A 57,297-nucleotide genomic window follows, 5' to 3' on the forward strand; every position below is an offset into this window, starting at 1 on the left:
CCGGACAGCAAGGCAAAGTACTTCGCTCGCTGCGCCGGGGTCACCAGACTCGCCACAATAATCGGCCCCAACGTGTAAAACACACCCCAGCCCAGGCCGAGCAGCAAGCCGAAAAACAGCAAGAGATGACCAAACCCCGGCGTCATCGCAAAGCCCAGGCTCGCCGCAACAAGCAGCAGACCAAACAAGGCAATCGAACGCGCCGCCCCCAGCAGATCCGACAAATGCCCGGACACCAGCACCGCGACAAACGTACTGAGCATCGCCGCAGAAATCACGCTGCCCGCATCGTGTTCATTGCCACCGCGAGAACCGATCAACAGCGCCAGCAAAAACGTCGAGCCGTAGGACAGCGACAGCAGATAACTGGCGAGGCAGAACAGGCCGAACAGCTTGCTCGACACTTGAGGTGTTGCTTGCGACATGACGCGGTTCCTTGACCCTAGAAAGTGAACAGCCTCTGTTTACCACGCCAAGGTCAGGGATTAGGTGCGAGGTTGGCGAAGTCAGGATCGCGGCAGGCCGGAGTATTGCTTCAGACGATGCCGATCTCTTCTTTGAACTGTTCCATGAAACCCTTCAGACGCTGATGGCGAATCTGCGCCAGGCGCTGGCCGGCGACGGTCTGGAAACCGTCGGCGAGGTGCAGCAGTTTGGTCTGGAAGTGGTCAAGGCAAAAACGTGTGTCGTTGTAGTCGCGCTCCCTCGCTTCCGGATCTTGCGGGTCATACAGCGCCGACCCCATGCGTCCGGCAACATAGAACGTGCGAGCGACGCCGAGCATGCCCAGCGAGTCGAGACGATCGGCGTCCTGGACGAGTTTCGCTTCGAGGGTGAGCGGGGTGATGTTGGCGGAAAAACTGTGGGCTTGGATGGCGTGGGCGGCAGCGTCGATTTTAGCGTCGGCCCAGTTCAACTCCGCCAGCACCGCCGACGCTTTTCCCGCTGCCAGACGTGAAGCTTGCGAGCGCAATGGCGAGTTCTTTTCGACGGCTACGCAATCGTGAAGCAGCACGGCGGCGAGCAGCACTTCCAGATCGCCACCTTCTTCGGCTTGCAAAGTGCGCACGTTGTGCCAGACACGTTGCAGGTGTGCGAGGTCGTGTGCACCGTCATCCGAAGGCTCCAGAGCATGGGGCAGCAGTTCTGCCGCGAGCGCTGGCAGTGGTGCGAAGGCGTAGTTATTCATAAACATCCTTTTAAGCGAATGCAGAGCCTGTGGGAACGAGCCTGCTCGCGAAAGCATACGGTCAGTCACATTGAAGGCGGCTGAAATAATGCATTCGCGAGCAGGCTCGCCTCCACAGGAACGGCGGTGTTTTGCCACATCGAGCAGGATAATGCGTTGTTGCCATATGAAGAGCGCTTCAACGCGTTTTACTATGGCGTTTTCCTCCCCCGACAAGGCCCGTCCATGACGATCGAGATCCGCCCGGCGACTCCCAGCGATGCACCACAAATCCTCGCCTTCATCACTGAACTCGCGGATTTCGAAAAGGCTCGCCACGAAGTCATCGCCAGCGTTGCCGACATTGAGCGCAGCCTGTTCGGCGAAGGCGCGACCGCCCATGGTCTGATCTGTCTGCGCGACGGCCTGCCAATCGGTTTCGCGGTGTTCTTCTTCAGCTATTCGACCTGGCTCGGCAGCAACTGCCTGTACCTTGAAGACCTCTACATCACCCCCGAACAACGCGGCGGCGGCGCGGGCAAAACCCTGCTGCGGCAACTGGCGAAAATCGCCTGCGCCAATGACTGCGGACGCTTCGAGTGGAGCGTACTCGACTGGAACACCCCAGCCATCGAATTCTACAAATCCCTCGGTGCGCAACCGCAGGAAGAATGGGTGCGCTATCGCATGGACGGCAAAGTGTTGCGCGAGTTCGCCGAAGGCCAGTGAGCGATGATGGCTATTTAGTGTTTATTCGATTGTCGCCAAGGCTCTAGTCCGGCATTCTACGCGCGCATTTTTGCGCGCTCACGGACGACACCTGCAATGCCTCTGGCAAAAACTCTCCACGCCCGTGGAGCCTTCGCTGCGTCAATGAGTGGCGGGCGATGAGCGGACTACGTGCGTCAATACGTTTGTATGGCCTGGTGAAAAACTCGGGCTTTTCCGACAACCCCCAGCGCCAACCGGTAGACATTCTCTGCATGGTCAATCGCCTGGGCGGCAAAGCCATCCGCGCATTTGTCTCGCGCCTGGATGCCGAACTCATGACTCGCTGCGCAGGCCTTCACGACTATCGCGTAATCCCGTTGCGCAACTTCGAACCGAAGACGTTCATCGACGCGCACCAAGGCTGGCTAACGCTGCACATCAGTTGCGGTTTCGTCGCTCAGGCGGGGCATTCGCTGCTCAAGGATGGCGCATTGATGCCGATGGGGTGGTACGTCTACTCCGAGATCGGTCAGTGGACGGCCGAACATCATTTGGACCTCGGCACGCAAATGGCTGAGTTGCTGCAAAGTACCTACGAGCTGAATCGCCTGCGAAACTACAACGCTTGGCTCAACGAACTCGACGACGCCACGCCCGCTGAACTCACCTGGCATGTCGACGAAGCCTGGCAGCACCTGCAAACCGCTATATCCCCCGACAGCCGCGAGCACAGCCACGCACTGTTCGACCCCGTCGACAACCGCTGGCGCTTCGCCGCGACCGAAGTCGACATCTACCAGCCACACCCGGAACCTCTGAAGCAAGGAGCTTTGAATTGAGTGGAAAACCCGCCGCCCGCGTCACCGACCCGACCGCATGCCCATTGCCAGGCCACGGCACTAACCCGATTGTTTCCGGCTCGCCGAACGTCTTCTTCGACGGCCTCGCCGCTGCGCGCATGACTGATAAATCGGCCTGCGGCAGCCCGATCACCGGCGCTGTCTCCGGCACCGTTTTCATCAATGGCCTGAACGCCGCAACGCTCGACAGCACCGGAGGACACGGCAATGTCGTGGTCGGTGGTTCGGGGACGGTGATTATTGGACAGAGTGGCGGAGGGGCGGCGTTTAGTGGGCTGTTGCCGATGCCGGTGCATTTTACGGACAGGTTGCAAGTGGTGAATGACGCGACTGGAGAACCCGTGCCCTACCACCCCTACACGATTCAGCGTGGCAATGGCAGTGAGGAACATGGCATTACGGATGCTTCGGGATATACCCATACCGTTAGTTCGCATTTACCTGAAACTATTAAATTATTTGTTGAGTGACGGACATGGCAGGAGAAAATACGGCGGGCCTGGAACCTTTGTCTAAAAGAGACGTAGGAAACGTTGAATTAACCAAGCCCGAAGATAAGTGCGCCAAAATCATTGCCATCAGCATGAAGAAGGTGTTTATTTTATTTGTCGGTGGGGCTGGAGATCAGGAAAGTTACTACATGAGCGGGCCGAACTGGAACGTGACCCATGTTCAAACTAAAGTAGTGGCTGATGCTGATGCGCTTTGCTATTTGTCGAAATGCGATATGAAAGCATTGGCCTATAATAAGTTCTTGACGGATGACGATCTGGCGAAAAATGTATTGGTTGAAGCTCCTGATAAAACGACACCTGTTTATATCATCGGGCATAGTTTGGGCGGTTGGAACGGTGCACACCTTTCCAGTGTTTTGACGGATAAGGGCTACAAAGTCAGAATGTTGATCACGATAGACCCCGTGGGCCAGGGAAAGATCGTCTATGGTATTTCAACCATTTACAGGCGAAAACCTGAGCCAAAGGCGGAGTTCTGGATAAATATCCGCGCGGCGAAAATCCAGAATCGGGACATATCGGATACTGTTGCAGACTTTGGTGAACAGTGGGAGATAACTTCAGGTCCCAATGTCAGTGGTCGAGTCGATGTCAATCACGCAGATGCGGATATTATGTTTGATCAAAAACTGGAGGGTGGGAAGTCGGCCCGTCAATTGTTGGCGGACTCGATACTCGGTTATCTCAGGGAAAAATAAACTGTGAATAGAATTTTTTTGGCAATCGCCATATTGCTATGCAGTTCATGTTCCTCGAATCATGGCAGGCAAATAGCAGTGCTTGACTTTCAAGGCGTTTCAATTACGCCGAGCGCGAGTTCGTTTTTCGTTTGGTTCTCAAGTGATACGGATCTGTTAGGATTATTCCAGTCTAAAATCGGCGAGGAGCTGGTTTGTACCCTGGATGATGATCTGGATTTTTCTATTGGTCATTACCAGAAACGATATGGTAGCGGTATCGTTGAGGTGAGTGAGAACTCTTCGAAAGGAAAATATATCGCCCGGGTTATTTTTCGAGAGACCGGAGACGTGCAGGGCAAGGAACTTATTCTTGAGGGCGATAGGTTGCGCAGTGCCTTGAGCGCGCACCCATTTGTCGTATGTACGTTTAGAGTCAATACAACGAAATATAAAACCTACTTTTCGGAGTTTATGCGCATCCCTTCAGAGGACTTTACAAGGGCACTCGGCAGGTGAGGACAGAGGGCTAAATGTTGAGTTTGCGAATTTTTAAATGGCTTTTGCTCGGTGGTTTTTTATCGTGTGCGGCTTGCATGCATCTGGATGTCCCTCCCGCCAGGCTTGAGTTTGTCTCGATCGATCACCTGAGTTCTTCCTATTACGATCTGCGTTTTACATCCGACAGAAATCTGATCGACTTGTATAAGGTGCATGGGCGACAAGGTCAGATCGGCACCTCGATCCAGTGCTCGCTGGATGGCGATCTGGACTTTTCCGTCGAACATCAAATCGCGCTTGAAGCTGCCGGAACTGTCAGTGAAATGCGATTGATCGAAGGTGATCGTCGTTATGAAATGTTTGCAAGCATCCGGGTCGAGAACCATGTCATCAATGATGGTCATAACGAGATCAGGCCCGTTGAGTTGGTGCAGCTCCTCAAACCGCAGGAATACATTCCATGCAAAGTGGTGATTACTGCGTTTGCATTCGTGGCGTATTACTCAAAGGTCATGTATTTGCCCACCTCGCGGTTTATCGCCGCCGTGGAAAACCCGCGGGTGGCGCCTTCACGCCTGACGCTCAAACCCTCTGATCAACCGCGAACGTGGGTGCCCTTTGCGCCCCTGTGCATTCTGCGCTGGCGCTATGAACGGTCGCCGATGTATGACCAGATCGACAGTCTCGGTTTATGTAGCGACGTGCCCTATGCCGGCATGCTCGCTTCATTCGCGCCATACAAGACCAAATTACGACTTGTTTCAGAGGTAGATGAAACTCCCGCGCCGCTGGCGGCGTACACCATCATCAGAGGGGATGGGCGCCTGGAGCCCGGTGTAACCGATCAGGAAGGGCGGACGCATGAAGTCGGAGCCAGCGAACATGAAGTACTGCGCGTCATCCTCGACAAAAAACTGCAACCCGTAAAGCGATGGACGCCGTGGATTGAATACGTCCCAAAATATGGGATGTGAAATTACATATTGAGATTTTCCTGCTGAGAGGTCTATAGTCCGTCGCACTCACTGCCAAAAACAAAACAGGTGAAGCGATGCTGGCGCAATTGATCGCGCTCGATTGGGGGACGACCTCATTACGTGCTTACAAACTCGCGGCGGGCGGTGTGGTGCTGGAGCAGCGCTCGCTGTCGTCCGGGATCATGCAACTGCCGAAGACCCCGCGAGTCATCAACGGTCGCGAATGTGCCGACGGTTTTGAACTGGCCTTTGATGAGGCCTGTGGCGACTGGCTCGAAGCGCAACCGGATCTGCCGGTGATCGCTTGCGGCATGGTCGGCAGCGCGCAGGGCTGGCGCGAAGCCGCCTACTGCGACACGCCGGCGAACGTCGCCAATCTCGGAAACTCCCTACAAACAGTTATCAGTCTTCGCGGTACGCGAGTGCATATCGTGCCGGGCGTGATTCAGCGTTCCCGTCTGCCGAACGTGATGCGCGGCGAAGAGACCCAAGTGCTGGGCGTTCTGCAGAATCTACCTGTCGAGGCGGGCGGTGATCTGTTGATCGGCCTGCCGGGCAGTCACTCCAAATGGGTCGAAGTGGTCGATGGCTGCATCACCCATTTCGACACCTTCATGACCGGCGAAGTGTTCGCGGTGCTCAGCGAACACAGCATTCTCGGCCGCACCCAACAGCAAGGCGCCGCTTTCGATGGCCAGGCATTTGACCGCGGCGTGCAGGTTGCGCTGTCGGCGGACGGTGAACTCGGTGTGCTCTCTACATTGTTCAGTGCCCGTACCCTGGGCCTGACCGGCGAACTCAGCCCGACGGCGCAAGCGGATTACTTGTCCGGCCTGATGATTGGCCATGAACTGGCGGCACTTGCCGCCGCTCAGCGCCTTCGCCGCAACAGCGTGCATCTTCCCTCGATCATCCTCATTGGCAATGCGCAACTGTGCGCACGCTATAGCCGTGCCCTTGACGCCTGTGGCTTCGCCAACGTGACGCTGGCCGAGCAGGCCACCGAGCGTGGCTTGTGGCAACTGGCGCTGGCCGCCGGACTGATCGATTCCTCATCCCGTTAACCCCGACTGGAGGCCTGACATGCTCAAGCAAGCATTGGCGCAAAACGGTCTGATCGCGATTCTGCGTGGCCTGCATCCGCAGGAAGCTGCTGCTGTGGGAGAAGTCCTGTATGCGGCCGGATTTCGCGTCATCGAAGTACCGCTCAATTCCCCTTCGCCGTACGAAAGTATCGCCATCCTGCGTAAGGCCTTGCCACCCGATTGCCTGATCGGTGCCGGTACGGTGTTGACCCCGGAACAGGTCGAATTGGTGAAGGAGGCCGGCGGCCAGGTCATCGTCATGCCCCACAGCGATGCCAAGGTCTTGCGTGCGGCAAAAGCGGCGGGCCTGTACCTGTCGCCGGGCGTTGCCACGCCGACCGAAGCCTTCGCGGCGCTGGAGCAGGGCGCGGACATTCTCAAGCTGTTCCCGGCCGAGCAGATGGGCCCGGCGGTCGTCAAAGCCTGGCTGGCGGTATTGCCGGCCGGGACGATTCTGGCGCCGGTCGGTGGCATCACCCCGGACAACATGCAGGTGTTCATCGACGCTGGCGTCAAGGGTTTCGGTCTCGGCTCGGGGCTATTCAAACCGGGGATGAGCGTTGAGCAAGTAGCGGCGAATGCCAAGGCCTATGTGGCTGCCTGGAAAGCCCTTCGCTAAGACTTTTTGGCGCTGCGAGCGCTACATCTATAAGAGAGACAACAAGATGAAAATCACCAAACTCACCACCTTCATCGTTCCGCCGCGCTGGTGCTTCCTCAAGATCGAAACTGACGAGGGCGTGACCGGTTGGGGCGAGCCTGTGGTTGAAGGTCGTGCACACACGGTGGCGGCGGCTGTTGAGGAATTGTCCGACTACCTGATCGGCAAAGACCCACGCAACATCGAGGACATCTGGACGGTGTTGTATCGCGGCGGCTTCTACCGTGGCGGCGCGATCCACATGAGTGCGCTGGCCGGTATCGATCAGGCGCTGTGGGACATCAAGGGCAAGGCCCTTGGTGTGTCGGTCAGCGATTTGCTCGGTGGTCAGGTGCGCGACAAGATTCGCGTGTATTCGTGGATCGGCGGCGACCGTCCGGCTGACACCGCGCGTGCAGCGAAAGAGGCCGTGAGCCGTGGATTCACCGCGGTAAAAATGAACGGCACGGAAGAGCTGCAGTTTCTCGATACCTTCGAAAAAGTCGATCTCGCCCTGGCCAACGTCGCCGCCGTGCGTGATGCGGTCGGGCCGAACGTCGGCATCGGTGTCGACTTCCATGGTCGGGTGCACAAGCCGATGGCCAAGGTGCTGATGAAGGAACTCGACCCCTACAAACTGATGTTCATCGAAGAGCCGGTGCTCAGCGAGAACTACGAAGCGCTGAAAGAACTGGCACCGCTGACCAGCACGCCAATTGCACTGGGCGAGCGTCTGTTCTCGCGTTGGGACTTTAAACGTGTGCTGAGCGAAGGCTACGTCGACATCATCCAGCCGGATGCCTCCCACGCTGGCGGCATTACCGAAACCCGCAAGATCGCCAACATGGCCGAAGCCTATGACGTGGCGCTGGCGTTGCATTGCCCGCTGGGGCCGATTGCGCTGGCGGCGTGTCTGCAACTGGATGCGGTTTGCTACAACGCGTTTATCCAGGAGCAAAGCCTGGGCATTCATTACAACGAGAGCAACGATTTGCTCGACTATGTAAAAGATCCGCAGGTGTTCGATTACGACAAAGGCTTTGTGAAGATTCCGAACGGGCCGGGGTTGGGTATCGAGATCAACGAGGAATATGTGATCGAACGCGCGGCCGTCGGTCACCGCTGGCGCAACCCGATCTGGCGCCATGCCGATGGCAGTTTTGCCGAGTGGTGAGTCCAGCCTGACACACCACTAATCCCTGTGGGAGCTGGCTTGCCAGCGATGACGGCGGCACGTCCAACACTGATGTGACAGACACACCGCAATCGCTGGCAAGCCAGCTCCCACAGGGTTCCGTGCAAGTCTTAAGACTGTCCTCAAATAAACATAAGAAGAGGCATCTCTCATGCAACCGCAAACCCTCACCGGGCAGGCGTCTTTAGTCGCGCCTAGCCGAAAGCGTTTTTTCATCATGGTGTTGCTGTTTATCACCGTGGTCATCAACTACCTCGACCGCAGCAACCTGTCGATTGCCGCCCCGGCCCTGACCAGCGAACTGGGCATCGATCCGATTCACGTTGGCCTGATATTCTCTGCATTCGGCTGGACCTACGCTGCGATGCAAATCCCCGGTGGCTGGCTGGTGGATCGCGTGCCGCCACGCATTCTTTATAGCGTCGCGTTGCTGTTGTGGTCGATCGCCACCGTGATGCTTGGTTTCGCCGCCAGTTTCATCGCGCTGTTCGTCCTGCGCATGGCAGTCGGCGCGCTGGAAGCCCCGGCCTATCCGATCAACAGTCGCGTGGTGACAACGTGGTTTCCCGAGCGTGAACGCGCCACGGCGATTGGTTTTTACACGTCCGGGCAGTTCGTGGGTCTGGCCTTTCTCACGCCGGTTCTCGCGTGGCTGCAACACGAATTCGGCTGGCACATGGTGTTTGTCGCGACAGGTGCGGTGGGCATTATCTGGGCGGCAATCTGGTACGCGGTGTATCGCGAGCCACGGGATTTCAAAGGTGCCAACGATGCAGAAATCGAGCTGATCCGCGAGGGCGGCGGGCTGGTGGATATCCAGGCCGACAGCGCCAAGGTCAAAGCCAAATTCAGCTGGACCGATCTCGGCATTGTTCTCACTAAACGCAAGTTGTGGGGCATCTACCTCGGCCAGTTCTGCCTGAACTCGACACTGTGGTTTTTCCTGACGTGGTTCCCGACTTACCTGGTGAAATATCGCGGCATGGACTTCATCAAGTCTGGCTTGCTGGCCTCGTTGCCGTTTCTCGCCGCGTTCGTAGGCGTGTTGTGCTCGGGGTTCTTTTCCGACTTCTTGATTCGTCGCGGTTACACCATTGGTTTTGCGCGCAAGTTGCCGATCATTGGCGGGCTGCTGATTTCCACTTCGATCATCGGCGCCAACTTCGTCGAGTCGACGCCGCTGGTGATTGCTTTCCTGGCGCTGGCGTTTTTTGGCAATGGACTGGCCTCGATCACCTGGTCGCTGGTGTCGACACTGGCGCCGGCACGCCTGCTCGGCCTGACCGGTGGAGTGTTCAACTTCATCGGCAACCTGTCGGCGATTGCAACGCCGATCGTGATCGGTTTCCTCGCCAGCGGGGATTCGTTCGCCCCGGCGATCACCTACATCGCGGTTCTGGCGTTGATCGGTGCATTGTCCTACGTGCTGCTGGTGGGCAAGGTTGAACGTATCGAGTTGTAGTGCTTAGCGTCGGGCGACCATAATGCCGCCCGTTCCCTCGCTCAACGGTAAAGGCTGGATATGCAGGAAGACGCCCCGGAAAAAATCAAGGACGCCGCCCCCACCGGCACCCAGACGCTGCTTCGCGGGCTGGGTGTGGTGCAGGCCGTGGCCAGTGGCGCGCGTGATCTCAAGGAGATTGCCCGGCTGATCGGCACCACGCGCAGCACCACCCATCGTCTGGCCAGTTGTCTGGTGGATGAGCGCTACCTGCGCGTGGTGCCGCAAGTCGGTTATCTGCTGGGACCGAAGCTGATCGAGCTGGGCTTTCAGGCACGTGAAGAGTTGCCGCTGGTGAGCCTGGCCGGACCTTATCTGGATGAGTTGTCGGCACTGACCGGGGACACCGTTCACCTGGGGATTCGTGAAGGCGATGAAGTGCTGTATCTGCTGAAGAACCCGGGGCGCAACGGACCGGAAATGCGTTCGCGGGTAGGCCATCGTATGCCGCTGGCACGCACCGGGATCGGCAAGGCGTTGATGCTCGATGATTCGCCGCAGGATTGGCAGCGTCTGTACGACATCAGCCTGCCGGCGGGTGGGAAAAGTCAGTTCTGGCCGCAGCATCCCCAGCAGTCGTGGGAACAGCTTGAACAACGCATGACCGATTACGTGGCCGGTGGCTACGCGTTCGATCTGGAAGACAACGAACCGTCGATCCGCTGTGTGGCGGCGCCGATTCGTGATGCGAGCAAAGGCATTGTGGCGGCAATCAGCATCGCCAGCACCGTGCCCTATATGCCGCTGGAGAAAATGGCCGAGCTGATTCCCCTGATCAAAGGGGTCACAGCCCGGCTATCGGCGGAGCTGGGTTTAAAGGTGTGATTAAACCTTGAGCGTTGCCATGTCGATCACGAAACGGTACTTCACGTCGCCGGCGATCATGCGGGCGTAAGCCTCGTTGATCTGGCGGATGTCGAGCATTTCGATGTCGCAGGTGATGTTGTGCTCGGCGCAGAAATCCAGCACTTCCTGGGTTTCGGCAATGCCACCGATCAACGAGCCGGCGAGTACGCGGCGGCTCATCACCAGTTTGCCGGCGTGCACCGGTGGATCAACCGGCTCGATAAGGCCGACCAGAATGTGCACGCCGTCAAAGCGCAGGGTATCGAGGTACGGGTTGAGGTCGTGCTGCACCGGAATGGTGTCCAGCAGGAAGTCGAAGTAACCCGCGGCAACCTTCATCTGCTCGGCGTCGGTGGACACGATCACATGATCGGCGCCCTGACGACGACCTTCTTCAGCCTTGCTCGCCGAACGGGTGAACAGGGTGACTTCGGCGCCCATCGCCTTGGCGAACTTGATGCCCATGTGGCCCAGACCACCCATGCCGAGAATCCCGACCTTGTCGCCAGCCTTGACGCCGTAATGCTTGAGCGGCGAATAAGTGGTGATGCCGGCGCAGAGAATTGGCGCAGCGCTGGCCAAGGCCAGTTTTCCGGGATGCGCACGACGAAGTGCTCGCTGACGACGATGCTGTCGGAGTAGCCGCCCATGGTATTGCTGCCGTCGACCCGGTCCGGGGTGGCGTACGTCATGGTCGGGCCTTCGAGGCAATACTGCTCGAGGTTCGACTGGCAGGCTTCGCAACTGCGGCAGGAGTCGACCATGCAGCCGACGCCGACCAGATCGCCTACTTTGTGTTGGGTGACATTCGCACCGATGGCGGTGACTTTTCCGACGATCTCGTGGCCGGGCATCAACGGGTAAACAGCGATGCCCCATTCGTTGCGTGCCTGGTGGATGTCGGAGTGGCAGACGCCGCAGTAGAGAATTTCGATGGCGACGTCATCGGCGCGAGGGCTGCGGCGTTCGAATTTCATCGGGGCGAGGGGGGTGGTGGCCGATTGGGCGGCATAGCCGATAGCGGTATACATGTGAAACCTCGCAAAAGCAGTGACAAGTGAGGCGGCGCATTTTGGGCGCCGCGCGACTGTCCGGCCATGGCGATTCCTCCGGGTCTCATGCCTAATCCTCCGGCATACGGGTTTGTTCGGTCGCATTGGCAAAAGGATCTGCGATGATGCTTTCATGCCTTTTTCCGTTACTTTTTTCTGAAGAACCTCGATGCAATTAACTCGTCACCTTGATGCCAACGCCACGCTGGTTTCGCTGATTGAACCGCTGGCACTGCGCGACGGTTATTCCCCGACCGGGCTGCCGGGTGTGCAGGTGCTGCGCGCCAGTTGCGATGTTGCCCGTGGCCCGCACATCTACGAACCGAGCCTGATGATCATCGCCCAAGGCAGCAAACTGGCGTTTCTCGGGCCGCGCACCATGGAATATGGCGCCGGGCATTATCTGATTCAGGCGCTGCCGGTGCCTTTCGAGTGTGAAACCTTTGCCTTGCCGGATGCGCCGCTGCTGGGTGTGTCGGTGGCGATCGACCGGGTTTTGCTCGGCGAGCTGGTGCTGGCGATGGGGCTAGCGCCGGGGCGGCATATTCCGGCGCAGACGCCGGAGTCGATGACGTCGGTGGTGCTCGACGATGACATGCGCGGCTGTGTCGAACGGTTGCTCCGTTGTCTGCACGATCCGCTGGAGTGTCAGATTCTGGGGCCGGCGCGCATTCGCGAATTGCTGTTCGTCGCGTTGCGCGGACCGCAGGCCGATGTGTTGCGCGCGCTGGTTGAGCAGCAGGGGCAGTTCGCCCGGGTGGCGGCGTCGATCAGTCATTTGCACGCGCATTACACCGAACCGTTGAATGTCGAAACATTGGCCAGTTGCGCGAACATGAGCGTGTCGACCTTTCATGAGCATTTCAAGCGCAGCACGTTGTTGTCACCGGTCCAGTATTTGAAACGCTTGCGGCTGCTCAAGGCGCAGACATTACTGGTGGCTGAGGGATTGGGTGTGGCGCAGGTAGCGCATCGGGTGGGGTATCAGAGTACTTCGCAGTTCAGTCGTGAATATAAGCGCTACTTTGAGCGCAGCCCAGGCGATGAACGCGCTGCTTGAGGATCTACACAATCCCTGTGGGAGCTGGCTTGCCAGCGATTGCGGTGGTTCAGGCTGCCAGGATGTTGTCTGACACGGCCCCATCGCTGGCAAGCCAGCTCCCACAGGGTTTGATGTGATGCATTGAATGGCGGGCAACAAAAAGGCCCCCGTTTCGGGAGCCTTGTTGTTCAGCGGTTCGGCTTACATGTTCGGGTAAGTCGGGCCGCCAGCGCCTTCCGGCGTCACCCAGGTGATGTTCTGCGAAGGGTCCTTGATGTCACAGGTCTTGCAGTGCACGCAGTTCTGGGCGTTGATCTGGAAGCGTTTCTCGCCGTCTTCCTTGGTGATCACCTCGTACACGCCGGCCGGGCAGTAGCGCTGCGCCGGCTCATCGTACAGCGGCAGGTTTTTGCTGATCGGAATGCTCGGGTCGGTCAGCTTCAAGTGGCAAGGCTGTTCTTCTTCATGGTTGGTACCGGAGATGAACACCGAGCTGAGTTTGTCGAAGCTGAGTTTGCCGTCGGGTTTCGGGTAGTCGATCTTCTTGCAGTCTGCCGCGAGCTTGAGGCAGGCGTAATCCGGCTTGTTGTCATGCAGGGTGAACGGCAGTTTGCCGGCGAAGATGTTCTGATCCAGCCAGTTGAAACCACCGCCGAGGATCGCGCCGAACTTGTGGATCGCCGGGCCGAAGTTACGGCTGGCGAACAGTTCGTCGTAGAGCCAGCTCTTCTTGAAGGCGTCGACGTAAGTGGTCAGCTCTTCAGTGCCGTCCTTTTCAGCGAACAGCGCGTCAGCCACCGATTCAGCGGCGAGCATGCCGGATTTCATCGCGGTGTGGCTGCCTTTGATCTTGGCGAAGTTCAGGGTGCCGAGATCGCAACCGATCAGCGCGCCGCCCTTGAAAACCATCTTCGGCAGCGAGTTCAGGCCACCTTTGCAGATTGCGCGGGCGCCGTAGCTGATGCGCTTGCCGCCTTCCAGATACTGAGCCAGCACCGGGTGATGTTTCAGGCGCTGGAACTCGTCGAACGGCGACAGGTAGGTGTTGCTGTACGACAGATCAACGATCAGGCCGACCACTACCTGATTGTTTTCCAGGTGATAGAGGAACGAGCCGCCGGTGTTCTCGGTGCCCATGATCTCCAGTGGCCAACCGGCGGTGTGAACCACCAGGCCTGGCTGGTGTTTGGCCGGATCGATTTCCCAGATTTCTTTCAGACCGATGCCGTAATGCTGGGCGTCGGCATCGCTGTCGAGGTTGAAACGCTTGATCAGTTGCTTGCCGATGTGGCCACGGCAACCTTCGGCGAACAGCGTGTACTTGCCACGCAGCTCCATGCCCGGGGTATACAGGCCTTCTTTCGGATTGCCTTCGCGATCGACACCGAGGTCGCCGGTGATGATCCCGCGAACCACGCCTTGTTCGTCGATCAGCGCTTCCTGAGCAGCGAAGCCCGGGTAGATTTCTACGCCCAGGTTCTCGGCCTGCTGGGCGAGCCAGCGGCACAGGTTGCCCAAGGAGATAATGTAATTGCCTTCGTTGTGCATGGTCTTGGGCACAAAGAAGTCTGGAATTTTCTGCGCGCTTTCGGCGTTTTTCAGCACGAAGATGTCATCGCGGGTAACCGGCGTGTTCAGCGGGGCGCCGAGTTCTTTCCAGTCCGGGAACAGTTCGTTCAGAGCGCGTGGTTCGAACACGGCACCGGAAAGGATGTGTGCGCCGACTTCGGAGCCTTTTTCGACCACGCAGACGCTGATTTCCTTACCGGCTTCGGCGGCCTTCTGCTTCAAGCGGCAGGCGGCGGACAGGCCAGCGGGGCCGGCACCGACGATGACCACGTCGAATTCCATGTATTCGCGTTCCACAGGCTATCTCCTACTCAAGGCTCAACAGTTTTTTTTCTAATATGGAGGTTTGATGTCGCTTCCGCTACGCCTTTACGTTAACGTCAAGGGGATAAAGGAGAAGCCACCTTTCTCTCTAGGGGGCGCATTATATCTACACCACTCCTAGCGTCCAATACAAACGTTTGTTTGAATCGGCTCCAGCCCAGATAAATCAAAGAAGCGCGGCTTATGAATGGTCATTTTGCTGTATTGACCGGAATAGGCGTTCCGGTCAAGATACGGGCGGTTTTGCGCTCGCCGTAGGCAGACTGGCGGTTTCAAGAGCACCTCTAAAGACAGGGCGTAGGCAGTACAAGGTGATGCGCAGCGCAGGTGCGGCGCGCAGTTTACACACCGTGAAGAGGCATGACTCGTCGGTCACCACTGACGAACGGTCACAGCACTTCGCAGCGTGGAATCACCGCGTATACAGGCCGGCGTTTTTAGAGGTGCCCTTGTAGCCCGATGAGCATCAACCGCCAGGTTCGCCTAGGCGACTTTCTTTTCACCGGAGAGTAACGAGGAATCCATGAAGGTTCTTGTAGCTGTCAAACGCGTTGTGGATTACAACGTCAAGGTTCGCGTCAAGGCGGACAATTCCGGCGTAGACCTCGCCAACGTCAAGATGTCGATGAACCCGTTCTGCGAAATCGCAGTGGAAGAAGCCGTACGCCTGAAAGAGAAAGGTGTTGCGACTGAAATCGTCGTCGTCTCCATCGGCCCGACCACCGCTCAGGAGCAGCTGCGTACCGCACTGGCTCTGGGTGCCGACCGTGCCATCCTCGTCGAATCCGCTGAAGATCTGACCTCGCTCGCCGTGGCCAAACTGCTCAAGGCTGTGGTCGACAAGGAACAGCCTCAGCTGGTGATCCTTGGCAAACAAGCCATCGACAGCGACAACAACCAGACCGGCCAGATGCTTGCTGCACTGAGCGGTTATGGTCAGGGCACGTTCGCCTCGAAAGTCGAAGTCTCCGGTGACAGCGTTGCCGTGACTCGCGAAATCGACGGCGGCGCGCAGACTGTTTCGCTGAAACTGCCGGCGATCGTCACCACCGACCTGCGTTTGAACGAGCCGCGCTACGCGTCCCTGCCAAACATCATGAAAGCCAAGAAGAAGCCTCTCGAAGTGCTGACTCCGGACGCTTTGGGCGTTTCCACCGCCTCCACCAACAAGACCCTGAAAGTCGAAGCGCCGGCTGCACGCAGCGCAGGCATCAAGGTCAAGTCGGTGGCTGAACTGGTCGAGAAACTGAAAAACGAAGCGAAGGTAATCTAATCATGACTATCTTGGTAATCGCCGAACACGACAACAAAGTGCTGGCTCCGGCCACACTGAACACCGTGGCTGCTGCTGCCAAAATCGGCGGCGACATCCACGTTCTGGTTGCTGGTCAAGGCGCTGGCGCCGTGGCTGAAGCCGCTGCGAAAATCGCAGGTGTGAGCAAAGTCCTGAACGCTGACAACGCGGCTTACGCGCATCAGCTGCCGGAAAACGTTGCTCCGCTGGTCGCAGAACTGGGCGCTGGCTACAGCCACATCCTGGCTGCCGCCACCTCCAACGGCAAAAACATCCTGCCACGCGTTGCTGCGCAGCTGGACGTTGACCAGATCTCCGAGATCATCTCGGTAGAAAGCGCTGACACCTTCAAGCGTCCGATCTACGCCGGTAACGCCATCGCTACCGTGCAATCGACGGCTGCGATCAAAGTCATCACCGTGCGCGCCACCGGTTTCGATCCGGTTGCTGCTGAAGGTGGTTCGGCTGCTGTTGAAGCTGTTGGCGCTGCACACGACGCCGGTACTTCGAGCTTCGTCGGCGAAGAGCTGGCGAAGTCTGATCGTCCTGAGTTGACCGCTGCCAAGATCGTCGTTTCCGGCGGCCGCGGCATGCAGAACGGCGACAACTTCAAGCACCTGTACGCCCTGGCCGACAAGCTGGGCGCTGCTGTAGGTGCTTCGCGCGCCGCCGTCGACGCAGGTTTCGTACCGAACGACATGCAGGTCGGTCAGACCGGCAAAATCGTTGCGCCACAGCTGTACATCGCCGTCGGTATCTCCGGCGCGATCCAGCATCTGGCCGGTATGAAAGACTCCAAAGTGATCGTTGCGATCAACAAGGACGAAGAAGCGCCGATCTTCCAGGTAGCTGATTACGGTCTGGTAGCAGATCTGTTTGAAGCAATCCCTGAGCTGGAGAAGCTGGTCTAATCCAGCGGCTTCACTTATAAAGAGCCCGACCTTTTGGTCGGGCTTTTTTTTGTCTCGGGTTTGAGTGGGAGCGTTTGGCTATGGATCTGCGCTGCGGATTGTTGTTGGGATTGGCGCTGTTGCCAGGATTGGCCTCGGCCTCGGCCGCGGGCAAGTGCGAGCGCCTCATCGTCACCGGCAGCCCGGATGCTCCGCCGTATCTGTGGCAGGATCCGCAAAACCCCAAGCAGTTGATCGGTGCCAGCGCAGACCTGTTGCAGCAAGTGGCCAAAGACTTGGGCATCAAAGTCGAGTTGCTCTACGCCGGCAAGCGCTCGCAGGCCCTCGATGAGGTGCGCAGTGGGCGCATGGACATGCTGGCCGATGCGTCGCTGACGCTCAATGAGCTGGAGAACCTCGACTACATCCATCCGCCGCTGCTGGAAAACGACTATCTGGTGTGGACGCGCAAAGGCTCTACGCTGACCTACGGCGAAGCCAGCGACCTGCACGGTCATACCGGTGGCGTGTCGGAAAAGTCTCGAATGACCCAGGCATTCGGCACTTTCGCCGCTCAGCAATTGACCCTGACCCGGACAGCAAACCTCACCCAGGCCTTTCAGAAACTTCTGCTGGGTGAAGTGGAATATGTACTCGCCGGACGCTACTCGGGCATGGCCGCCTCGCAGGCGTTGGGCATGGCCGATGACCTGCTGGCGTTTGAACAACCGATCGACAGACCCGGTCTGTTCCTCGCGGTTTCCCACAACTCGGCGTGCAACGATCCGTGGTTGCGCGGACAGCTGGCCAAAAAGATGACAGAATTGCCCGCGTCCGGACTGACGGAAGCCGCGCTGCAACGCAATATCGAGCGCTGGAAGGCGCAGCAGCAACAGCCGCAACATTCTGTCAGTGCCCCAAAACAGTAGGGATTCTTAGTGAGTATTCGACCTCTTTTCGCGGCTGTGGCCGTTCTGGCCATGGCCGGTTGCGCGACCGATCCGGCACCCATTGAACAAATGCGTTTGACCGAGCAGGCCATTGCCCAGGCCAAGGCCGTCGGTGCCACTGGCGATGACGTGCCGGAAATGAAACTGGCCGAAACCAAGTACAACCGGGCCAAAGCCAACATGGCAGACGAATCCTTTCGGAACGCGCGCATGCGTTCCGAACAGGCTGAACTCGACGCACGTCTGGCAGAAGCCAAAGTGCTGACCCAGAAAAGCGAAGAACAGTTGAATGTGCTTAACACCCGCATCGTCCGTCTGCGCAAGCAACTGGGAGATGCCCAATGAGCCTCAAATCCAAGGTCCTCGGTGCTCTGATTCTCGTCGGTTGCGCGAGCCTGTTCGGCTGCGCCGGTCAGCACAGTGAATCCGCTTTGCAAGAGGCCGGCGCCGACTTCCAGAAGGTCAAGGAAGATTCCAACGTGCTGCGCATTGCGCCGAAAGACGTGATCCGCGCCGGCGAGTCCCTGGCCCGTGCCGATCGCCTGTCCACTTACTGGGGCAGCGGTTCGGACGTGGTGCACTACGCCTACCTGAGCCAGCGTTATAGCGCGATTGCCCGCGAGCACACCAATCAAGTGCTCAACGAAGAACGTGCAGCCAAGCTCGAACTGGATCGTCAGCGCCTGCAACTGGCCCTGCGTGAATCAAAACTGCTGAGCGTGCAGCAGCAGGGCAAGTGGCTCGAAGAGCAGATTGTTGCGCTGGCCACCACGCAGACTGATCGTGGTCTGGTGATGACCTTGGGTGACGTGTTGTTCGACACCGGTGAAGCGGAGCTGAAAAACTCGGCCAACCGCGTTGTTCTGAAGATTGTGCAGTTCCTGCAGTTGAATCCGAAGCGCGTAGTGCGTATCGAGGGCTACACCGACAGCACCGGCGGCAAACAGGAAAACCTCAAACTGTCCCGCGACCGCGCGCAGTCGGTGGCCGATGTGCTGATGGACCTGGGCATCGACGACAAACGTATTCAGGTCGAAGGTTACGGTGACGAATACCCGGTGGACGCCAACGCTTCCGAGCGTGGGCGAGCACAGAACCGTCGTGTGGAAATTGTGTTCTCCGACGAAAAAGGCCAGCTCGGCGCCGCCCGTTGAGGGTTGCGTCTCTGGAAAGCCCGGACTGTCATGCAGTGCCGGGCTTTTTTACGCCTGTCCAATAGCGCGCAAATCAGTACAGTTGTGGCAGACAACGCACTGTATGGTCGTCTATGGTGACAACTGTCCCAGTACACTTCTAAACTGTTCCGGTATTGTTTCACACAAGAATAAAATGCCCGTGAAATCGAGTGCTGCGTCATGACCAATCTCTTGCTCTACCAACGTATTGCTCAGCAACTGGCCGAGGACATCCGTCGTGGTGTCTATCAACCGGGGGAGCGCGTGCCTTCGGTACGCAAGATGAGTTCGCAGCTCAACGTCAGCCATGCTACGGTTTTGCAGGCTTACGCCAATCTCGAAGACCAAGGCCTGATTCGCGCCAGACCGCAGTCTGGTTATTACGTGCACCAGACGCCCGCGCTGACGGCACCGACGCCGGATATCGCCCGGGTCGAGCGGCCAGGACTGGTCACGCGCAGCAGCATCATTCAGCAGGTTCTGGTCGAGTCGCGCCGCGAAGGCGTTTTTCCGTTGGGCGCCGCAGTGCCGAGCGTGGACTATTTGCCGGTGCGGGCGCTGCACCAGCAACTGGCCAAAGTCACTCGCTTCCACAGCCCGCGAGCGTTCAGCTACATGTTCAGCCCCGGCTTCGAACCACTGCGCCGGCAAGTGGCGATCCGCATGCGCGACGCGGGCGTGGTGGTCGACCCGTCTGAAGTGGTGATCACCCACGGTTGTGTCGATGCGTTGCAGATGTCGCTGCGCGTGCTGACCCGGCCGGGCGATCTGATCGCCGCCGAGTCGCCGACCTATTACGGGCTGCTGCAACTGGCCGACCTGCTGGGCCTGAAAGTCATTGAGATCCCCAGCGATCCCGCCACCGGCATGAGCCTCGAAGCGCTGCAGCTGGCCGCCAACCAGTGGTCGATCAAGGCGTTGGTGTTGACCACGCGCCTGAGCAATCCTCTGGGCGGCACCATGCCTGAAGAGCGGCAGAAACAACTGCTGCGCCTGGCGTCGGATTTCGATATCCAGATCGTCGAAGACGACATCTATGGCGAGTTGATGTTTGAACAGGGCCGCACCAAGGCCCTCAAGGCGTATGACCGACTTGACCGAGTGATCTATTGTTCGAGCTTCTCCAAGACCCTGTCGCCCGGTGTGCGAATCGGCTGGATGATTGCCGGTAAGTACCAGCAGGAAATCCAGCGCTTGCAGACCTTCAGCACCCATTCGGCGTGCAGCGTGACGCAAATGGCGATTGCCGCCTATCTTGAAAACGGCGGCTATGACCGGCATTTACGGTACATCCGTCAGGAATACCGGAAAAACCTCAGCGCCTTCCAGTTGGCGGTGCAGCAGCACTTCCCCGAAGGCACGCAAATGACCCGGCCCACGGGCGGTTTTATCCTCTGGGTGAGTCTGCCGGGGCGGGTCAATACTCAGGAATTGCACGTGCGCGCGTTGCAGCAGGGCATCAGTATCGCGCCCGGCCTGATCTTCAGTAATACAGAGCAATTCAATCACTGTATCCGCCTGAACTGCGGCATTCCGTGGAACCGCGAGGCGGAGCGGGCGTTGATGACCCTTGGAATGTTGGCAACCCAACTGTGTCAGGAAACGGCGGTCGGTTTCTGAACGAAGGTACGGACAGACTTGTCTTGTGACGCTCAACAAGCGAGCATATGGCCCTCTGCCGTTAGTGTCGTTGGGTTCATGAAAGCGATTTTTTCTGCCGCCGGGATTGTCCTTTGCTTGCTGATGATCAGTCATTCGCCGGGTGTCATGGCGGCTGCGGTCCAGGAAAAACCGGCCGCGGCGGCGACCCAGAAGAAAGCGCTGGCGAGCCAAACAAATACGCCGGCTAATGTGCAGAAGAAGAAAGCTGCGCCGGTAAAGAAGCGTCCACCAGTGGCTTCCAAGTCGAAATCTGCCAGCGAAGTGGCGAAAACCAAACTGCCGTCAGCCAGACTCGACTTGAGCTTGCCCAAGGACATGGTTGAAGAGTTGAAACCAATCGGCACAGTCAATCTGCCCAAGCGCGAACCGATCCTGCCGCAAATGTTTGGCGAGAAGAACAGCGGGTTCCAGCTCAATGGCCGTTTACTCAGCAACGAAATGCAGTTGCAACTGCGCAATGACGAGCGTCGTGAAGTAGACGGCGCAGCCCTGGATTTTGAATTCAAGCAGTGAATCCAATGCATCTGTGAGCCCTGAACCAGACGCTTTGTCGGAGACTGGTCAGTCACATTCACTTATCCGTAAAAACCCCGGCGCAGGGAATTTTAAACAGCCGTTTTACCGGTTACCCTGTCCGCGTCCCTTTCACACATCGCCCCTCGCGAGGATTTGTTCGTCATGAAATGCCGTGAAGGCTGTGGCGCCTGCTGCATTGCCCCCTCCATCAGCTCGGCGATTCCCGGCATGCCTGATGGCAAACCTGCCGGCGAACGTTGCGTGCAACTCTCGGTCGAAAACCTGTGCAGCATTTTCGGCCGCCCGGAGCGCCCAGCTGTCTGTTCGGGCTTTGCCGCCGATGTCGAAGTCTGTGGCGATAGCCAGGAAGAGGCGATCAAGTTGATCGGCTGGTGGGAGCAAATGACGGCGGCCTGATGTGTCAAACGAACGGAACTTCAACAATAAGGAAAAAGACTATGGGTTCGCTGCATCGTATTGCTGTGTTGTGTGGTTTGACCGCCGTACTGGCCACGTCGCTGGCGCAGGCTGAAGACTGGAAAGTCGCCAAGAACGAGGACGGCATCAAGGTTTCCCTGAGCGAAATCCCGGGTTCGGACTACAAGTCCTATCAGGGCGTAGCCTTGATGAAGACTACTGTCGCCAAGTTGCGCGCGCTTCAGGACGATGTGACGGGCGCTTGTGCATGGATTTACGAATGCAAAACCCAGAAACTGCTCAAGCACGAAGGTGATCAGAGTTGGACTTATACCCAGTTCAATACGCCGTGGCCCGTGACTCCGCGTGATTCGGCAACCCATGTCACCACCGTCGAAGGCGCCGATGGCAGTCTGACTCGCACTCTTGAAGGTGTGCCGACGTACATTCCGGAAGAAAAAGGGTTTGTCCGCGTGGCCCAGGTCAAGGGTTTCTGGAAGTTCGTGCCCAAAGGCGATCAGGTTGAAGTGACCTATCAAGTGCACACCGAGCCAGGCGGCAGTGTCCCGGCGATGGTTGCCAACAAGTTCGTCGTTGATGCTCCTTTCAACACCCTTAAAGCTCTTAAAGAGCGCGCCGAGAAGTAATTCCCGTCTTAATGAAGCGCCCCGATCGATTCGGGGCGTTTTGTTTTGCGGTTTATATTGTGTTTCCAGATATGCGTTGAACGAAATTTTCACAACGCGTTCAAGACAATCCGCCCGCGCTGTTTCCATGCTGTCCCGTGGTCATTACTTCAAATGAATGTGTCTGGTGACAGGGCAGTAATCAATGGCAATGGTGCCGGTGATCATGCAACATTTGCGCACTGCGCACGCCCCGGGGTCTGGAATGACCAATAGAGGGCATGGCGCCGCTGTATTTTTTGCAACTTCAACTTCCAATGGGTCCTAAAACGACATGGCAAACCCGGACGCCCTGAATCAGCAGCGATCTTCCAGTCGCCTGCTGCAACCGACCGTCAAATCGCATCTGGCCTACACGCTGCTCTGTGCGCTGGTCATGATGGTGATGTTTTCCGTGCTGCGCCTCGCGCTGCTGGTCTACAACCGCGAGATGATCCTCGACACCCCGGCTGCGACGTTCCTCGAAGCGTTCGCCAACGGCTTGCGTTTCGACCTGCGCCTGGTGGTTTACCTGAGCATTCCGCTGGTGCTGGCGCTGTTCAGTGCCCGTGCCATGGCTGCGCGGGGCTTCTTCCGCCTGTGGCTGACCATTGCGTCGAGCATCGCGCTGTTCCTCGGTCTGATGGAAATGGACTTCTACCGTGAGTTCCACCAGCGCCTCAACGGTCTGGTGTTCCAGTACGTGAAGGAAGACCCGAAAACCGTGATGAGCATGCTCTGGTACGGTTTCCCGGTGGTGCGCTATCTGTTGGCGTGGGTCATCGGCACGGTGATTCTGACGCTGGCGTTCAAGGGCGCCGACCGTGCCACGCGTCCGCGCGGGCCTTTCAGCGGCGGCACTGTCAGCTCTCGTCAGGTGGCGCCGTGGTACACCCGTCTTGCGGTGTTCGTGGTTTGCTTGCTGATCTGCGTGGTCGCTGCACGCGGCACCCTGCGTCAAGGCCCGCCAATGCGCTGGGGTGACGTGTACACCACCGACTCCAACTTCGCCAACCAGCTCGGCCTTAACGGCACGCTGTCGTTGATCGCTGCCGCCAAGTCACGCATGGGCGAGGACCGCGACAACATCTGGAAAGCCACGCTGCCGCAAGAACAAGCGCAGCAAATCGTCCGCGACATGCTGGTGATGCCACAAGACAAACTGGTCGATGCCGACATCGCTGCCGTGCGCCGTGACTACACGCCGCCTGCCGACAAGACACTACCGATCAAAAACGTTGTCGTGATCCTGATGGAAAGCATGGCCGGTCACTCGGTCGGCGCATTGGGTGCACCGGGTAACATCACGCCGTATCTGGACAAGCTGTCGAAGGAAGGTCTGCTGTTTGATCGCTTCTTCTCCAACGGCACGCACACCCACCAGGGCATGTTCGCGACCATGGCCTGCTTCCCGAACCTGCCGGGTTTCGAATACCTGATGCAGACCCCGGAAGGCAGCCATAAGCTGTCTGGCCTGCCGCAGTTGCTCAGTGCCCGTGACTACGACGATGTCTACGTCTACAACGGCGACTTTGCCTGGGACAACCAGTCGGGCTTCTTCAGCAACCAAGGCATGACCAACTTCGTTGGCCGTAACGACTTCGTCAACCCGGTGTTCTCCGATCCGACGTGGGGCGTGTCCGATCAGGACATGTTCGACCGTGGCCTGCAGGAGCTCAAGGCGCGGGAAAACGGCAAGCCGTTCTACGCGCTGCTGCAAACCCTGTCCAACCACACGCCTTACGCCTTGCCGACGCCATTACCGGTTGAGCGCGTGACCGATCGGGGCTCGCTGAACGAGCACTTGACCGCCATGCGTTACTCCGACTGGGCGCTAGGCCAGTTCATGGAGAAGGCGCGCAAAGAGCCGTACTTCAAGGAAACCCTGTTCGTCATCGTCGGTGACCATGGTTTCGGCAACGAGCGCCAGATCACCGAAATGGATCTGGGTCGCTTCAACGTGCCGATGCTGATGATCGCACCAGGCATCCAGGAGAAGTTTGGTACGCTCGACCACACCGTGGGTACGCAGATCGACATTGTGCCGACCATCATGGGGCGTCTCGGTGGCGAAGTGCGTCATCAATGCTGGGGTCGGGACTTGCTCGATCTGCCGGAAGGCGATACCGGTTTCGGTGTGATCAAGCCTTCGGGCAGCGAGCAGACTACTGCGATCGTTACCGCTGATCAGATCCTCGTGCTGCCGAGAGACAAGGATATGGGGCCGAAGATCTGGAATTATCAGTTGGGCGCCAATCCAGGTGCCCAAGTAGTGCCGAATGCACCGCGCACTGCCGAGTTGAAGCTCAAGCTCGAAGCGTTCCTGCAAACAGCGACCAAGAGCCTGATGGACAACACTGCCGGTGTAATCCACGGCAAGCCGGACTGATCCAGCTGCAAAGATCCGCACAATAAAAAAGAGGCCCTGAAAAGGGCCTCTTTTTTTATGCCTGGATCGTTATATCCGACCGAGTAACAGCAGCACCAGCAGCACGACCAACACAACGCCGATAATGCCCGATGGACCATAACCCCAACTTCTGGAGTGCGGGAAGACCGGCAGACCACCGATCAGCAACAGGATCAGGATAATGATAAGAATTGTGCCCATGGTGATTTCCTTGTTGATAGCGTTCGAGAAGTCTTGGTGTTTCAGGGCGGCTGGAGAATAACTAATTCCAGACGGCTTACAAATTCCGACTCGTATGAATGAAAGAAAATTCAATGTTTTTTTAAGGTATTTGGATTGCTTGCTTATTTCCTTTTAAAGGTGCTGATCTTTTGATCTTTACGCCACGGTTTGCCCTCACCATTCAGCAATCTGATAGAGCGTGGGTGGACACCGTTCCTTCGCTACACTCGGCGAATCTTTCCCGGAACAACAAGGCTGTCTGCTATGCAAAATCGCATGATGATCACTGGCGCGGGCTCAGGCCTGGGTCGCGAAATCGCGCTGCGCTGGGCGCGTGAAGGCTGGCAACTGGCCTTGTCCGACGTCAGCGAACCCGGTCTGCAGGAAACCTTGAAACGGGTCCGTGAGGTTGGCGGCGACGGTTTTATCCAGCGCTGCGATGTGCGTGATTACAGCCAGCTCACCGCGTTCGCCCAGGCTTGCGAGGAGAAACTTGGCGGTATCGATATCATCGTCAACAACGCTGGTGTCGCTTCCGGCGGGTTCTTCAGCGAACTGTCGCTGGAAGACTGGGACTGGCAGATAGCGATCAACCTGATGGGCGTGGTCAAGGGCTGCAAGGCGTTCCTGCCGTTGCTTGAGCAAAGCAAAGGCAAGATCATCAACATCGCCTCCATGGCGGCGCTGATGCAAGGCCCGGCCATGAGCAACTACAACGTCGCCAAGGCGGGGGTGGTGGCATTGTCGGAAAGCCTGTTGATCGAACTGGCGCAACAGGAAGTCGGCGTGCATGTGGTCTGCCCGTCGTTCTTCCAGACCAACTTGCTCGACTCGTTCCGTGGCCCGACCCCGGCGATGAAAGCGCAGGTCGGCAAGTTGCTGGAAAGTTCGCCGATCAGCGCAGCGGACATTGCCGAGTACATCTATCAGCAAGTAGCCGCCGGCGAATTCATGATCTTGCCCCACGAACAAGGGCGCATGGCATGGGCCATCAAACAGAAGAATCCGCAACTGCTCTACAACGAGATGACCTCCATGGCCGATAAAATGCGCACCAAGGCCAAACAAAACAACGGTTGATCTTGTCCGTAGCACTTTCCGTCGTTAGGGTGGCCGCAATGGTCACCCTGTCGAGACGCGATAATGCTCAATTACTTGTGGTTCTTCCTCGCGGCATTATTTGAAATCGCCGGTTGTTTCGCCTTCTTCATGTGGCTGCGTCAGGGCAAAAGTGCGCTGTGGGTAATCCCGGCGCTGCTCAGCCTGACGTTGTTTGCGCTGTTGTTGACGCGCGTTGACGCGGCCTACGCCGGGCGTGCCTATGCCGCTTACGGCGGGATCTACATCGTGGCGTCCATTGGTTGGCTGGCCGTGGTCGAGCGGGTTCGGCCATTGGGGTCGGACTGGATCGGCGTGGCACTGTGCGTGATCGGTGCCAGTGTGATTCTGTTCGGGCCGCGCTTTTCTGCTGCTTGAGATGAGGGCTGTTTAACAATTTGCGGGAAACGTCTGAAGGGCGGCGCGCTGAAGGGTTGTAGGGCATTACTGATTTGCCCGCGATGCATTGAACCGGCGCCGTAAGCCGCGCATCTTCATTGCTCGCTAATCCTGAAGGACGAATCTCATGCTTGTACTCAGCCGTGTCGTTGGTGAGTTGATTTCAATTGGTGACGACATCACCGTGCGCGTTCTGTCAGTGAACGGTGCAAGTGTGCGCTTTGGCGTCGAGGCACCCAAGAAGGTCAATGTGCATCGCGCGGAAGTCTACGAGCGGATCCAGCGCAAACAGGCCCTGGAAAAGGCCCGTTGAGGTTTCAGTCAAACAGATGCTTGGGCACGTCATGCTTGAGCATCAACTGGCACTGCTCGCTGTCGGGATCAAAAACAATCAATGCCTGGCCCTTGGTCAGCGCCTGACGCACACGCAGAACACGGGTTTCCAGCGGAGTGTCGTCGCCGTTGTCGGTACCGTCGCGGGTGACGAAATCTTCGATCAGGCGGGTGAGGGTGTCGACTTCAAGAGCGTCGTAAGGGATGAGCATGGGCACCTCGGCTAAATCAATGTCGCGATGCTACGGCGATTGATCTTCGCCTGCCAGTTTTGTGTTGTCTTGGCCGGCCCCATCGCCGGCCAGCCAGCTCTCACAGGGATTGATGCTGTACACAAAAGTTGTGTTCCACCGAAATAACGGTGGGAGCTGGCTGGCCAGCGATGGGGTCAGTCATCGCACTACAACATCTGGATCAATTGTCTGAACGCTGCCCCACCAGACTGTCCACTGGTGGCACCCGCGTATCGCTTTCCATCTGCGTGTCGTGCTCGATCTGATGACTGAAGCGGTCCAGCGAAGCATTCGCCGGGGCCGCGTCGCTGGCGAATACCGGCGGGCTCAGGATGTACGCCCCGAGCAAGCGGCTCAGCGCTGCCAGGCTGTCGATGTGCGTACGCTCATAGCCGTGAGTCGCATCGCAGCCAAAGGCGAGCAGAGCGGTGCGGATATCGTGGCCGGCGGTCACCGCCGAATGCGCGTCGCTGAAGTAATAACGGAACAGATCACGGCGCACCGGCAACTCGTTTTCACTGGCCAGGCGCAGCAGGTGCCGCGACAGGTGATAGTCGTACGGCCCGCCGGAATCCTGCATCGCCACACTCACGGCGTGTTCGCTGGAGTGCTGCCCCGGCGCGACCGGTGCGATGTCGATGCCGACAAACTCACTGACGTCCCATGGTAAGGCCGCCGCTGCACCGCTGCCGGTTTCCTCGGTGATGGTGAACAGCGGATGACAGTCGATCATCAGTTCCTGACCGCTGTCGACGATGGCTTTGAGTGCCGCCAGCAGCGCTGCGACGCCAGCCTTGTCATCGAGGTGGCGGGCGCTGATGTGGCCGCTTTCGGTGAATTCCGGCAATGGATCGAACGCCACCACGTCACCGACGTTGATGCCCAGCGACTCGCAATCGGCCCGGGTTGCGCAGTAGGCGTCCAGGCGCAGTTCGACGTGATCCCAACTGATCGGCATCTCGTCAACGGCGGTATTGAACGCATGCCCGGAGGCCATCAGCGGTAACACGCTGCCGCGAATCACACCGTTGTCGGTGAACAGGCTGACGCGACTGCCCTCGGCAAAACGGCTCGACCAGCAGCCGACCGGTGCGAGCGTCAACCGACCGTTGTCTTTGACCGCACGGACCGCGGCACCGATGGTGTCCAGGTGCGCGGAAACGGCGCGGTCGGGGCTGTTCTTTTTACCCTTGAGCGTCGCGCGAATGGTGCCGCGTCGGGTCATCTCGAACGGAATGCCGAGTTCTTCCAGACGCTCGGCAACATAACGCACGATGGTGTCGGTAAACCCGGTGGGGCTGGGAATGGCGAGCATTTCCAGCAGTACTTTTTGCAGATAGTTGAGATCCGGTTCGGGGGTTTGGAGGGTCATGGAAACTCCTGATGGGTTGAGCACATCGATGGTTTCGATGAGGAGGGAGAGTTTGCGTCGCTTGTCAGGCCCTCATCGCTGGCAAGCCAGCTCCCACAGGGGAATGCGGTCACATGTGGGAGCTGGCTTGCCAGCGATGGCGTCAGACCAGACAAAGCAGATTCAGGAAACAACCGGCTGACTGTGCGGAAACAACAAATCCACAAAGCGTTCAGCCGTGGGCTGCGGCTCATGGTTGGCGAGACCGGCCCGTTCGTTGGCTTCTATAAACACGTAGTCCGGCTGATCCGCCGCCGGCACCATCAGATCGAGGCCGACCATCGGAATGTCCAGCGCCCGCGCCGCCCGCACTGCTGCGTCGACCAGCGTTGGATGCAGAATCGCCGTGACGTCTTCCAGTGTGCCGCCGGTGTGCAGATTCGCCGTGCGTCTTACGAACAAATGTTCGCCGGCCGGCAAGATGCTGCTGTAGTCGTAACCCGCCGCATGCAGCGTGCGCTGGGTTTCGTGGTCCAGCGGGATTTTGCTTTCGCCGCCCGTGGCCGCTTGCCGGCGTCGGCTCTGGGCTTCGATCAGCGCACCAATCGAATGCTGACCGTCACCGATCACTTCGGCCGGTCGGCGAATGGCTGCCGCCACCACTTCAAAACCAATCACCAGAATCCGCAGATCCAGACCTTCGTGAAAGCTCTCCAACAGCACACGGCTGTCAAACTGCTTCGCAGTTTCGATGGCCTGCTGCACCTCTTCGATGCTCTGCAAATCCACGGCCACGCCCTGACCCTGTTCACCGTCGAGCGGTTTGACCACCACCCGCTGATGCTCATCAAGAAACTCCAGATTGTCGTCAGCGTTGCCAGCCAGTTGCTGCGACGGCAATTTCAGTCCCGCGCCTTTGAGCACTTTGTGGGTCAGGCTTTTGTCCTGGCACAGGCTCATGCTGATCGCGCTGGTCAGGTCGCTCAGCGATTCGCGGCAGCGTACGCGGCGCCCGCCGTGACTGAGAGTGAACAGCCCGGCGTCGGCGTCATCCACCTGCACATCGATGCCACGCCGATGAGCTTCTTCAACGATGATCCGCGCATACGGATTGAACTGCGCTTCAGGACCCGGGCCGAGAAACAGCGGTTGATTGATGCCGTTCTTGCGCTTGATTGCAAAGGTCGACAGGTTGCGGAAACCGAGTTTGGCGTAAAGGCTTTTCGCCTGACGGTTGTCGTGCAGTACCGACAGATCCAGGTAGCTCAAACCGCGACTCATGAAGTGCTCGATCAAGTGCCGCACCAGCACTTCGCCGACTCCGGGCCGCGAACACTGTGGATCAACGGCCAGGCACCAGAGACTGCTGCCGTTTTCCGGATCGTTGAACGCCTTGCAATGATTGAGGCCCATGACACTGCCGATCACCGCGCCGCTGTCCTCGTCCTCGGCCAGCCAGTACACCGGGCCGCCCTCATGACGCGGGGTCAACAGCGCGGCGTCGATCGGCAACATGCCACGCGCCTGGTACAGCTGATTGATCGCCTGCCAGTCCGCTTCGCTTTGCGCACGACGAATGCGAAAGCCACGAAACACGCGAGTGGCGGGGCGATAGTCGCTGAACCACAGGCGCAGCGTGTCGGACGGGTCGAGGAATAACTGCGTCGGTTCGAGGCCAAGAATCTGCTGCGGCGCGGCAACGTACAGGGCGATATCACGCTCGCCCGGCTGCTCATTGAGCAGTTCCTGGGCCAATGACGCAGGGTCGGGAAACGTGTGACCGATCAGCAACCGGCCCCAGCCGCAATGCACGGCAATCGGGGCGGTGTTGAGTTCGCTGCCGTCTTCAGCCAGACGCGCCTGCAATCGTTCATACGACGGTGTCTGGCCGCGTAGCAGGCGTTGGTTAATGGCTGTGGCGTGAGGTTTCATCAATCAGATTCCTTGTTCACTGAGCCACAGGTTCAGGGCTGCCAGTTGCCACAGCTTCGAGCCGCGCAATGGGGTCAGTTGGCCTTGCGGATCAGTCAGCAATTTGTCGAGCATGGCCGGGTTGAACAGGCCGCGATCCTGACTTGGATCGAGCAGCAGTTCGCGTACCCAGCTCAATGTGTCACCTTGCAAATGCTTGAGGCCAGGCACCGGGAAGTAGCCTTTCTTGCGGTCGATCACTTCACTTGGAATGACTCGTCGCGCAGCTTCCTTCAGCACTTGCTTGCCGCCATCGGGCAGCTTGAACTTGCCTGGCACACGGGCCGAGAGTTCAACCAGTCGATAGTCGAGGAACGGCGTGCGCGCTTCCAGACCCCAGGCCATGGTCATGTTGTCGACACGTTTGACCGGGTCGTCGACCAGCATCACCGTGCTGTCCAGACGCAGGGCTTTGTCCACGGCGGCGTCAGCACCTGGCTGGGCGAAATGTTCTTTGACGAAGTCGCCAGCAGCGTCATTGGCGGTCAGCCATTTCGGTTGCACAGTGGCAGCGTAATCGTCGTAGCTACGGTCGAAAAATGCATTGCGATACGCTGCATACGGGTCGGCTGCGCCATCCACCTGCGGATACCAGTGGTAACCGGCGAACAACTCATCGGCACCCTGACCGCTCTGCACAACCTTGCAGTGTTTGGCCACTTCGCGGGACAGCAGATAGAACGCGATGCAGTCATGACTGACCATCGGTTCGCTCATCGCGCGGAACGCGGCGGGCAGTTGCTCGATGATCTCTTTCTCGTCGATGCGCAGTTGGTGATGCTGGGTGCCGTAGTGCTTGGCGATCAGATCGGAATACTGGAACTCATCGCCGCGCTCGCCACCGGCATCCTGAAAACCGATAGAGAAGGTCGACAGGTTTTCCACACCGACTTCACGCAGCAGGCCTACGAGCATGCTCGAATCAACGCCGCCGGACAGCAACACACCGACATCCACCGCCGCACGTTGACGAATTGCCACGGCTTCGCGGGTGCTGTCGAGCACGCGGTCGACCCAGTCCTCGAGGTTGAGGTTTTTCTCGTCCTCGTGTGGGCCGTAAGGCAGGGTCCACCAGGTTTTCTGCTCGGTGGTGCCGTCGGCTTCAACACGCATCCAGGTCGCTGGCGGCAGTTTCTCGATGCCGGCCAGCAGGGTGCGCGGCGCGGGCACCACGGCGTGGAAATTCAGATAGTGGTTGAGCGCTACCGGATCGAGGATCGGGTTGATGTCGCCACCCTTGAGCAGCGCCGGCAGTGCAGAGGCGAAACGCAAGCGCTGGCCGGTGCGCGACAGGTACAGCGGCTTCACGCCGAGACGGTCACGGGCGATGAACAGACGCTGCGCATCGCGCTCCCAAATGGCGAACGCAAACATGCCGTTGAGTTTGGGCAGCAGTGCTTCGCCCCAAGCGTGATAACCCTTGAGCAACACTTCGGTGTCGCCACCGGAATAGAAGGCATAACCCAGTGCTTCGAGCTCAGCGCGCAGTTCCGGAAAGTTGTAGATCGCACCGTTGAAGGCCAGGGACAAACCCAGTTGACTGTCGATCATCGGCTGCGCCGAGCCGTCCGACAGGTCCATGATTTTCAGGCGACGATGGCCCAGGGCAATCGGCCCTTGGGCATGGAAACCCCACGCGTCAGGGCCGCGAGGGGCCAGGTGATGGGTGATTCTCTCAATGGCTGCAAGGTCTGCAGGTTGATGATCAAAACGTAACTCGCCAGCTAATCCACACATAAAATCCTTACCGGTTTTTCCGTTGGGGAGGGGGTCAAACGCTACCTCGCCAAAGGGCGGGTACTCAGAAACTGACCCGCCCCGGTATGTGGAGTTTTAGAACGATAAGTTATAAGCATCCCGTTGAGACAAACGGCAGCCACCGTTCTGGCCGGGCGCGTGTGCGATCCTGCTCAGGTCATGGTTTGTCTTTGACGAGTCGCCTGACCTGTGCGGTGGACGCTTATTTGGCCAACTCCCAACCTCGGTACATGACGTACGGGCGATAAGCGCTTTTATTGAATGGGTGGACGACTCGCCAATCCAGCAGACTCGGCTTCACTTCATAGGCGCTGTCCTTGATCCAGATAAAGTACCTGCTGTTGAAGAGCTGGATCTGCGCTCCGTCTTCATAAGGTTGCCCTGAAGTCTTCAGTCGGCTTGCCACAACGTCTCGTTGCTGGTAACCGGCCAGATCGCGTTTCCATAGAAAAAGGCGTGTGTTTTCACGGTTGCCTACCAGCTCGAACGCGTTGAAGTAATCCGGTAACCGGGTTTGAGCATCGGAGTTTTCTTCGTCTTCGGCAGCAGAGGACGTGGGCTGCTGATTTCGCAGCTCCTTCAGCTCCAGCAATTGCAGCAGTCCCTTCTTCTTTTCTTCAACTGTCCATTCTTCTACCCCGGTAAACAATTCGCTTAGCAGAGCATCCACAGGGGACGACCGCAGGCGCATGCGGAAGGAATAAGTGAGTTGTTCGGACACCGGCGGGCGTGGGTGCAAATGACTATTTGCACGCCGATTGGCATGGGTTGGCAGATTGACTTCATTGACGGGAACGGCAATTCGTTTGGTATCGGTTATAAATGTATTCAGGTTCAGGGTGGCAATATGGGCGAACAGGTTTTCGGCCTTCAACTTTGTCAGCGTTACATATTCCCTGCCGGACAAATCGATGGTCTCTACGCTCCGTTCTTTCCTGTCAACTGGGCCGGTATTCTTTGCTTTCTGTAATTCCTTTAGTTCAGCCAGGCAGGCCGCTTGGTCGACAAGGTTCATCTGGGATGCAAAAAATTTTGGCAGAGGTGTGTCGTTGTGCAGTAGGTATTCAAACTTCTGACGAAAATCATCCGGGCTGTTGTACACATAAAAGCCCGGGCCCCTGTCATTGGGTACATATAATATGTACTGGTTTTTCGTCGGGTCGTCTTTGCTCACTATCAGCATGACCGTGTTGGTGTCGTACTTGCCTAAAAGTTGAACGCTGTAAAACAGGATGCGTCCTTTTTCAGGGGCGCTACCATTGGCAGTGTCGACTTTTTTATCTGTCAGGTTCTTTAGCGTCGACCAGGTTTCTTCATCGATATCCTTGCTGAAGAATTTGGTGTATGCCGCCAATTTCATGTTGAGCATGGCCAGTTGCACGGCATCTGCTCGGGCTTGCGCAGTATTGAACTTTTCCTCGATCATTTTCTGGTATTCGTTGCCAAGATCAAGGCTGCGGCTCAGCGCAGAAAATTCCTGGGCGGTGATTTTCTCCTTGGGAATATCGTCATCAGACACGTCGTGAGGACTGAACACGATTTCGCTGTCACTTGAGTAGTAATCGGCGGCGGCTTCGGTCTCCGTGAAGTTCAACATCGCAGCCTGCAGCAAGGTAATACTGTAATCCGCATCATCCGTGGAAGCTTTCGGTTTGAGCTTGATTTTGTGTTTGGAGGTGACCCTGGCTGGGTATTTAGTTCGCATCGTCATGTTGAACTTTCGCTTGCAGAAGACGCTGGGTGTCTCGAGTGATGAAAGTGATTGGTCGACAGCGTTCTGAAGAACAAACGCCTCTTCCAGTGCCGCACGATATTCATCAATCTTGCTTTTGTGCGAAGGTTCAAAGTTTTCCAGAGATGTGGCCAGGAAGTTTGCTACAGGCGTTGTCATGTCCTGATCGGTGATTTTTTCGAAAGCGTTGTTGACGACTTCATGGGCGTGATTGTTATTTGTCGAGTTGTCTGTCGGTGATGTCATGTAGGAAAGCTCATCTATTGGGTGTGGAGCTAGCCTACGGATGTTTCGTGGATAAATATAACTTCAATATTGAATGGTTTTAGGGTGTGTTTGTGCAAGACTTTGAAAGCTTGATATAGATATGTAGTGCACGATTGTTGTCGTTGTGTGCTCCATATGATGTATCTGCGATATATCGTTATTGTCGGGTTGTAATTTGGTTTCAAGTCGATAGGTTTATTGGCTCCAACCTGCAATAAAGGATTATTGCCATGAAAACCGAAACGGAAAACTCCGGCCCGCAGCCGTGAGCCGTGAGCCGCGTAAGGCGGCTGGCGAAGGGGGGAATAGCTTAAAACTTTTGCTTGCTCTTGGCTGGGACCTGTTTCGGCTGGAAAAACTGGATCCATGGGCTCGATACGCCTGGTGGATCTGGGCATCTGTGCGATGCCCGAGCTGTAACGGTTATTTGCCGCGAATCAGTTGACGTAATGCAAAACGATTGGGATGACAGGCCTCGGCCACGCTGCGTGGCACCGGCAACGGCTCATTGTCCAGCCAAGCGGCGAGCAGCTCACCCGACAGCGGCGCGGTGATCAGCCCGCGCGAGCCGTGGCCGCTGTTGACGTACAGACCGTCGAGCCACGGGCAGGCGATGTCCGGCACTTGCCGGGCATCTTTGCTCAGCGCGGCATACGCCTGAATGAAGGCTTCACGGTCGGCGAGCGGGCCGACAATCGGCAAATAATCCGGACTGGTGCAACGAAAGGCTGCGCGCCCCTCAAGGTCTTCAGCATTGAGTTCGTTGATGGCCAGACGGGCAACCAGATCGCTGGAGATCTCTTCAAGCATCGCCAGATTGCCCAGGTGTTCGGCGGTGGTCGGGGTCAGGTCATCGCTATTGAAATCGAAGCTGGCGCCGAGGGTATGTTCGCCCAGCCGCGCGGGCGCAACGTAGCCTTCGGCGCACAACACGGTGGACAGCGCCTGACTTTGTCCGGTCTGCGCCAAACGGGTGATCTGCCCGCGAATGCGCTTGAGCGGTAACTCGGCGCTTTGGGCGAAACGCTTGATCTCGGCAGCGCCGGCCAGCACCACGACCGGCGCGCTGGCGAGCAAATGGTCACCGTCGAAGGCTTGCCACTGGTCATCGACCCTGCGCAGTTCGACAGCTTCCTGATGGCTGAGCAATTTGATCTTCGGGTGCGTCGCTTGTGCCTGGCACAACGCGGGCGGATGCACCCAACCCCCTTCGGGATAGTACAAGCCGCCATGGGCCAGACCGACACCGGCGCGGGTTTGCGCCTCGGGCTGTTCGAGCCACTGCAACAGGTCTTCGGGGAACGCAGCGGCCAATTGCGCGTGGCGTTCGGCTTCCTTGGCGTTGAACGCCAGTTGCAGCACGCCGCAATCGTCCCAGTCGGTGCCGCGTTGCAGGGTTTCAAGCAGGCGTCGGGTGTAACCGAAACCGCTGACGATCAGTTGCGACAGCGCGGTGCCATGGGCAGACAGTTTCAAATACAGCACGCCCTGGGGATTGCCCGACGCTTCTTGCGCAACGCCAGCATGACGCTCCAGCAAACTCACTTGCCAGCCGCGTGACGCGAGGCTGGCCGCCGTGGCGCAGCCGGCCAGACCGGCGCCGATCACCAAGGCTCGCCGCTCACCGGTCAATGGCCTCGGGCGCGCAAACCAGGGTTTCTCGGCAGCGGGCGGCGCAACGCCTTCGGGCCAGCCGAGGAACTCACCACGCAGGATTTCCCATTTGTGGCCGATGCCCGGCGTGCGCTTCATCTTGAACCCGGCGGCATTGAGCAAGCGCCTTACCCAACCGGTGCTGGTGAAGGTGCTGATGGTCGAGCCGGGCGCCGCCAGACGTGCCAGTTCGGCGAACAGTTCGGCCGTCCACATGTCGGGGTTTCTTGCCGGAGCGAAGCCGTCGAGGAACCACGCATCGACCTGGGCATCGAGCTGCGGCAATTGCTCAAGGGCATCGCCGATCAGCAGTGTCAGTGTGACGCGACCATCGGCCAGCGTGATGCGCTGGAAGCCCTGATGAATGGCCACGTAATGCTTCAACAACTGATCGGCCAGCGGCTTGAGTTCCGGCCACAGGGCCAGAGCGCGGTGCAGATCCGCCGGGCTCAGCGGGTACTTTTCGACACTGACAAAATGCAGCTGTGCACCTGCCACGGCATGCTGTTCGAACACTTGCCAGGCGCAGAGAAAATTCAACCCGGTGCCGAACCCGGTTTCTCCGATAACCAGTCGTCCACCTGCCGGCAGTGCCGCAAAACGCTCAGCCAGACGGTTCTGCTCAAGGAACACATAACGGGTTTCATCGAGCCCCGACTGATCGGAAAAGTACACGTCATCGAAGACACGTGAACGCGGGCGTCCGTTTTCATCCCAGTCGAGTTGGGCGTGGGGCGATACAGGTTTCATGGCAGGCTCGGCAATGACAAGGCGGCCATTCTAGCCGATCAGGCGCAGGGCGCTTGATCCATGGCAATTAGCGTCTTGACGGAATCACGGAAGATCGCGGTCCTCCATAATCAGGAGGTCTGTGTGGCGTGGGAATTTGTGCCCTGTATCCGTGCCCAATCCGCTAGTCTTGCTGAATTCTGGAAGGAGCCGTCCAATGTTTGAATCCGCTGAAATCGGTCATGCCATCGACAAAGACACCTACGAGGCTGCCGTCCCTGCGCTGCGTGAAGCACTGCTCGAAGCCCAGTTCGAATTGCAGCAGCAAAAGCGTTTCCCGGTAATCGTGTTGATTAATGGCATCGAAGGCGCGGGCAAGGGCGAGACGGTCAAGTTGCTCAACGAGTGGATGGATCCGCGACTGATCGAGGTGCGCACTTTCGACCAGCAGACGGATGAAGAGCTGGCGCGACCACCGGCTTGGCGCTACTGGCGGATGCTGCCGGCCAAGGGGCGGATGGGGATTTTCTTCGGCAACTGGTACAGCCAGATGCTCCAGGGCCGTGTTCATGGTTTGTTCAAGGACCCGCGGCTGGATCAGGCGATCGCCGGCGCCGAGCGTCTGGAAAAGATGCTTTGCGATGAAGGCGCGCTGATCTTCAAGTTCTGGTTTCACCTGTCCAAAAAACAAATGAAGGCCCGGCTCAAGGCCCTCGCCGACGATCCGCTGCACAGCTGGCGCATCAGCCCGCTGGACTGGCAGCAATCGCAGACCTACGACAAGTTCGTCAAATACGGCGAGCGCGTGCTGCGCCGCACCAGCCGCGACTATGCGCCGTGGCACGTCATCGAAGGCGCGGATGCCAACTATCGCAGTCTGGCGGTAGGCAAGATTCTCCTTGAAGGTTTGCAAGCTGCCCTGAAGCGTCCGGACGTTCATCCTCACGAAGTCAGCGCCGCGCCGCTGGGCACTGCGGTCGATCAATTGAACCTGCTCGACAGCCTGGACCTGAGCCAACACCTGGAAAAGAAAGACTACGAAGAACAATTGATCACCGAGCAGGCCCGGCTGTCCGGGCTGATGCGTGACAAGCGCATGCGTCGGCACGCCTTGGTGGCGGTGTTCGAAGGTAACGATGCGGCGGGCAAGGGCGGGGCGATTCGCCGGGTGGCGGCGGCACTCGATCCGCGCCAATACAGCATCGTGCCGATTGCCGCGCCGACCGAAGAGGAACGCGCGCAACCGTATCTTTGGCGTTTCTGGCGGCATCTGCCGGCGCGGGGCAAGTTCACCGTATTCGATCGTTCGTGGTACGGCCGGGTTTTGGTGGAGCGCATCGAGGGTTTCTGCCCGCCGGCCGACTGGTTGCGCGCCTACAGCGAGATCAACGACTTTGAAGAGCAGCTCGCCGATGCTGGCGTGATCGTGGTCAAGTTCTGGCTGGCGATCGACAAGGACACACAAATGAAGCGTTTCCAGGAGCGCGAAGAAATTCCCTTCAAACGCTTCAAGATCACCGAAGACGACTGGCGCAACCGCGACAAGTGGGACGCCTATCGCACCGCAGTGGGCGACATGGTTGATCGCACCAGCACCGAGATCTCGCCGTGGACGCTGGTCGAGGCCAATGACAAGCGCTGGGCGCGGGTCAAAGTGTTGCGCACGATCAACCTTGCGTTGGAAGAAGCCTTCGAGAAATCCGACAAGAAGGCCAAAAAGCACAAGGACTGAAACGATGGGCACGCATACGCGGGGTGAATGATTGTCGCGGTTGGTAATGGGGTGGACTTATGCTCAGGTCCACTCTCAACCGATAACAACAATGAGGTATGCCATGCGTGAAGTGGTGATCGTCGACAGCGTACGGACCGGCCTGGCCAAATCCTTTCGCGGCAAGTTCAACCAGACCCGTCCCGATGACATGGCGGCTCATTGCGTCAACGCGTTGCTGACACGCAATGACATCGACCCGACCAGTGTCGAGGATTGCATCGTCGGTGCCGGCTCCAACGAGGGCGCGCAGGGCTACAACATCGGTCGCAACGTTGCGGTGCTTTCGCGTCTGGGTACCGGCACCGCCGGCATGACCCTCAATCGTTTCTGCTCTTCGGGCTTGCAGGCTATTGCGATTGCCGCCAACCAGATCGCCTCGGGCTGCAGCGACATCATCGTCGCGGGCGGCGTCGAATCGATCAGCCTGACGATGAAAAGCGTTAACACCGATCACCTGATCAACCCGCTGCTCAAGCAACAAACGCCTGGCATCTATTACACGATGGGCCAGACCGCCGAAGTGGTTGCACGTCGTTATGGCGTCAGCCGTGAGGCGCAGGATCGCTACGCGCTGCAAAGTCAGTTGCGTACGGCTCAGGCCCAGGCGGCCGGTTTGTTCGACGAAGAAATCGTGCCGATGGCGGTGAAGTATCGCGTCGAGGACAAAAACAGCGGCGAAGTGCAGATCCTCGATGGTGTCGTCGAGCGCGACGACTGCAACCGCCCGGACACTACTTATGAAAGCCTTGCCGGGCTTAAACCAGTGTTCGCCGACGATGGTTCGGTGACGGCTGGCAACTCGTCGCAACTGTCCGACGGCGCGTCGATGACGCTGGTGATGAGCTTGGAAAAGGCGCTGCAACTGGGGCTCAAGCCGAAGGCGTTTTTCCGCGGTTTCACCGTGGCCGGTTGCGAGCCGGACGAGATGGGCATCGGCCCGGTGTTCTCGGTGCCGAAACTGCTCAAGGCCAAGGGCTTGCAGGTGGCTGACATCGACTTGTGGGAGTTGAACGAGGCGTTTGCTTCACAGTGCCTGTACAGCCGTGATCGGCTGGAGATCGATAACGACAAATACAACGTCAATGGCGGCTCGATTTCCATCGGCCACCCGTTCGGCATGACCGGGTCGCGGCAGGTCGGGCATCTGGTGCGGGAGTTGCAGCGGCGTAACTTGCGTTACGGCATCGTCACCATGTGCGTGGGCGGCGGGATGGGGGCGACGGGGTTGTTTGAGGCGGTGCTCTAAACGCAGAAAAATGCGTTGAATGATCTACCGCTTTCTCGAGCAGGCTCGCTCCCACATTGGAATGCAGTTCCCTGTGGGAGCGAGCCTGCTCGCGAATGAATTCACCAAGGATTAGCGATTTGAATCCTGAAGTTGCATCCGCGCGATGTAGGCCTTTATCTCCTGCTCAGCCTTCTCATGGCTGTCAAACGGCCCCTCAAGTGTATTTTCCCGGGTGCTGAAAAACAGTTCGCCATTAACCCGACACACTCGGTCACTGCGAAAGTGCGTGGCGGGGGCGGGGTCTTGGGCGCGCATGCCTAACATGATCGGTCTCCCTGCTGATGCAACGCTTGGGCTGGATCGAATGAGCTTATGTCTGAACCACTTGGCCCGCCTGATCAGCCGATCAACGGCGTTGCGTCAACTTGATGCAGCGACCTGTACAGTTTCATTTGCGGCCCGGCTCTAACTGTCCCTGTGTTGCATCAGGCGCGAGGCCTAGAATGAGCGCTCCAGTCAGCAGGCTTTGGGGTTCGCATGCACATTTCATCTGGGCGCTGGGCCTACGGTTTGTTCCTGGCGCTGCTGACGGCTTTTCTGTGGGGCATCCTGCCGATCAAACTCAAACAGGTGTTGCTGGTGATGGACCCGATCACGGTGACCTGGTTTCGTCTACTGGTGTCCGGCGGCTGCCTGTTCATTTACCTGGCCGCGGTCAAGCGCCTGCCGAGCCGCAAAGTGCTCGGGCCCAAGGGGGGCTGGCTGGTGCTGATGGCGGTGCTCGGGCTGGTCGGCAACTATGTGCTGTACCTGATGGGGCTAAACCTGCTCAGCCCGGGCACCGCGCAACTGGTGGTGCAGATGGGCCCGATCATGTTGCTGATCGCCAGTCTGTTTGTGTTCAAGGAGCGTTTCAGCATCGGGCAGGGCATTGGCCTGGCGGTGTTGCTGATCGGTTTTGTGCTGTTTTTCAATCAGCGGCTGGCGGAGTTGCTGACCTCATTATCGGATTACACCGCGGGCGTATTGCTGGTGCTGTTGGCATCGACCGTGTGGACGTTCTACGCCTTGGGCCAGAAGCAATTGCTGTCGGCGTGGAATTCGTTGCAGGTGATGATGGTGATTTACCTGTTTTGCGCGTTGTTGCTGACACCCTGGGTGCATCCACTCGAAGCGCTTGAGTTGAGCCCGGTGCAGGGCTGGCTGTTGCTGGCGTGCTGCATGAACACGCTGATTGCCTACGGCGCGTTTGCCGAAGCATTGGCGCATTGGGAGGCTTCGCGGGTCAGTGCGACGCTGGCGATCACGCCGTTGGTGACATTCGTGGCCGTGGCGATTGCGGCCGGGATCTGGCCGCAATACGTGCATGCCGAGCAGATCAATGCGCTGGGGTATGGCGGGGCGGTGCTGGTGGTGCTGGGTTCGGCGCTGGTGGCGTTGGGGCCTTCGTTGATTGCCGGGCTCAAGGCGCGGCGGCTGCGGATGGCTTGAAGGTCAAAAGATCGCAGCCTGCGGTAGCTCCTACAGTTGGAATGCGTTCCCCTGTAGGAGCTACCGCAGGCTGCGATCTTTTTGCTTCTAGCCTTTGGCGCCCGCCTCGATCATGTTCTCCGGCCGCACCCACGCATCAAACTCTTCATCAGTCAGATAGCCCAACTCCAGCGCCGCTTCGCGCAAGGTCAGACCTTCGCTGTAAGCCTTCTTGGCGATTTCTGCGGATTTGTCATAACCGATGTGCGGGTTCAACGCCGTCACCAGCATCAGACCGCGCTCCAGATGCTGGGCCATGACCTGCGCATCCGGCTCGAGTCCTGCGATGCAGTGCTGCTGGAAGTTGCTGCAACCGTCACTGAGCAAGCGGATCGATTGCAGCAGGTTGTGGATGATCACCGGTTTGTACACGTTCAACTGCAAGTGGCCCTGGCTCGCGGCAATGCCGATCGTCACGTCATTGCCCAGCACCTGGCAGGCGAGCATCGACAGCGCTTCGCACTGGGTCGGATTGACCTTGCCCGGCATGATCGAGCTGCCCGGCTCGTTGGCCGGCAAGCGCACTTCAGCGAAACCTGCGCGGGGGCCCGAGCCGAGCAAGCGCAAGTCGTTGGCGATTTTCATCAGGGCCACGGCGAGGGTTTTCAACGCGCCGGACAGACTGGTCAGCGGTTCATGACCGGCCAGCGCGGCAAATTTGTTCGGCGCGGTGATGAAGGGCAGGCCGGACAACGCAGCGAGCTCTGCCGCAATGGCCTCGCCAAAACCGTGCGGCGAATTCAGCCCGGTACCGACGGCGGTACCGCCCTGTGCCAGTTCACACACCGCCGGCAGTGCCGCGCGGATCGCCCGCTCGGCGTAATCCAGTTGCGCTATGAAGCCCGACAATTCCTGACCGAAGGTAATCGGCGTCGCGTCCATCATGTGCGTGCGGCCGGTTTTCACCAGTTTCATGTGCCGCGCGGCCAGTTCAGCCAAGCCACCTGACAGCTCGGCAATCGAAGGCAGCAGCTGCTCTTGCACGGCTTTGACCGTGGCGATGCTCATGGCAGTGGGGAAGCAGTCGTTGGAGCTTTGCGAGCGATTGACGTGATCGTTCGGGTGGACCGGGGTCTTGCCGCCGCGTGGATTGCCGGCCAGTTCGTTGGCACGACCGGCGATCACTTCGTTGACGTTCATGTTGCTTTGAGTGCCGCTGCCGGTCTGCCAGACCACCAGCGGGAACTGGTCGTCGTGCTGGCCGTCGAGGACTTCGTCGGCAGCCTGCTCGATCAGGCGGGCAATGTCGGCGGGCAGGTCACCGTTGCGGTCGTTGACCCGCGCGGCGGCTTTCTTGATCAGGGCCAGGGCGTGCAGTACCGGCAGCGGCATGCGTTCCTGACCAATGGCGAAGTTGATCAGCGAGCGTTGCGTCTGAGCACCCCAGTATGCGTCGTCCGGGACCTCGATCTGGCCCAGGCTGTCGGTTTCGATACGGCTCATCGTGCACACTCCTGTTGGTCTGTTTGCGCAGTTTAGGCCGGTGTCGGCCCTGGTGGTTCCCTCGAATCGATTGTTGACCGGTAAAACCCCGCCAATCAAGCGCGGCAAGGCTTTGGGGGTTGAGCCGCGATGAATGTTAGGCGCAGAATGGGCGCCCTTGGGGTTTTACCTCGCCTAGCTGAAAAGGAAACTCGATGACTCGTCTTCGTGCCATCTGCACCGCAGTAGCCCTGGTTTGCGCCAGCGGCCAGGCCCTCGCCGATACCGCCAGCCACAACGCCAGTGCCGAAGCTTTCCTGACTCTGGCGCACGCTGACAAACTGGGCACCCCGGTGTACATGCAAGTACAGCAAATGTTTGCCCAGCGTTTTGAACAGACCAAAGCCCCGGAAGCCAAGAAAGCCGTGCTGGAAACCTATCAGGCCAAGGCTAACGCTGCGCTGGACCAGGCCATCGGCTGGAACAAGCTCAAGCCGGACATGGTCAAGCTCTACACCAGCAACTTCAGCGAGTCCGAGCTCAAGGACCTCGTCGCGTTCTACAAGTCGCCACTGGGCAAGAAAGTCCTGGAAAAAATGCCGCAGCTGACTCAGCAATCGGCCCAGATGACGCAGGGCAAGCTGGAAAGCGCCGTGCCGGTAGTCAACAAGCTGCTGGAAGACATGACCAAAGAGCTGGCCCCTGCAGCTCCTGCGGCCAAGAAGAAGTAAGCGGAGTTCGTGATGACCATGCAACAACGCATCGAATCCACGCTGGCGCTGCTTCAGCCTGAGCATCTGCAAGTGCTGGATGAAAGCCATATGCACAGTCGTGGGTTACAGACTCACTACAAGGCCGTGGTAGTCAGCGCGCAGTTCGAAGGGCTGAGCCGGGTCAAGCGCCACCAGAAAGTCTACGGCACGCTTGGCGAGCTGATGGGTGAGTTCCATGCGTTGGCGCTGCACACCTACACCCCGCAGGAATGGGCAGAGACTGGCGCCGCCCCCGCGTCGCCAACCTGTGCCGGAGGAGGGCATTAAAAGCAGCTGCATGCTTTGAGCTTCAAGCCGCAAGTTAAAGCACAGCGCTATTGGCTTGTCGCTTGAAGCTCGCCGCTCGAAGCCGCTTTTTTGCTAGAATCCGCAACGCGCCGCTCACCCGGCGCGTTTTTTTTCGCATCCGGTTCACCCTTTACGAGGGTAGCCACCTGGAGAAATACCCATGACACAACCGATTGTCGTGGCGGCACTGTATAAGTTCGTCACCCTCGAAGATTACGTCAACCTGCGCGAGCCACTGCTGCAAGCGATGGTCGACAACGGCATCAAAGGCACCTTGCTGATTGCCGAAGAAGGCATCAACGGCACGGTTTCCGGCACTCGCGAAGGCATCGATGGCCTGCTCGCCTGGCTGAAGAACGACCCGCGCATGATCGACATCGACCACAAAGAGTCGTACTGCGACGAGCAGCCGTTCTACCGCACCAAGGTCAAACTGAAGAAAGAGATCGTCACCCTCGGTGTTGACGGCGTCGACCCGAACAAAAAGGTTGGCACCTACGTTGATCCGCAAGACTGGAACGCGTTGATCAGCGACCCTGAAGTGCTGTTGATCGACACGCGCAACGATTACGAAGTGTCGATCGGCACCTTCGAAGGCGCCATCGATCCGAAAACCACCAGTTTTCGCGAATTCCCCGACTACATCAAAGCGCACTTCGACCCGGCCGTGCACAAGAAGGTCGCAATGTTCTGCACCGGTGGCATCCGCTGCGAAAAGGCATCGAGCTACATGTTGGGCGAAGGCTTTGAAGAGGTTTACCACCTCAAGGGCGGCATTCTGAAGTACCTCGAAGAGGTGCCGCAGGAAGAAACCAAGTGGCAGGGCGACTGCTTTGTGTTCGACAACCGGGTGACTGTGCGCCACGACCTTACCGAAGGCGACTACGATCAATGTCATGCTTGCCGCACACCGGTCAGCGTTGAAGATCGCACCACCGAGCACTACGTCGCTGGCATCAGTTGCCCGCATTGTTGGAACACGCTGAGCGAGAAGACTCGCCGCAGCGCCATCGACCGGCAGAAGCAGATCGAACTGGCCAAGGCCCGCAACCAGCCGCACCCGATCGGCTTTAACTACAAGCAAGCATCCACCGAGGCTTAACCATGTCTGCGCGCCTGCTCTATGTGATGGATCCGATGTGTTCCTGGTGCTGGGGATTTGCTCCGGTGGCCAAGGCGCTGGTCGAGCAAGCGCAGGCAGCTGGGGTCGAGCTGCATCTGGTGGTGGGCGGATTGCGCACCGGCAGCGGTTCGGCGCTGGAGCCGACCACCCGCCGCTACATTCTTGAACACTGGCAAGCGGTCACCGAGGCCACGGGTCAGCCTTTCAAGCTTGACGGTGCGTTGCCCGAGGGTTTTGTCTACGACACCGAGCCTGCCTGCCGTGCGATTGTCACTGCACGCAGCCTGGCGCCGGATTGTGCGTGGAAACTGGTCGGACTGATCCAGCAGGCGTTTTACGCTGAAGGTCGCGACGTCACTCAGGCCAGCGTACTGGTCGAGTTGGCGGAGCAGGCGGGCGTGCCGCGCATCGAGTTTGCTGCGTTGTTCGACCATGCCGATCAACACAAAGCCACTCAGGCCGATTTCAGCTGGGTGCAGGACCTCGGCATCGCCGGATTCCCCACGCTGCTCGCCGAACGCAACGGCCAGCTGGCATTGCTGACCAACGGTTATCAACCGCTCAGTGAGCTGTCGCCATTGCTGGGCCGATGGCTGGAGCGCGCAGCCTGTGCCTGACCGGGCCGATGACACGCCAGCCGCAAAGCGTATCGACCGGCTGAGCTGGGCAGAAGTCCGGCGACTGGCACTCACTCACAAAAAATCCCTGTGGATCGCCAACGGCGTCGCCGTTCTGGCCACGCTGTGCAGCGTGCCGATTCCGTTGCTGCTGCCATTGCTGGTGGACGAAGTCCTGCTTGGCCACGGCGATGCGGCGCTGAAGGTGATGAATCACCTGTTACCGACGATGTGGCAGCAAGCGGCGGGCTATATCGGCCTGATGCTGGTGGTCACCTTGACCCTGCGTTGCGGCGCGTTGGGCTTTGGCGTGTTGCAGTCGCGGCTGTTTGCGCGTTTGGCCAAGGACATCGTCTATCGCATTCGCGTGCGCTTGATCGAACGGCTGAAGCGTATTTCCCTCGCCGAATATGAAAGTCTGGGCAGCGGCACGGTGACTACCCATCTGGTCACCGATCTCGACACCCTCGACAAGTTTGTCGGTGAAACCCTCAGCCGGTTTCTGGTGGCGATGCTGACGCTGGTTGGCACCGCGAGCATCCTGATGTGGATGCACTGGAAACTGGCGCTGCTGATTCTGCTGTTCAACCCGTTGGTGATCTACGCCACAGTGCAGTTGGGCAAACGCGTCAAACACCTGAAGAAACTCGAGAACGACAGCACCGCGCGTTTCACCCAGGCGCTGAGCGAAACCCTCGACTCGATTCAGGAAGTGCGGGCGGGCAACCGTCAGGGTTTCTTCCTCGGCCGGCTCGGTTTGCGGGCGCAGGAGGTGCGTAACTACGCGATCAATTCGCAATGGAAAACCGACGCCTCCAACCGTGCCAGTGGCCTGCTGTTCCAGTTCGGTATCGACATCTTTCGCGCCGCGGCGATGCTCACCGTGCTGTTCTCCGACCTGTCGATCGGGCAGATGCTCGCGGTGTTCAGTTACCTGTGGTTCATGATCGGTCCGGTGGAACAACTGCTCAACCTGCAATACGCCTATTACGCGGCGGGAGGGGCGCTGGCGCGGATTAACGAACTGCTGGCGCGGGCCGATGAGCCGCAGTATCCGGGCGGCGTCGATCCGTTCAAGGGCCGCGATACCGTGGGCATTGAGGTGCAAGGCCTGAGCTTCGGTTACGGCGATGAACCGGTGCTGGATCAGTTGAACCTGTCCATTGCGCCCGGAGAGAAAGTCGCGATTGTCGGCGCCAGTGGCGGTGGTAAAAGCACCCTGGTGCAATTGCTTCTGGGGCTGTACACGCCGCTGGCCGGGACGATTCGCTTTGGCGGTTCGACCCAGCAGGAAATCGGTCTTGAGACGGTTCGGGAAAACGTCGCGGTGGTGTTGCAGCATCCGGCGCTGTTCAATGACACCGTACGCGCCAACTTGACGATGGGCCGCACGCGCAGCGACGAAGCCTGCTGGCAGGCGCTGGAAATCGCTCAGCTCGAACCCGCGATCCGCGCCTTGCCGGATGGACTCGACAGCATCGTTGGCCGTTCCGGCGTGCGTTTGTCCGGTGGTCAGCGCCAGCGCCTGGCGATTGCGCGGATGATCCTCGCCGAGCCAAAAGTGGTGATCCTCGACGAGGCCACTTCGGCCCTCGACGCTGCCACCGAATACAACCTGCATCAAGCCTTGGCGCGGTTCCTACATGGCCGCACCACGCTGATCATTGCGCACCGGTTATCGGCAGTGAAGCAGGCTGATCGGGTGCTGGTATTCGATGGCGGACAAGTGGCCGAAGATGGCGATCACCAGCAGTTGATTGCCGACGGCGGGCTGTACGCCAAATTGTATGGCCATTTGCAGCAGATTCAGTGTCCCTGAGTTTCTTGCCCTTTTTTGCCCTCAGTGTGTGAATATCATTGAGTAAACCTGCTCGGAAAGCCTCTAAAGATCAGTCGGTTGCACGATCAGCGTTGCAGACGGCCGAGCTGTCCCTTTGACATATCAAAAATTAGCCTAGGCTGAGCTGTCAGGAGCGGGATTTTACGGTTGTTCATCTGGCAGTACTTGCGCAAGGGATCTCATGGAGCAAAAGCGGACTTTCGGAACGCCACGATTGTTGGGCATCGTCTGGCCATTTATTGCCGTCGTGTTGTTTCAAGCGTTATTGGGGGGCGTGAGCCTTTACGTGCTGTCGGCCGTTCGCGGCTACGTTGCTGGGGAAAGTCTCTGGTCCAAGGGCCAGAAAGATGCCATCTACTACCTCAATCTGTACGCGGACAGTCGCGACGAAAAGATATTCCTCAAATACCAGACCGCGATTAGCGTCCCCCAGGGCGGTCATCAGCTCCGTCTGGCGCTGGATCGTCAACCGCCGGATCTGGCCGCTGCACGCGAAGGCATCCTCAAGGGTGGCAACCATCCGGACGACGTCTCCAGCGTGATCTGGCTGTACCTCAACTTCCGTCATTTCAGTTATCTGGAGACTGCCATCGACCGCTGGACGGTGGGTGACGCTTATCTGATCGAGCTGGATGATCTCGCCCGCGAGATGCACCGCAGTATTTCCGAGAATACCGCCAGCAGCGCCGATATCCTGCGCTGGAAGGCGCAGATCTTTGCGATCAATGATGCCGTGACTCCGGCGGCGAAAGCCTTCAGTGATGCCTTGGGCGAAGGCTCGCGGATGATCCTGCGACTGTTGCTGGCGATCAACCTGGCCACGGCGCTGGGGCTGATCGTGCTGGCCTTGTTGCGCACCCAGAAATTGCTCAAGCAGCGCCACGCTTTTGCCGAGGCGCTGCAATTGGAAAAGGATCGCGCGCAGGTCACCCTGCAATCGATCGGCGATGGCGTCATCACTACCGACGTGACGGGGGCCATCGATTACATGAACCCCGCCGCCGAAGCCATGACCCACTGGAAAGCCGAACAGGCCGCCGGTTTGCCGCTGGCGGCGCTGTTCAATTTGCTTGATGACAACGCCCAGGCCGAAGGTCTGACGCTGATCGAACACATTCTCAGTGGTCAACTCGGTGGCGGCAGTGAACACTCAAAGCTGATCCAGCGCCTGGACGGCAGCACGTTGTCGGTGACGCTGGTCGGTGCACCGATCCGCAATGCGGGCAAGGTCAGCGGCACGGTGCTGGTGCTGCACGACATGACCCAGGAACGCCAATACATCGCCAATCTCTCCTGGCAGGCCACCCACGATGCACTGACGGGGCTGGCTAACCGCCGCGAGTTCGAATATCGCCTGGAGCAGGCGCTGCACACCCTCACGCGGCAAGCGGGGCGACACGCATTGATGTTCCTCGATCTGGACCAGTTCAAACTGGTCAACGACACCTGCGGCCATGCGGCGGGCGATGAACTGTTGCGACACATCTGCACGCTGCTGCAATCAGGCCTGCGCGAGGGCGATACGCTGGCGCGGCTTGGCGGTGACGAGTTCGGTATTCTGCTGCAGAACTGCTCGCCGGAGGCGGCGGAGAAAATTGCCGAGGTGCTGCGTCAGACCGTGCAGAACCTGCATTTTGTATGGAAAGGGCGACCATTCCAGACCACGGTCAGTATCGGCCTGGTGCATATCACGCAAACCCCGACGACCCTCGAAACCTCGCTGCGTGCGGCAGATATGGCCTGCTACATGGCCAAGGAAAAGGGCCGCAACCGGGTGCAGGTCTATCACGCCGACGACTCTGAACTGTCGCTGCGCTTCGGTGAAATGGCTTGGGTGCAGCGTTTGCACATGGCGCTGGAAGAGGACCGTTTCTGCCTCTTTGCCCAGGAGATCTCCCCCCTCAAACCAAGTGAGGGCAAGGGTGGGCACATTGAGATTCTCCTGCGTCTGCATGATGAAGCCGGCCGAATGATTCTGCCCGACAGTTTCATTCCTGCTGCTGAACGTTATGGCTTGATGAGTCAGCTGGATCGCTGGGTAGTGCAAAACGTGTTCAAGGTGATTGCTCAATGTATTGCGCAAGAACATGAAGGCCCATTAGCGATGTGTGCGATTAATCTGTCAGGCATTACTATAGGAGATGACGCGTTTTTGAACTTTCTGCGCGAGCAGTTTGTTAACTATTCAATACCGCCTGAAATGATTTGTTTTGAAATTACTGAAACCAGTGCAATTTCAAACTTGGGCAGTGCAATTAGATTTATTAATGAACTCAAAGGCTTAGGTTGCTACTTCTCTCTGGATGACTTTTGTGCCGGAATGTCTTCATTCGCTTATCTGAAACATTTGCCTGTAGACTTCCTGAAGATCGACGGGAGTTTCGTAAAGGATATGCTGGACGACCCGATTAACCGCGCAATGGTCGAAGTGATCAATCACATCGGGCATGTCATGGGTAAGCAGACAATTGCCGAGTTTGTCGAAACAACTCAGATCGAGCAGGCATTGCTTGAAATTGGTGTGGATTACGCACAAGGTTATGTTATTGAGCGTCCGCAATTGTTTACCTGTGACAGTTTGCAAAGTCGGCCCGCCAGACCGCAACCACTGTTGTTCAAAGCGCCTGGCACGTTCCGTTGAAATCTCTCGCCGATCCTTACAATCACAAATCAAAAGGAGCCGAACAGTGATCGACACATTCAACCGAAGCGGACCACTCATGGAAGCCGCAAGTTATCCAGGCTGGGCACAGCAGCTGATAGATGATTGCAGCGAGAGCAAGCGCCGGGTTGTCGAACATGAACTTTACCTGCGCATGCGTGATAACAAACTCAGCGCCAAAACCATGCGCCAGTACCTGATCGGGGGCTGGCCGGTCGTTGAGCAGTTCGCCTTGTACATGGCGCAGAACCTGACCAAGACCAGATTTGCCCGTCATCCCGGCGAAGACATGGCGCGGCGCTGGCTGATGCGCAACATTCGCGTCGAACTCAATCACGCCGATTATTGGGTGCACTGGAGTCGCGCGCACGGTGTAAGCCTTGAGGATCTCCAGGCCCAGCATGTGCCGCCTGAACTGCATGCCTTGAGTCATTGGTGCTGGCATACCAGTTCCGCCGATTCACTGATTGTGGCCATCGCCGCGACCAACTACGCCATCGAAGGTGCGACCGGGGAGTGGTCGGCGCTGGTCTGTTCGAATGGCGTGTACGCTGCGGCATTCCCTGAAGAGGATCGCAAGCGTGCGATGAAGTGGCTGAAGATGCACGCCCAGTACGACGATGCTCATCCATGGGAGGCGCTGGAAATCATCTGCACTCTGGCTGGCATGAGCCCGAGCAAGGCCTTGCAAGTCGAATTGCGTCAGGCCATCTGCAAGAGCTACGACTACATGTACCTGTTCCTGGAGCGGTGCATGCAATTGGAAACGTCCGAACGCTTGCTGGTAAGCCGTGAGCGCCGGGCCGTGCTCGAAAACTGATTATCGGCTTCGCTCAAAGCTAATGTGGGAGCGAGCCTGCTCGCGAAGAGGGCGTGTCAGTCAGCACTCGGTTGACTGACACACCGCTTTCGCGAGCAGGCTCGCTCCCACACTGTTTTGTGCTGTCTGGAAGGATTCAGCCCGCCATTGCCAACCGATTACGCCCCTCACGCTTGGCCACGTACAGCGCACTGTCCGCGCGGCGCAACAGGCTTTCTGCCGATTCACCCGGTAGCAGGGTGGAGCAACCCAGGCTGACCGTCAGCTCGATCAGTTGACCATCGGCGTAATACTCCGCCGCTTGCGCCGCATAACGCAGACGCTCGCCGACCATCGCCGCCGCTTCCCGGCTGGTGTTGGACAGCATGATCAGAAACTCTTCCCCGCCATAACGAAAGACCATGTCGACGTTGCGCAACTGGCTCTTGATCGACGCAGCTACGGCTTTAAGCACGTCATCTCCTGCGCTGTGGCCGTGACTGTCGTTGACGCGCTTGAAGTGGTCGATATCCAGCATCAACACCGACAGCGGCTGCACATGCCGTCGAGACATCTCGATCTCGCGTTGCAGCGTCTGCTCCATTGCGATGCGATTGCCGGCGCCGGTCAGCGGATCACGCAACGCGCTCTGGGTAGCTGCTCGGTACAGCAGGGCATTGCGCATCGGGTATAGCAGCGACGACAGTAGCGATTCGAGATTGCCCTGATCCTGCTCGTTGAAGCGGTGATTGCGGCGGAACACCACTTCGCCCATGTGCTCGCCTTCGTGGCTCAGGCTGTAGCTGACGGAATGGTGGCCGCGTGCGCCGAACTCCAGGCGCAAATCGCTGCCCTTGTGCTCATAGCTCAAGGCGTCAAGCGGCACAAGGCGTTGAACCTCGCGGAAAAACAGACCGAGTATGCGTTGCGGTTCGAGACTGGTTTGCAATTGCAGGCTCATTTGCTGGCGCAATTGCGTCAGGCTGGTCGGGCGTTCCAGAAGTGGAGGAAGCTGACCAAAGCCCAGGCGTTGCAATTTGGCACTGTCAAAGTCAATTGCATTGGTCTGGGAGGGTGATTTCATGTGGCGTGAGCCCCTAAGCAGTAAGTCTGTCTTACAGGCTGGGTGAGAGCGGCTATGGGCTGCGCGTCGTACTGATCCATCAGTCCCGTAGGACATTTGGCGTAAGTTTAGTCTGCCTGATGACGATTAGTAAGCTATCGAACCAGGCCTCGCCCCACTGCCTTCACACGGCATGCTTTGTGGGAAATTAGAGCGAAAGTCGTGCCATTCAGTTCGGTTTTATTTAAACCCATATGAATCAATGGCTTGTGAAATTGCGAGGAGGGGAGGTGCTGGATATTTGACTTTATTGTGACGGCCGATAGCGGCAAATGACTGCCGCGGCAGTAATCCGCCGCGGCTACAAATGCGACGTATGGCATTACTGTGCGTTGAATGCCTGGCCGTTGATACCGGTGCTGTCGGGGCCCATCAAGTAGAGGTAGACCGGCATGATGTCCTCCGGAGTCGGATTGTTCAGCGGGTTTTCTCCGGGATAGGCCTGCGCTCGCATGCTGGTGCGGGTGCCGCCCGGGTTGATGCTGTTGGAGCGCACCGGCGCTACGCCGTCGACCTCATCCGCCAGGGTTTGCATCAGGCCTTCGGTGGCAAATTTCGACACACCGTAGGCGCCCCAGTAAGCACGACCCTTGCGACCAACACTGCTGGAGGTAAACACCACCGACGCATCCTGGGAAAGCTTGAGCAGCGGCAGCAGCGTGCTGGTCAGCATGAACATGGCGTTGACATTGACCTGCATGACACGCATGAAATTTTCCCCGGACAACTGCTCGATCGGCGTGCGCGGGCCGATGATCGAGGCGTTGTGCAGGAGGCCGTCGAGGTGGCCGAACTCGGTCTCGATCATCGCTGCCAGTTCATCGTATTGATGGGGCAGGGCGGTTTCGAGGTTGAAGGGGATGACTGCTGGTTGCGGATGGCCGGCCGCTTCGATTTCGTCGTAGACCTGCGTCAGATTGGCTTCGGTCTTGCCCAGCAGCAGCACGGTGGCACCATGGGCGGCATAGGTTTTCGCGGCGGCCGCGCCAATGCCACGACCGGCACCGGTGACCAGAATGATCCGATCCTTGAGCAATTCGGGACGAGCGGAATAATCAAACATAAAAACCTCACAATCCGTTAATAGCTAAAAGATCGCAGCCTGCGGCAGCTGCTACATGAGTTGGATAACTCCCCTGCAGGAGCTGCCGCAGGCGGCGATCTTTTGACTTTGATCAGCAGCTGCAGAGCGCGCTATCCAGTACCTTGCGCAACTCCAGCGGATGATCCACCACCACATCCGCGCCCCAATGCCGCGGGTTGTCGTCCGGATGGATGTAGCCGTAGGTTACCGCGGCCGTTTTGGTCCCGGCGTCGCGCCCCGACTCGATATCGCGCAAATCATCGCCCACAAACAGAACGGTCGATGGATCCAGATCAAGCATCTTGCACGCGAGAATCAGCGGCTCCGGATCCGGCTTGCTGTTCTTCACGTGATCCGGGCAGATCAGCAGCGCCGAGCGCTCGGCCAACCCCAGTTGCTGCATGATCGGCTCGGCGAAACGCACAGGCTTGTTGGTGACCACGCCCCAGATCAGGTTGGCCTTTTCGATGTCGGCCAGCAGTTCGCTCATGCCGTCGAACAGTTTGCTGTGCACCGCGCAACCGACGAGGTAACGCTCAAGGAACTCCAGACGCAGTTCCTCAAAGCCCGGCGACTCCGGGTCCATCGAGAACGTCACCGCGACCATGGCTTTGGCGCCACCGGAAATCTCGTCGCGGATGTGCTTGTCGTTGATCGGCGGCAAGCCGCGATCCGCGCGCATCGCCTGGCAGATGGCAATGAAGTCTGGCGCGGTGTCGAGCAGAGTACCGTCCATGTCGAAAAGAACTGCTCTGATGGCCATCGGCTTATTCCTCGCGCAGGGTCTGGATCATGTAGTTGACGTCAACGTCGTTGGCCAGTTTGTAGTGCTTGGTCAGCGGGTTGTAGGTCAGGCCGATGATGTCCTTGACGGTCAGGCCGGCCAGGCGGCTCCAGGCCCCCAGCTCGGACGGACGAATGAATTTCTTGAAGTCGTGGGTGCCGCGCGGCAGCAGCTTCATGATGTATTCGGCGCCGATGATCGCGAACAGATACGCCTTCGGGTTGCGGTTGATGGTCGAGAAGAACACCTGGCCGCCCGGCTTGACCATGCGGTAGCAAGCGGCGATGACCGACGATGGATCAGGCACGTGTTCGAGCATTTCCAGGCAGGTCACGACGTCGAACTGCTCGGGCATTTCCTCGGCCAGGTCTTCGGCGGTGATCTGGCGGTACTCGACGCTGACGCCGGACTCCAGTTGATGCAACTGCGCGACCGCCAACGGCGCCTCGCCCATGTCGATGCCCATGACGGTGGCACCGCGCTGGGCCATGGCTTCACTGAGGATGCCGCCGCCGCAACCGACGTCGAGGACTTTCTTGCCGGCCAGATTGACCCGTTCGTCAATCCAGTTGACCCGCAGCGGGTTGATGTCGTGCAGCGGTTTGAACTCGCTTTCACGGTCCCACCAGCGATGGGCCAGGGCTTCGAATTTGGCGATTTCGGAGTGGTCGACGTTGCTCATGGTTCAATCCTCTAAAACTTGAAAAAGGCTGTAGCCCCGCGGGTTGGCTGCGAGGTGTTTACGATTCGGTGTGGCCGCTGATGCGCTGGCCCCAGGCCCGGGCGGTTGCGCCCAGTTGCTGTTCATCCATGCGCGTCAGGCGCCGGTCGTCGAGCAGTTGCTTGCCGGCGACCCACAGGTGTTTCACGCAATCGCGCCCGGTGGCATATATAAGCTGCGAAACCGGGTCATAGACCGGCTGCTGCGCCAGGCCGGACAGGTCGAAGGCGACGATGTCCGCGGCTTTGCCGATTTCCAGCGAGCCAACCTGCGCTTCGATTCCCAGTGCGCGAGCACCGTTGAGCGTGGCCATGCGCAACGCTCGATGGGCGTCGAGCGCAGTGGCAGAACCGGCGACAGCTTTGGCCAGTAGCGCTGCGGTACGGGTTTCGCCGAGCAGGTCGAGGTCATTGTTGCTCGCCGCACCATCGGTGCCGACCGCGACATTCACACCAGCCTGCCACAAACGCTCGACCGGGCAGAAACCGCTGGCCAGTTTGAGGTTCGATTCCGGGCAGTGGATCACGCTGGTGTTGCTTTCTACCAGCAACGCCAGGTCGTCATCGCTGATCTGCGTCATGTGCACAGCCTGGAAGCGCGGCCCGAGCAGGCCCAGTCGGCCTAGACGGGCCAGCGGCCGTTCCCCGCGCTGCTCCACTGCTTGCTGCACTTCGAACGCCGTTTCGTGGACGTGCATGTGAATCGACGCGTCCAGCTCCTCGGCGATCACGCGGATTTTCTCGAGATTTTCGTCGCCGACGGTGTAGGGTGCATGAGGGCCGAAGGTGATCTTGATGCGCTCGTGATGCTTCAGATCGCCGAACAGCTCGACACCTTGGCGAATGGCCTCATCGGCGCTGGAGGCGCCGGGAATCGGGAAGTCGAGGATCGGAATGGCGATCTGCGCGCGAATGCCACTGTCATGCACGCGTTCGCTGGCGACTTTGGGGAAGAAATACATGTCCGAAAAGCAGGTGATGCCGCCCTTGATCTGCTCGGCGATGGCCAGATCGGTACCGTCACGAACGAAGTCTTCATCGACCCATTTGGCTTCGGCCGGCCAGATGTGGTTTTCCAGCCAGGTCATCAGCGGCAGATCATCGGCCAGGCCACGGAACAGCGTCATTGCCGCATGGCCGTGAGCGTTGATCAGGCCGGGGCTGAGCAGGACGCCGGGCAATTCGCGCACTTCAGCGGCGTTCCACTTCAGTGCGTCGCTGCGCGGGCCGATAAACACGATGCGACCGTCGCGGATGCCCAGGCCATGCTCCTTGAGCACAACGCCTGCGGGTTCGACGGGTACCAGCCAGGTTGGCAGCAATAATAAGTCGAGCGCAAGGACAGGTTTCGGCATCGAGGGTCGGTTCCAGTGCTTTTGTAAAGGATGGCGAAGTATACCCGAGCGTCTTCGCGGGGGGATCGCTATAATCGGCGGCTTTTGTTCATGAGTGCGGGGTGTGGGATGCGCGATCGACTGTTGGCTGCGGAGAAAGTAAAGGCCATCGATTGGCGAGATGGCGCGCTCCACCTGCTGGATCAGCGTATTTTGCCGTTCGAGGAAACCTGGATCGCTTACACCAGCGCCGCCGGCGTGGCCGAGGCGATCCGTTCGATGGTGGTGCGGGGCGCGCCGGCGATCGGCATCAGTGCGGCTTATGGCATTGTGCTCGCGGCGCGTACGCGGGTGGCCGAAGGTGGCGACTGGTACGCCGCGCTGGAAGAGGATTTTGCCCTGCTGGCCGATTCCCGGCCGACGGCGGTCAACCTGTTCTGGGCGCTGGGCCGCATGCACGATCGGCTCGATCGCCTCAAAGGCAATGCCGATCCGCTGGCAGCACTGGAAGCCGAGGCCATCGCCATCCACGAAAGTGATCGCGAGGCCAACCTGACCATGGCCCAGCTCGGCGTCGATCTGATCCGCAAGCATCAGGGCAACGCTCAGGCGATTCTCACCCATTGCAATACCGGCGCTCTGGCGACGGGTGGTTTTGGTACGGCGCTTGGCGTCATTCGTGCGGCATTTCTCGAGGGCATGGTCGAGCGCGTCTATGCCGACGAAACCCGGCCGTGGCTTCAGGGTTCGCGCCTGACAGCATGGGAGCTGGCCAACGAAGGCATCCCGGTCACCCTGAATGCCGATTCTGCCGCCGCGCACATCATGAAAACCAAAGGCGTGACCTGGGTGATCGTCGGTGCTGACCGGATCACCGCCAATGGCGACGTGGCCAACAAGATCGGCACTTATCAACTGGCGGTCAACGCCATGCATCACGGTGTGCGTTTTATGGTGGTGGCGCCGAGTTCGACCATCGACATGAATCTGGCCAGCGGCGACGAAATTCCGATTGAAGAGCGCGATGGTGCCGAATTGCTGGAAGTCGGCGGCAAGCGTGTTGGCGCTGACGTTGAGGCGTTCAACCCGGTGTTTGATGTGACACCGGCGGATCTGATCGATGCCATCGTTACCGAAAAGGGCATCGTCGAGCGGCCGGATACGGCGAAAATGGCCCAGTTGATGTGCCGCAAGCGCCTGCATTGATTGGCTTGACGTTTGCGTTGACCTCTTCGCGAGCAGGCTCGCTCCCACAGGTTTTGTGCTCGCCGCCGATCCTGTGGGAGCTGGCTTGCCAGCGATGAAGCCCTAAAAGTCAATAAACATCCTCAAACCAAGCCCGAATTCTGCATTCAAAGAAGCTCTGAGCCTCTCTCGTCCCCGTTAAGCCTGTCACCAGTCAACTAACTATGCTCCATGCGCGTCTGGGGGATAGGTGCGTGGCGGCCTTTGTGATAACATCCGGCGTTTTCCGAGGCCGCTCCACGGAGCTGTCTTTACTGCGCAAATCCACTCTCCGGAATGTTGATTTGTCGTAAGTCGGCGCACGGCACTCTGCCGTGCCCGACGAGCTTCGTTGCTCCCACATGGATATGACGAAGTTTCACCAGAAAAAGGAATCAGGCTTCTCATGGGCGAACTGGCCAAAGAAATCCTCCCGGTCAATATCGAAGACGAGCTGAAGCAGTCCTACCTCGACTACGCGATGAGCGTGATCGTCGGCCGTGCACTGCCGGATGCGCGCGATGGCCTCAAGCCCGTGCACCGTCGCGTACTGTTCGCGATGAGCGAGCTGGGCAACGACTACA

General features: G+C 58.6%; 54 protein-coding genes and 1 pseudogene (2 of these 55 running past the window's edge). 37 read left to right on the top strand and 18 right to left on the bottom strand.

Annotation, left to right across the window (positions count from 1 at the left end; translation table 11 throughout):
* Together H8B20_RS08330 and H8B20_RS08335 are read right to left on the bottom strand one after the other, a co-directional pair.
* A protein-coding gene (locus H8B20_RS08330; RefSeq protein WP_210622818.1) for an MFS transporter crosses the window boundary here: on the bottom strand, positions 1-425 show its beginning. 772 nt of this gene lie to the left of the window's left edge; only the first 425 of its 1,197 coding nucleotides appear in the window; it begins with the start codon at positions 423-425; its stop codon lies beyond the left edge, outside the window.
* 110 nt (positions 426-535) lie between these two features.
* Positions 536-1,189, bottom strand: a complete 654-nt coding sequence (locus H8B20_RS08335) for an HD domain-containing protein (RefSeq protein ID WP_210622819.1) — start codon at positions 1,187-1,189, stop codon at positions 536-538.
* A gap of 225 nt (positions 1,190-1,414) precedes the next feature.
* Between H8B20_RS08335 and H8B20_RS08340 the strand changes: the two genes are divergently transcribed.
* The 11 genes from H8B20_RS08340 to H8B20_RS08390 all read left to right on the top strand — a co-directional run bounded on the left by H8B20_RS08340 (position 1,415) and on the right by H8B20_RS08390 (position 10,655).
* A complete protein-coding gene (locus H8B20_RS08340; protein ID WP_042562173.1) occupies positions 1,415-1,897 on the top strand; it encodes a GNAT family N-acetyltransferase in 483 nt (160 codons plus the stop codon).
* Between the two features lie 158 nt (positions 1,898-2,055).
* The gene (locus tag H8B20_RS08345; protein WP_210622820.1) at positions 2,056-2,718 is read left to right on the top strand and encodes a hypothetical protein; all 663 of its coding nucleotides are present in this window, start codon (positions 2,056-2,058) and stop codon (positions 2,716-2,718) included.
* A complete protein-coding gene (locus tag H8B20_RS08350) occupies positions 2,715-3,209 on the top strand; it encodes a PAAR domain-containing protein (RefSeq protein WP_150596259.1) in 495 nt (164 codons plus the stop codon). The genes H8B20_RS08345 and H8B20_RS08350 overlap by 4 nt, the downstream gene beginning before the upstream one ends.
* 5 nt (positions 3,210-3,214) lie before the next feature.
* Positions 3,215-3,952 (top strand): alpha/beta hydrolase, encoded by a 738-nt coding sequence (locus H8B20_RS08355; RefSeq protein WP_210622821.1) that lies wholly within the window; start codon positions 3,215-3,217, stop codon positions 3,950-3,952.
* Between the two features lie 78 nt (positions 3,953-4,030).
* On the top strand, positions 4,031-4,450 hold the full coding sequence (locus tag H8B20_RS08360; protein WP_261736488.1) for a hypothetical protein: 420 nt from the start codon (positions 4,031-4,033) through the stop codon (positions 4,448-4,450).
* A gap of 14 nt (positions 4,451-4,464) precedes the next feature.
* Positions 4,465-5,406 (top strand): hypothetical protein, encoded by a 942-nt coding sequence (locus H8B20_RS08365; RefSeq protein ID WP_210622823.1) that lies wholly within the window; start codon positions 4,465-4,467, stop codon positions 5,404-5,406.
* Positions 5,407-5,483: 77 nt separating this feature from the next.
* Entirely contained in the window at positions 5,484-6,473 is a 990-nt protein-coding gene (locus tag H8B20_RS08370; RefSeq protein ID WP_210622824.1) for a 2-dehydro-3-deoxygalactonokinase, read from the top strand.
* 19 nt (positions 6,474-6,492) lie between these two features.
* Positions 6,493-7,113: a 2-dehydro-3-deoxy-6-phosphogalactonate aldolase gene (locus tag H8B20_RS08375; protein ID WP_210622825.1), complete on the top strand. Its 621-nt coding sequence runs from the start codon at positions 6,493-6,495 to the stop codon at positions 7,111-7,113.
* A 46-nt stretch (positions 7,114-7,159) separates the two neighbouring features.
* Positions 7,160-8,308 (top strand): galactonate dehydratase, encoded by a 1,149-nt coding sequence (dgoD, locus tag H8B20_RS08380; protein WP_042560405.1) that lies wholly within the window; start codon positions 7,160-7,162, stop codon positions 8,306-8,308.
* A gap of 172 nt (positions 8,309-8,480) precedes the next feature.
* Positions 8,481-9,791, top strand: coding sequence for an MFS transporter (locus H8B20_RS08385; protein WP_042560404.1), 1,311 nt, complete (start codon positions 8,481-8,483; stop codon positions 9,789-9,791).
* Positions 9,792-9,851: 60 nt separating this feature from the next.
* Positions 9,852-10,655 (top strand): IclR family transcriptional regulator, encoded by an 804-nt coding sequence (locus tag H8B20_RS08390; protein ID WP_042560403.1) that lies wholly within the window; start codon positions 9,852-9,854, stop codon positions 10,653-10,655.
* On the opposite strand, the pseudogene H8B20_RS08395 reads toward H8B20_RS08390, so the two are convergent.
* Positions 10,656-11,707, bottom strand: a pseudogene (locus H8B20_RS08395) (NAD(P)-dependent alcohol dehydrogenase). It lies immediately after the preceding gene.
* Positions 11,708-11,897: 190 nt separating this feature from the next.
* On the opposite strand from H8B20_RS08395, the gene H8B20_RS08400 reads away from it, so the two are divergent.
* Positions 11,898-12,788, top strand: coding sequence for an AraC family transcriptional regulator (locus H8B20_RS08400; protein ID WP_042560401.1), 891 nt, complete (start codon positions 11,898-11,900; stop codon positions 12,786-12,788).
* Between the two features lie 183 nt (positions 12,789-12,971).
* On the opposite strand, the gene H8B20_RS08405 is transcribed toward H8B20_RS08400, so the two are convergent.
* Positions 12,972-14,636, bottom strand: coding sequence for an electron transfer flavoprotein-ubiquinone oxidoreductase (locus H8B20_RS08405; RefSeq protein WP_042560400.1), 1,665 nt, complete (start codon positions 14,634-14,636; stop codon positions 12,972-12,974).
* 550 nt (positions 14,637-15,186) lie between these two features.
* Between H8B20_RS08405 and H8B20_RS08410 the strand changes: the two genes are divergently transcribed.
* The 10 genes from H8B20_RS08410 (at position 15,187) to H8B20_RS08455 (ending at position 24,621) form a co-directional block, all read left to right on the top strand.
* A complete protein-coding gene (locus H8B20_RS08410; RefSeq protein WP_007908338.1) occupies positions 15,187-15,936 on the top strand; it encodes an electron transfer flavoprotein subunit beta/FixA family protein in 750 nt (249 codons plus the stop codon).
* Positions 15,937-15,938: 2 nt separating this feature from the next.
* Entirely contained in the window at positions 15,939-16,868 is a 930-nt protein-coding gene (locus tag H8B20_RS08415) for an electron transfer flavoprotein subunit alpha/FixB family protein (protein WP_042560399.1), read from the top strand.
* 80 nt (positions 16,869-16,948) lie between these two features.
* Positions 16,949-17,776 (top strand): substrate-binding periplasmic protein, encoded by an 828-nt coding sequence (locus H8B20_RS08420; protein ID WP_210622826.1) that lies wholly within the window; start codon positions 16,949-16,951, stop codon positions 17,774-17,776.
* Positions 17,777-17,785: 9 nt separating this feature from the next.
* Complete coding sequence (locus H8B20_RS08425) at positions 17,786-18,142, top strand: DUF4398 domain-containing protein (protein ID WP_210622827.1); 357 nt, start codon at positions 17,786-17,788, stop codon at positions 18,140-18,142.
* Complete coding sequence (locus tag H8B20_RS08430; RefSeq protein ID WP_210622828.1) at positions 18,139-18,951, top strand: OmpA family protein; 813 nt, start codon at positions 18,139-18,141, stop codon at positions 18,949-18,951. Before H8B20_RS08425 ends, H8B20_RS08430 begins: the two co-directional genes overlap by 4 nt.
* Before the next feature lie 201 nt (positions 18,952-19,152).
* Complete coding sequence (locus H8B20_RS08435) at positions 19,153-20,592, top strand: aminotransferase-like domain-containing protein (RefSeq protein ID WP_042560395.1); 1,440 nt, start codon at positions 19,153-19,155, stop codon at positions 20,590-20,592.
* A gap of 78 nt (positions 20,593-20,670) precedes the next feature.
* Positions 20,671-21,147 carry a hypothetical protein gene (locus H8B20_RS08440; RefSeq protein ID WP_042560394.1) on the top strand — a complete coding sequence of 159 codons (477 nt, stop codon included), beginning with the start codon at positions 20,671-20,673 and terminating at the stop codon, positions 21,145-21,147.
* Between the two features lie 165 nt (positions 21,148-21,312).
* Positions 21,313-21,567, top strand: a complete 255-nt coding sequence (locus H8B20_RS08445) for a YkgJ family cysteine cluster protein (protein WP_042560393.1) — start codon at positions 21,313-21,315, stop codon at positions 21,565-21,567.
* Positions 21,568-21,608: 41 nt separating this feature from the next.
* Entirely contained in the window at positions 21,609-22,214 is a 606-nt protein-coding gene (locus H8B20_RS08450) for an START domain-containing protein (protein WP_042560392.1), read from the top strand.
* A gap of 313 nt (positions 22,215-22,527) precedes the next feature.
* Positions 22,528-24,621, top strand: a complete 2,094-nt coding sequence (locus H8B20_RS08455; protein WP_210622829.1) for an LTA synthase family protein — start codon at positions 22,528-22,530, stop codon at positions 24,619-24,621.
* 69 nt (positions 24,622-24,690) lie between these two features.
* Here H8B20_RS08455 and H8B20_RS08460 read toward each other — a convergent pair whose 3' ends face one another.
* Entirely contained in the window at positions 24,691-24,849 is a 159-nt protein-coding gene (locus tag H8B20_RS08460) for a DUF3309 family protein (protein ID WP_181818456.1), read from the bottom strand.
* Positions 24,850-25,128: 279 nt separating this feature from the next.
* Here H8B20_RS08460 and H8B20_RS08465 point away from each other — a divergent pair, with 279 nt between their 5' ends.
* The 3 genes from H8B20_RS08465 to csrA all read left to right on the top strand — a co-directional run bounded on the left by H8B20_RS08465 (position 25,129) and on the right by csrA (position 26,674).
* Entirely contained in the window at positions 25,129-25,944 is an 816-nt protein-coding gene (locus H8B20_RS08465) for an SDR family oxidoreductase (RefSeq protein ID WP_210622830.1), read from the top strand.
* 63 nt (positions 25,945-26,007) lie between these two features.
* A complete protein-coding gene (locus H8B20_RS08470; protein WP_210622831.1) occupies positions 26,008-26,340 on the top strand; it encodes a YnfA family protein in 333 nt (110 codons plus the stop codon).
* A gap of 148 nt (positions 26,341-26,488) precedes the next feature.
* On the top strand, positions 26,489-26,674 hold the full coding sequence (gene csrA / locus H8B20_RS08475) for a carbon storage regulator CsrA (protein WP_047302530.1): 186 nt from the start codon (positions 26,489-26,491) through the stop codon (positions 26,672-26,674).
* Between the two features lie 4 nt (positions 26,675-26,678).
* Here the strand turns inward: csrA and H8B20_RS08480 are convergent, their stop codons facing one another.
* The 6 genes from H8B20_RS08480 to mnmC all read right to left on the bottom strand — a co-directional run bounded on the left by H8B20_RS08480 (position 26,679) and on the right by mnmC (position 36,409).
* Entirely contained in the window at positions 26,679-26,906 is a 228-nt protein-coding gene (locus tag H8B20_RS08480) for a YheU family protein (protein ID WP_003236706.1), read from the bottom strand.
* A gap of 202 nt (positions 26,907-27,108) precedes the next feature.
* Positions 27,109-28,299 (bottom strand): osmoprotectant NAGGN system M42 family peptidase, encoded by a 1,191-nt coding sequence (locus tag H8B20_RS08485; protein WP_210622832.1) that lies wholly within the window; start codon positions 28,297-28,299, stop codon positions 27,109-27,111.
* Positions 28,300-28,461: 162 nt separating this feature from the next.
* The gene (gene ngg, locus H8B20_RS08490) at positions 28,462-30,210 is read right to left on the bottom strand and encodes an N-acetylglutaminylglutamine synthetase (RefSeq protein WP_210622833.1); all 1,749 of its coding nucleotides are present in this window, start codon (positions 30,208-30,210) and stop codon (positions 28,462-28,464) included.
* Positions 30,211-30,213: 3 nt separating this feature from the next.
* On the bottom strand, positions 30,214-31,986 hold the full coding sequence (locus H8B20_RS08495) for an N-acetylglutaminylglutamine amidotransferase (protein ID WP_042560385.1): 1,773 nt from the start codon (positions 31,984-31,986) through the stop codon (positions 30,214-30,216).
* Positions 31,987-32,209: 223 nt separating this feature from the next.
* On the bottom strand, positions 32,210-33,985 hold the full coding sequence (locus tag H8B20_RS08500; RefSeq protein ID WP_210622834.1) for a dermonecrotic toxin domain-containing protein: 1,776 nt from the start codon (positions 33,983-33,985) through the stop codon (positions 32,210-32,212).
* 444 nt (positions 33,986-34,429) lie between these two features.
* A complete protein-coding gene (gene mnmC, locus H8B20_RS08505; protein WP_210622835.1) occupies positions 34,430-36,409 on the bottom strand; it encodes a bifunctional tRNA (5-methylaminomethyl-2-thiouridine)(34)-methyltransferase MnmC2/FAD-dependent 5-carboxymethylaminomethyl-2-thiouridine(34) oxidoreductase MnmC1 in 1,980 nt (659 codons plus the stop codon).
* A 196-nt stretch (positions 36,410-36,605) separates the two neighbouring features.
* Here mnmC and pap point away from each other — a divergent pair, with 196 nt between their 5' ends.
* On the top strand, positions 36,606-38,120 hold the full coding sequence (gene pap, locus H8B20_RS08510) for a polyphosphate:AMP phosphotransferase (protein ID WP_210622836.1): 1,515 nt from the start codon (positions 36,606-36,608) through the stop codon (positions 38,118-38,120).
* 103 nt (positions 38,121-38,223) lie between these two features.
* Positions 38,224-39,408, top strand: coding sequence for a thiolase family protein (locus tag H8B20_RS08515; protein WP_210622837.1), 1,185 nt, complete (start codon positions 38,224-38,226; stop codon positions 39,406-39,408).
* 111 nt (positions 39,409-39,519) lie between these two features.
* Here the strand turns inward: H8B20_RS08515 and H8B20_RS08520 are convergent, their stop codons facing one another.
* Positions 39,520-39,714, bottom strand: coding sequence for a DUF6316 family protein (locus H8B20_RS08520; protein WP_042560379.1), 195 nt, complete (start codon positions 39,712-39,714; stop codon positions 39,520-39,522).
* A gap of 213 nt (positions 39,715-39,927) precedes the next feature.
* Between H8B20_RS08520 and H8B20_RS08525 the strand changes: the two genes are divergently transcribed.
* Positions 39,928-40,881: a DMT family transporter gene (locus H8B20_RS08525; protein WP_210622838.1), complete on the top strand. Its 954-nt coding sequence runs from the start codon at positions 39,928-39,930 to the stop codon at positions 40,879-40,881.
* 87 nt (positions 40,882-40,968) lie between these two features.
* Here H8B20_RS08525 and H8B20_RS08530 read toward each other — a convergent pair whose 3' ends face one another.
* Positions 40,969-42,363: a class II fumarate hydratase gene (locus H8B20_RS08530; RefSeq protein WP_042560378.1), complete on the bottom strand. Its 1,395-nt coding sequence runs from the start codon at positions 42,361-42,363 to the stop codon at positions 40,969-40,971.
* A 194-nt stretch (positions 42,364-42,557) separates the two neighbouring features.
* Here H8B20_RS08530 and H8B20_RS08535 point away from each other — a divergent pair, with 194 nt between their 5' ends.
* From H8B20_RS08535 to H8B20_RS08565, 7 genes are all read left to right on the top strand, one after another.
* Entirely contained in the window at positions 42,558-43,073 is a 516-nt protein-coding gene (locus tag H8B20_RS08535; RefSeq protein ID WP_210622839.1) for a DUF2059 domain-containing protein, read from the top strand.
* 12 nt (positions 43,074-43,085) lie between these two features.
* Positions 43,086-43,382 (top strand): BolA family protein, encoded by a 297-nt coding sequence (locus tag H8B20_RS08540; protein WP_210622840.1) that lies wholly within the window; start codon positions 43,086-43,088, stop codon positions 43,380-43,382.
* Between the two features lie 181 nt (positions 43,383-43,563).
* Positions 43,564-44,505, top strand: a complete 942-nt coding sequence (trhO, locus tag H8B20_RS08545) for an oxygen-dependent tRNA uridine(34) hydroxylase TrhO (RefSeq protein WP_210622841.1) — start codon at positions 43,564-43,566, stop codon at positions 44,503-44,505.
* A 35-nt stretch (positions 44,506-44,540) separates the two neighbouring features.
* On the top strand, positions 44,541-45,143 hold the full coding sequence (locus H8B20_RS08550) for a DsbA family protein (RefSeq protein ID WP_181818512.1): 603 nt from the start codon (positions 44,541-44,543) through the stop codon (positions 45,141-45,143).
* Positions 45,136-46,962 carry an ABC transporter ATP-binding protein gene (locus H8B20_RS08555; protein ID WP_210622842.1) on the top strand — a complete coding sequence of 609 codons (1,827 nt, stop codon included), beginning with the start codon at positions 45,136-45,138 and terminating at the stop codon, positions 46,960-46,962. The genes H8B20_RS08550 and H8B20_RS08555 overlap by 8 nt, the downstream gene beginning before the upstream one ends.
* Before the next feature lie 202 nt (positions 46,963-47,164).
* Positions 47,165-49,624, top strand: a complete 2,460-nt coding sequence (locus H8B20_RS08560; RefSeq protein WP_210622843.1) for an EAL domain-containing protein — start codon at positions 47,165-47,167, stop codon at positions 49,622-49,624.
* Positions 49,625-49,703: 79 nt separating this feature from the next.
* Entirely contained in the window at positions 49,704-50,465 is a 762-nt protein-coding gene (locus H8B20_RS08565) for an iron-containing redox enzyme family protein (RefSeq protein ID WP_215729250.1), read from the top strand.
* A gap of 136 nt (positions 50,466-50,601) precedes the next feature.
* Here H8B20_RS08565 and H8B20_RS08570 read toward each other — a convergent pair whose 3' ends face one another.
* From H8B20_RS08570 to H8B20_RS08590, 5 genes are all read right to left on the bottom strand, one after another.
* The gene (locus H8B20_RS08570; protein ID WP_042560370.1) at positions 50,602-51,528 is read right to left on the bottom strand and encodes a GGDEF domain-containing protein; all 927 of its coding nucleotides are present in this window, start codon (positions 51,526-51,528) and stop codon (positions 50,602-50,604) included.
* Between the two features lie 361 nt (positions 51,529-51,889).
* Positions 51,890-52,630 carry a YciK family oxidoreductase gene (locus H8B20_RS08575; RefSeq protein WP_210622845.1) on the bottom strand — a complete coding sequence of 247 codons (741 nt, stop codon included), beginning with the start codon at positions 52,628-52,630 and terminating at the stop codon, positions 51,890-51,892.
* 112 nt (positions 52,631-52,742) lie between these two features.
* Positions 52,743-53,414, bottom strand: coding sequence for an N-acetylmuramic acid 6-phosphate phosphatase MupP (mupP, locus tag H8B20_RS08580; protein ID WP_210622846.1), 672 nt, complete (start codon positions 53,412-53,414; stop codon positions 52,743-52,745).
* Positions 53,415-53,418: 4 nt separating this feature from the next.
* Positions 53,419-54,117 carry a bifunctional 2-polyprenyl-6-hydroxyphenol methylase/3-demethylubiquinol 3-O-methyltransferase UbiG gene (gene ubiG, locus H8B20_RS08585; protein ID WP_042560367.1) on the bottom strand — a complete coding sequence of 233 codons (699 nt, stop codon included), beginning with the start codon at positions 54,115-54,117 and terminating at the stop codon, positions 53,419-53,421.
* Between the two features lie 58 nt (positions 54,118-54,175).
* Positions 54,176-55,510, bottom strand: a complete 1,335-nt coding sequence (locus tag H8B20_RS08590) for a TRZ/ATZ family hydrolase (RefSeq protein ID WP_210622847.1) — start codon at positions 55,508-55,510, stop codon at positions 54,176-54,178.
* A gap of 108 nt (positions 55,511-55,618) precedes the next feature.
* On the opposite strand from H8B20_RS08590, the gene mtnA reads away from it, so the two are divergent.
* On the top strand, positions 55,619-56,695 hold the full coding sequence (gene mtnA / locus H8B20_RS08595; RefSeq protein ID WP_047302451.1) for an S-methyl-5-thioribose-1-phosphate isomerase: 1,077 nt from the start codon (positions 55,619-55,621) through the stop codon (positions 56,693-56,695).
* A 424-nt stretch (positions 56,696-57,119) separates the two neighbouring features.
* Positions 57,120-57,297, top strand: the 5' portion of a protein-coding gene (gyrA, locus tag H8B20_RS08600; RefSeq protein ID WP_042560364.1) for a DNA gyrase subunit A. 2,597 nt of this gene lie beyond the right edge of the window; 178 of the gene's 2,775 nt are visible here — the first part of the coding sequence; the start codon lies at positions 57,120-57,122; its stop codon lies beyond the right edge, outside the window.

Source organism: Pseudomonas sp. P42 (assembly GCF_017973755.1).
In the GTDB taxonomy this organism is placed as follows: domain Bacteria; phylum Pseudomonadota; class Gammaproteobacteria; order Pseudomonadales; family Pseudomonadaceae; genus Aquipseudomonas; species Aquipseudomonas iridis.

Bases quoted from the DNA above. Each gene is read 5' to 3' on its own strand.
- H8B20_RS08335 (WP_210622819.1), bottom strand. From the start codon at position 1,189: ATGAATAACTACGCCTTCGCACCACTGCCAGCGCTCGCGGCAGAACTG.
- H8B20_RS08340 (WP_042562173.1), top strand. From the start codon at position 1,415: ATGACGATCGAGATCCGCCCGGCGACTCCCAGCGATGCACCACAAATC.
- H8B20_RS08345 (WP_210622820.1), top strand. From the start codon at position 2,056: ATGAGCGGACTACGTGCGTCAATACGTTTGTATGGCCTGGTGAAAAAC.
- H8B20_RS08355 (WP_210622821.1), top strand. From the start codon at position 3,215: ATGGCAGGAGAAAATACGGCGGGCCTGGAACCTTTGTCTAAAAGAGAC.
- H8B20_RS08365 (WP_210622823.1), top strand. From the start codon at position 4,465: ATGTTGAGTTTGCGAATTTTTAAATGGCTTTTGCTCGGTGGTTTTTTA.
- H8B20_RS08370 (WP_210622824.1), top strand. From the start codon at position 5,484: ATGCTGGCGCAATTGATCGCGCTCGATTGGGGGACGACCTCATTACGT.
- H8B20_RS08375 (WP_210622825.1), top strand. From the start codon at position 6,493: ATGCTCAAGCAAGCATTGGCGCAAAACGGTCTGATCGCGATTCTGCGT.
- dgoD (WP_042560405.1), top strand. From the start codon at position 7,160: ATGAAAATCACCAAACTCACCACCTTCATCGTTCCGCCGCGCTGGTGC.
- H8B20_RS08385 (WP_042560404.1), top strand. From the start codon at position 8,481: ATGCAACCGCAAACCCTCACCGGGCAGGCGTCTTTAGTCGCGCCTAGC.
- H8B20_RS08390 (WP_042560403.1), top strand. From the start codon at position 9,852: ATGCAGGAAGACGCCCCGGAAAAAATCAAGGACGCCGCCCCCACCGGC.
- H8B20_RS08400 (WP_042560401.1), top strand. From the start codon at position 11,898: ATGCAATTAACTCGTCACCTTGATGCCAACGCCACGCTGGTTTCGCTG.
- H8B20_RS08410 (WP_007908338.1), top strand. From the start codon at position 15,187: ATGAAGGTTCTTGTAGCTGTCAAACGCGTTGTGGATTACAACGTCAAG.
- H8B20_RS08415 (WP_042560399.1), top strand. From the start codon at position 15,939: ATGACTATCTTGGTAATCGCCGAACACGACAACAAAGTGCTGGCTCCG.
- H8B20_RS08420 (WP_210622826.1), top strand. From the start codon at position 16,949: ATGGATCTGCGCTGCGGATTGTTGTTGGGATTGGCGCTGTTGCCAGGA.
- H8B20_RS08430 (WP_210622828.1), top strand. From the start codon at position 18,139: ATGAGCCTCAAATCCAAGGTCCTCGGTGCTCTGATTCTCGTCGGTTGC.
- H8B20_RS08435 (WP_042560395.1), top strand. From the start codon at position 19,153: ATGACCAATCTCTTGCTCTACCAACGTATTGCTCAGCAACTGGCCGAG.
- H8B20_RS08440 (WP_042560394.1), top strand. From the start codon at position 20,671: ATGAAAGCGATTTTTTCTGCCGCCGGGATTGTCCTTTGCTTGCTGATG.
- H8B20_RS08445 (WP_042560393.1), top strand. From the start codon at position 21,313: ATGAAATGCCGTGAAGGCTGTGGCGCCTGCTGCATTGCCCCCTCCATC.
- H8B20_RS08450 (WP_042560392.1), top strand. From the start codon at position 21,609: ATGGGTTCGCTGCATCGTATTGCTGTGTTGTGTGGTTTGACCGCCGTA.
- H8B20_RS08455 (WP_210622829.1), top strand. From the start codon at position 22,528: ATGGCAAACCCGGACGCCCTGAATCAGCAGCGATCTTCCAGTCGCCTG.
- H8B20_RS08465 (WP_210622830.1), top strand. From the start codon at position 25,129: ATGCAAAATCGCATGATGATCACTGGCGCGGGCTCAGGCCTGGGTCGC.
- H8B20_RS08470 (WP_210622831.1), top strand. From the start codon at position 26,008: ATGCTCAATTACTTGTGGTTCTTCCTCGCGGCATTATTTGAAATCGCC.
- csrA (WP_047302530.1), top strand. From the start codon at position 26,489: ATGCTTGTACTCAGCCGTGTCGTTGGTGAGTTGATTTCAATTGGTGAC.
- H8B20_RS08480 (WP_003236706.1), bottom strand. From the start codon at position 26,906: ATGCTCATCCCTTACGACGCTCTTGAAGTCGACACCCTCACCCGCCTG.
- H8B20_RS08485 (WP_210622832.1), bottom strand. From the start codon at position 28,299: ATGACCCTCCAAACCCCCGAACCGGATCTCAACTATCTGCAAAAAGTA.
- ngg (WP_210622833.1), bottom strand. From the start codon at position 30,210: ATGAAACCTCACGCCACAGCCATTAACCAACGCCTGCTACGCGGCCAG.
- H8B20_RS08495 (WP_042560385.1), bottom strand. From the start codon at position 31,986: ATGTGTGGATTAGCTGGCGAGTTACGTTTTGATCATCAACCTGCAGAC.
- H8B20_RS08500 (WP_210622834.1), bottom strand. From the start codon at position 33,985: ATGACATCACCGACAGACAACTCGACAAATAACAATCACGCCCATGAA.
- mnmC (WP_210622835.1), bottom strand. From the start codon at position 36,409: ATGAAACCTGTATCGCCCCACGCCCAACTCGACTGGGATGAAAACGGA.
- pap (WP_210622836.1), top strand. From the start codon at position 36,606: ATGTTTGAATCCGCTGAAATCGGTCATGCCATCGACAAAGACACCTAC.
- H8B20_RS08515 (WP_210622837.1), top strand. From the start codon at position 38,224: ATGCGTGAAGTGGTGATCGTCGACAGCGTACGGACCGGCCTGGCCAAA.
- H8B20_RS08520 (WP_042560379.1), bottom strand. From the start codon at position 39,714: ATGTTAGGCATGCGCGCCCAAGACCCCGCCCCCGCCACGCACTTTCGC.
- H8B20_RS08525 (WP_210622838.1), top strand. From the start codon at position 39,928: ATGCACATTTCATCTGGGCGCTGGGCCTACGGTTTGTTCCTGGCGCTG.
- H8B20_RS08530 (WP_042560378.1), bottom strand. From the start codon at position 42,363: ATGAGCCGTATCGAAACCGACAGCCTGGGCCAGATCGAGGTCCCGGAC.
- H8B20_RS08535 (WP_210622839.1), top strand. From the start codon at position 42,558: ATGACTCGTCTTCGTGCCATCTGCACCGCAGTAGCCCTGGTTTGCGCC.
- H8B20_RS08540 (WP_210622840.1), top strand. From the start codon at position 43,086: ATGACCATGCAACAACGCATCGAATCCACGCTGGCGCTGCTTCAGCCT.
- trhO (WP_210622841.1), top strand. From the start codon at position 43,564: ATGACACAACCGATTGTCGTGGCGGCACTGTATAAGTTCGTCACCCTC.
- H8B20_RS08550 (WP_181818512.1), top strand. From the start codon at position 44,541: ATGTGTTCCTGGTGCTGGGGATTTGCTCCGGTGGCCAAGGCGCTGGTC.
- H8B20_RS08560 (WP_210622843.1), top strand. From the start codon at position 47,165: ATGGAGCAAAAGCGGACTTTCGGAACGCCACGATTGTTGGGCATCGTC.
- H8B20_RS08565 (WP_215729250.1), top strand. From the start codon at position 49,704: ATGGAAGCCGCAAGTTATCCAGGCTGGGCACAGCAGCTGATAGATGAT.
- H8B20_RS08570 (WP_042560370.1), bottom strand. From the start codon at position 51,528: ATGAAATCACCCTCCCAGACCAATGCAATTGACTTTGACAGTGCCAAA.
- H8B20_RS08575 (WP_210622845.1), bottom strand. From the start codon at position 52,630: ATGTTTGATTATTCCGCTCGTCCCGAATTGCTCAAGGATCGGATCATT.
- mupP (WP_210622846.1), bottom strand. From the start codon at position 53,414: ATGGCCATCAGAGCAGTTCTTTTCGACATGGACGGTACTCTGCTCGAC.
- ubiG (WP_042560367.1), bottom strand. From the start codon at position 54,117: ATGAGCAACGTCGACCACTCCGAAATCGCCAAATTCGAAGCCCTGGCC.
- H8B20_RS08590 (WP_210622847.1), bottom strand. From the start codon at position 55,510: ATGCCGAAACCTGTCCTTGCGCTCGACTTATTATTGCTGCCAACCTGG.
- mtnA (WP_047302451.1), top strand. From the start codon at position 55,619: ATGCGCGATCGACTGTTGGCTGCGGAGAAAGTAAAGGCCATCGATTGG.